The following is a 57671-nucleotide window of genomic DNA, read 5'->3' on the forward strand; positions in this document are numbered from 1 at the left end:
CAGTCATACTCTGCGTATTTTTCTGCGCCAGCGTTTTGGTATTGATGTTCTTACTTTTGAACAGCATCCTGTGGCTTAATTCACATAAGGCGTATCATATACCATAGTCATGTGGTCTTGATTACCAAGTCATTTGAAGTAGTGTCTCCAGCCTCTATCTTCAGTATTTTTACTTCAAGTAGCCGAATATTTTAAAGCAGCAATTCCCAGAGCTTACTACTTCCGTATATAGGTTAAAAAATATTAACTATGTAAAAGTAGTCAAGATTTTTCACTAAGATATTTTTTTGATCTGAAGTCAGAAATTCTTAAATTTGTTGTTTTCTTGTGAAAGGCTAATTCTACAAATATTAATAAAGGGAGCAATCATGAGTCGTTTTAATGTTAAAAACATTGTTTCTAACATGTTTGTTGTAGCAGCTTACGTCGCGTTTTGCTTGCCAACAGCCTCACTTGCCAATAAACCCAAACCAATTCAGGTCATTCTCGACACCGATGGTGCGTTTGAGTCTTCCTATGCAACCTTGGTTCTTGCCCTTGCCTCCAGTCAATCTTCGCCGCCTGTTAAGTTAGTTGGAGTAACAACATCACCCACTGGAGAAGCTTACTGCAACAATTCTAACGCCTATCCAAATTTGAAGCGAGATTTGTTAGGGAATTTTAGTCCTGAAGAGGGAGACGTTAATGGTTTAACACAAAAGATTTTGTCAATCGCTCACTATAATGAAGCAAAAATTTATTCTGGCTGTGACGAGAGCGTTGCCGTAATTTCTGTTCCAAGTCAAGCTGATGACTATGGAAGACCGCTGCCAAACGCGAAGTTTACAAGTTTTCGCTTTCAGCTTCCTTACGGTGGAAAAAAGGCGTTTGAGCCTTGTTTATTTCACCAAGAGTTTAAGTTTTCTCAAAATGATGTTGTCTGTTGGAACGAGTTTAATCGGCCATTTCGGGATGAAACGTTCAAATATGTCCTTCCCACAGCTCAAAATATTTTAAACAAGTATAATCTGCCAGAGTTAAGCCTGATCGACCGTAAGAAAAAGGCTTCTGATTTCCTTGCCAACTCGATGTGTGCAGCTTACGTAAAACACGAGCAGCTCACAGTTCTCAGCGTTGGCCCAGGAACGAACCTGGCAAGAGCTTACGAAAAAATTGAGAATAAACCTAATAAGTACGGTTGTCCGCAATATCTGCAACTTTCTCAGTTAAAGAATGTCATTTCAACCCGATTTATCGGTGGTGTGTGGGATACCAACAAAGCCGATAATTTCGATGCAAAAGGAAATTATCGTCTGAACGAACCTTACCCAACCTGGACGTTGGGGAACATCTATTTTCAGGATGGCTCGCATATCTTTGGGGAGCATCACCTGCCGTTTCCCGGTACAAATTTTGAAAACATTCAAACCGGACAGCACAAGAAAGCTTTTAACTCGCTCAATAATGCAGAGGCCAACTTCTGGATTGATGCCGTTGCTATCAATAAAATCTTAAATTCCGGCATCCCGGCATACATTGTTCCATTAAATGCAACTGATGAGGCCAGGCTGACTGGGTTTGCTGACCGCCTGCAAAGCAATCCCCGATGTGCCACACCTCCGGCTCAGTTCATGAAGAATCTTCAGCTTTCTAATCAACCCACTCCAGGATTTTATGTGTACGACACATTATTCTTCTGGGATACTCTGGCGGCGACCAGCATTTGGAAAGATTACGTTAATTTTAAGGATTTTTCTGACCTTGAAATTACAACTTTGACAAATGGAGATCCGAAGACTGTGACGGGACAAGTACCGGTTGCGGAACTGTTTCGTCGAGATATCGGTAACCTGTTTCGGCGGGGACGCTACAACCATCCGGTCAAACTGGCGCTGTCTGCGAAACCAGCAGAAGGCGATCCTAACTTTAAAACAACGATTCAAAACTACGTAATCGGTCTTGCTTGCACGGCAGGGCGGCCGCATCATGTCAATAAGTAGAGTATATAGTCTAAACTCCAGTTGTATCTAAGTTGTTGAGAACTGTAGTTTTTGCCCTCACCCTAAATCCCTCTCCCAAGTAGGGCTACGGTGTACACACAAGTCGGAAAAACTTCATCCACCAAAGATTTGCGGTGAAACAGCGCTGCTGTTAGCGTAGCATTAGCGACGTTAGGAGCGTCACCCGAACGCAAGAGCGTCTCCGATAGGAGAAGGGTGCGTTACGTTGGCGTGACAAAGCTAAATTGTTGCAATCATGGCGATGCCTGCGGTGGGCTACGCCAACCCATTTGTTATTTCGGCGAACCCATTTGTTATTTCGGCGAACCCATTTGTTATTTCGGCGAACCCATTTGTTATTTTGGCGAACTCATTTGTTATTTCGGCGAACCCATTTGTTATTTCGGCGAACCCATTTGTTATTTCGGCGAACCCATTTGTTATTTCGGCGAACCCATTTGTTATTTCGGCGAACCCATTTGTTATTTTGGCGTCTCCATAACGCACCCTACGAAACAACTAGAAGAGTTGAAATCTATGCTGGTCATACTTCAATACGGTTCAGTTAAGGTTAAAACTTTTTGTCAAAGTCAATTTTTTAACGAACCGCGGAGGCGCAGAGGACACAGAGAGAAGGAAAAAATGCTTAACTGAACCGTATTGGGTCATACTTGTGTGTACACCGTAGCCCAAGTAGGGAGAGGGACTTATTTTTGGCTCCCCTTCTCCCAATATTGGCAGAAGGGTGGGGGATGAGGGTTTTTTCTGTTCAAACGGAAAGAACTACAGTTTTCAAGGTGGACGCGGTTTAATTGGGGTTTCGGTGGTGCTTGGTGCTGTGGAGTTTTAGTTTCCAGAATAATCACTTCCACAGCATCGCCGGCATGAAAGGGTAAACCCCGCAGCATCAGAGTTTCTCTTCAGTTAAAACGACTTCTATATTGTGAGCGTTCATATTTAAACTCTAAAAGCAGGGTTTTCAGTCTTTACTATGACTACTGTAAAATCTAACTTAGAAAAAGTTTGTAAAGAAAATCTAAAGGTAGCAAATAGCGATCGCCTGAAAACAGGATAATGCAGCTGAACAGGTTAATCCTTCCCATTCAACCTATAACTATGGTATCTACACCCAAAATCCTCGCCTTTGCTGGCAGCACCCGGATTGATTCTTACAACAAAAAATTGGCAAAAATCGCGGCGGCTGGCGCGAAGGCAGCAGGCGCAGAAGTGACTTATATAGACCTCCGCGATTTGCCACTACCTCTTTATGATGAAAATTTGGAAGCTCAAGAAGGACTACCTGCCAACGCCCGCACTTTTAAGGACTTGATGATTTCTCATCAAGGATTGCTGATTGCTTCGCCTGAATATAACAGTTCCCTAACAGCAGTTTTGAAGAATGCTATTGACTGGGCATCCCGTCCATATCCAAATGAAGCACCTTTGGCTTTGACTGCTTTTGCAGGTAAAGTCGCTAGCATTATGAGCGCTTCCCCAGGCGCTCTTGGTGGTTTGCGGGGGTTGGTTCACCTGGGCTCTATCTTGGGAAACATGAAAGTTTTGGTACTTCCTGATCAGGTAGCCGTACCCAAAGCTTATGAAGCCTTTAATGCTGATGACACGTTAAAAGATCCTAAACAGCAGCAATCTATTGAAAAGCTAGGCGATGGCTTAACAAAGATATTGCTGAAGCTTAATTAAAGTCTTTAATTTGACAGTAAATAACGAATACCTATCATTAACACAAAGATGCCATACAGCTTTTTCATTAACTCGGTGCTAATAAACGGCTGATTTGCAAACAATGCCCCGAAGAAGTTACCCACGATTAAACCAAGTGCAATAATCAAGGCATATTTGATATTAAGATGACCGTTGCGGTGGTAAACTAAGGCTGCTAAAATCCCGATTGGCAAAATTTGAGCGGCCACAGAAGTCCCTGTAGCTAACTTCTGATCCAAACCAATTACTAACACCATTGCCGGAATCATAATTGCGCCGCCACCAATACCAAACATCCCGCCAGCAACGCCAGAAACTAAACCGATTAACAACAGTTGAATAAAAATATTAGACATAAACAATGGTCGCTAAATTGCAAATTATAAATTAATATTTTTAGAAAAGATTGATTTTGGTAGCATTCCATGCACACCTTTTTGGGGACTGTTCACAACTTGAGTTATATGAAAATTTATAGCTAAACTACACAATACATAAGCATCTTCTGGCGACAAATTTATGAAGCGTTCCAGAAAATCAATCATGTTTTTTAAAGCTAGTTCTAAGGCTTCATCTAAGGTTTGAGCAAAGCCCATTGTGATGATATGAGTTGGAGTTTCGGCAATTGGTGTTATCAGTTGCAAATCCTTGCGAAGTTTGAGGGTAATTCTACCGTTCATCGAAGTTTCAATGGCGGTGACATTTACTTCGCCGTCTCCCTGTGCAGAATGTCCATCACCAATAGAAAATAATGCACCTGGTATAAAAATTGGCAAAAATAAACGAGAACCAGCTTGCAGTTCCCGATTGTCAATATTACCACCGTAAGAACCTGGTGGGACAGAAGTTCGAGAGATTTCTGGGGTAGCGACACCAAGAATTCCAAAAAACGGTTTGAGGGGAATTTTTATCCCAGCACCCGCCGGAAATTCAGCGATATTGTTTGCTAAATCTAGAGGAATGAATCTCAAAGCAGGTTGAGGAAACTGATGTGGTAAAGCTCCCCAACCTGTACGAATAGCATTAAAGCCGACAGGTAAACGAGGTGCGATCGCATTTAATTGTACTTCCAAAACATCCCCTGGTTTGGCATCGCGCACGTAAATAGGCCCTGTGAGTAAATGCGGCCCCCCAGCAATTTTGCGTTCTGGTAGAAGATTTTGGCAGATGTCGAGAAATTCTGGTGTGAGAAACTCAGGTGGTGCTTTGTCATAAACGTAGTAACCAGTATAAGTTTCTACGTCAACTGTATCGCCAGAATCAATAATGAGTGCTGGTTCTAACAGATGGGAGAAACCACCTAGATGCACGGTTTCTTTGGTAGCTTTTAAAATATAGTAAGTCATATTATATCCGCCTAATCATTACTACAAAAAACTCTCTGCATCAGAGTATCTTCCTAAATAAGTCTTCAAGCTGTTTTTCAACTGCCGTCATTCCGTCAAACCTCAGATGAAAGGATGCCTACTAGTACTCGTACCAAATCTTCTAAACCTTCAGGAACACGATAAAGTTTAATATCTTCTGTAATTAGTTTCTGTTGTCTATTGAGTGTACCAAATTTCCAGTCATCTCCATTAGTAACTGCGCCAAATAAAATTGATGATTGCTCATCTAGAGACTGATCCAGAGCAATTAATTCTACTGCTAGCTGTGTAAACCCCCTTCTGATATCTGATTGTTTTGCTTCAATCACCAATAGTGAGTTAGATTTATGTAAGTAATAATCCAAAGTACCTTCGAGCTTTTCATTAACATTAAGTGGATACTCACTATATAGTTGAGCTTTTGTTTGATCGCAGATTTCAGCAAGGATAGGAGCAATCAAAAACTCTCTGATTGATATCTCAGCCATTGGGTTAAAAAGCTTTATATTGCGCTGCAAATAATTTTGTAAAAATTCTAAATAGCTAATATCAGCAAAGTATCTTGGTAATTGTAACTCTGTGCGATCGTAGCCGTACTCAAACTCAGCCAGTACATCTATCGTTGGGTTAGGTAACAAAAAATATTGACTAAAAGTGTAACTTTGCTCAGGTTTTAAAATTCTATATTTGCTCATGATTTTTTATCGTCTATGAACCACGCCGGGAATATTACGAATTACAAATACCTAGCTTCCTTCTCACCATTCGCGTAACGTATCGGAGAAAATATGAGTATTATAAATTACTTTATAAAAAGCCATTACGTAGAGTTGCTACTGCAATACTTACGTGCGTCATTACGAATTAGGAATTGGTATGATTATCTCAACAATTTGCTAAACTCCAACTTTGTGGAGAGCAAATAAAAACAATTTGAGCAGGGAATTTGGAGGGGGTCGCAGAGTGGCTGATGATCAACGCATAGTCAATGCACAACAGATACATCCAAAAGACTTTTCATGGAGATTATGGCCTGTTGTGCCACTCTACCCATTTGGTAGGCGGCAGACAATCCGCAAAGAAGTGGTTAAGGGCACAATCTGGAATTTTGACCAGATTCAGGGCATTTTCTACGTTGTTGTGCCGATTCGCATGACTGTGGTTAAGCTCGAAGCCGGGGGTCTTCTCGTCTATGCGCCTGTTGCACCAACCCCAGAGTGTATTCGGCTTGTGAATGAGTTGGTGGCGGAACACGGGAACGTTAAATACATTATTCTGCCAACTATCTCCGCTATAGAACACAAAGTCTTCGTAGGTCCCTTCGCTAGGTACTTTGGGACTGCACAGGTGTTTGTGGCTCCCCATCAGTGGAGTTTCCCGCTAAATCTCCCCCTTAGCTGGCTTGGCTTACCCCAAAAACGCACTCAAATACTCCCAGAAGATAGTAGCAAAACACCCTTTGCTGACGAGTTTGATTATGCGATGCTGGGCCCCATCGAGCTTGGGCCTGGTCGGTTTGCGGAAGTTGCTTTTTTCCACAAGCGATCGCATACTCTTTTAATAACAGATTCTGTGCTTTCTATCCCAGAAGATCCACCTGCGATCGTTTTATTAGATCCATATCCTTTACTATTCCATGCCAAGGATCATGCTTCTGATATTGTTGCAGACATTCAAGTAAATCGCCGTAAGGGTTGGCGGCGGATCTCGTTGTTTGCTTTGTACTTTCAACCAAGCACACTAGATATACGCCAATGGAGCCAGGTATTGCAAGATGCTTTGAAAGCACCAGAACGCTCAAAGAAAGCTTATTTTGGATTGTATCCCTTTAAATGGCAGTCAGATTGGCAGCGATCGTTTGATGCGCTGCGAGGTAATGGGCGTTTGTTTGTCGCACCAATTTTACAGACGCTGATTCTCAACCGCGCACCCAAAGAAACCATTGACTGGGCTGATAAAGTTGCTAGTTGGGACTTTGAGTGGATTATTCCCTGTCACTTTGATTCACCGATTAAAGCCGAGCCGCATGAGTTTCGCCAAGCTTTCTCTTTTTTGGAAAAGCAGCCTGCTGTCAGTGGGGGTTTGTTCAGCAGTAGCAGCTATCCCTTACCAGAGGAGGATTTTAAAGCACTTAAGAACATTGATGCAGGTTTAAATAAGTTTGGCATTGTGCCAGCAGCAAAGGAGAAAGTGTAGGAGAATTTTTTGTAACTTTAAGAAAGTGATTATTGATGATTGAAATTTCTAGACCTGTGACAAATGGAATAAGACTCAAGTTAGATGATAAAATATCTGAATCAATAAAAATCACTTGTTCAAGAGGAAACATATTATGTTGAGTATACTTTAGGGTATTATTGTTGCACTGATTGCTTTTTGGGCATCAAGATTGATATTTCATATTGCTAGAAATTCAATTCATGCAGTATTACTTTTAGCTATTGGGCTTGCAATTTACAATGTTTTCAAGGTGCGTAATCTGTAAATGAATAACTCCTGACAGTCAAAATCTAGTATTCAGAAGTAAAATAGGCTTTCTGGCTGGCTTTTAGACCCAATTTGTGTACTTCAGTAACAGTAATTACGCAAAAATCGGTAAAAAACTTAATTTATCGAACCATAATTTAAATAATGATCAACAGAAGAATAAGTGACAGTAATGGCGAATCCTAGAAATACAGACAGTGGATGGTCGCAGTTAACTCGTGGTGCACCATTGGCAGTAATGGTAGCTGTGGTACTCTACATCCTATACCAACTTTTACCAGTATTAGAACTTTTAACTATTGCAGCATTGATTGCTTTAATTTTGCGAACGCTATTACGGTTTTTGCAAAAGTTAGTCAAATCACAGGATCTTGCTGTTCTGTTATTAATTGGATTAATTGTCGGATTTATTGTAGTATTAGCTACTGTAGTCCTACCTAGTGTGACGTTTGAGTCTCAAAAATTAATAAAAACATTACCAACTTATCTCAATAGATTGACAGGAGATGTTGAGCAACTACGTCAGAGATTCAGTTTTATTCCGGACATTTCCCAAGCACTAATACAACTACGGAACTTGACCGACCAGTTACTGGCCGGAGTACCAGTTTTCTTAGGTGAAGCTTTGAGTTTAACTGTGGAGTTGGTAGCGACGTTAATTCTAGCGCTTTATATGGCTTACGATCCTAATTCCTTAGTGAAAGGGATTTTAAGATTAGTACCAAGGCGACATCATCCGCGGTTTAAACGAATTCTTAAGGCTTGCGAGACAAGATTGCGGGGCTGGATTTTTGGGACAGGGATAGCGATGATATTTCTGGGTGTTGGAGCAGCCTTTGGACTTTTGATTTTGGGGATTCCGTCAGCCCTACCATTTGGGATTATTGCAGGTTTATTTGAAATAATTCCTTACTTTGGTTCGATTATTGGTGCTTTTTTACCAGCATTAATAGCACTGAGTATTTCACCACTAAAGCTAGTATTTGTGGTGATACTTTTCTTTATAATGAATCAAGTAGATGCCCATGTTGTTCAGCCAGTGGTGATGGGTCAGCAAGTTAATATTCACCCGGTAATGGTGATTGTGACATTTCTGGTAATGGGTAAGTTATTTGGATTTATTGGTATACTGCTTGCAGTGCCTGCGGCAGCGGTGATAATTACGCTGATTGATGAGTTTACGCTTGAAGAACCGACTTTAGAGCAAGTAGCAATTGAAAGTAAGACAGATGTGAAATTGAGCGACTAAATGAGCAATTATTCAGCTAACTATTAAAAGCCATAGTTGATCAAGGTAAACGCACATGATTTCCGAAAAGCCTGCTGATAAGGATTATTGAGTCTTAACGTTTGATTCCCTTAAACCGTTCTTGTGCCGCCTGGAACGCTTCTTGCATCACCAACTGAATTTTTTGGGGATCAGGTTTCTTACCTCCCATTAAATCACCAAAGTAAACGCAGGCTGCTTCCCCTAGTGCCCAGGTATAGGCGGCTGCCCAAGAGGCTGCGATCGCACTACCAAAACCTGGTATAAATTTAATTAACTCCCGGGCAATTGCCTGTGCTAAAAAACCACCTGCGATCGCACTCACAACGCCTCCCGCCTGAGATGGCGTAAGTGTCTGCCCATATAATTTGCCCAACAGACCCACCATTGATCCTTGCAAGGCAGTGAGTACGGGCATTGTGGCAAATGGCAGAGGTACAGCGGCGGCGGTGGCAGACATAATCGCAAATGGCAAAATATAACGGCGGGCAGCATCTCGGTAAAGGTTACCAAGTTGCTTACCAGTTTCTTCTTGATCCAATAGCTGATAAATCGCCTGGGCTTCGGCTTCTGGGAGTAATTCTGCCAGGGAATCTCGCAGTGCTTCTAAGCCATAAAATACCGGAGTGTAGCCATCTTCTTCTAGGGTAAAGTCAATTAGTACAGAGCGGTCAGTTATTTTTGCGAAGGCTTGCTGCATTGCGGCAAATGCGCGGTTAACTTCCTGATAATCTGGCGGATAGGCAGGATGATCGACGATATCGCCAGGATAAACCTCATGCAAGCAAGTAACTACCAGCAGACAGGGAATATTTGGATACTGCTGGCGCAACTGTTGAGCAATTTGTCGTAGCGTGTCAGTTGCAAAATCATTGATTTTAACTGTCAGAAGCAGAATTCTAGCGGAACGAGTCTCTTTTTTTAAATCGCCAACTAACTCTTGAATAATTGCCTGAGTATCTTGTTTAACATCACCCAGTCCGACCGTATCAGTAAAAATCAGTAACGGCAGGTCATTGGAAGGATAGGCATAGCGTTGGGTATGTTGCGTGTGGGGACGAAATCCCTGACCAACAATATCGGCAGATACTCCTGTCAATCCCCGGACAATTGAACTTTTTCCAGCTTGGGGTTTACCAATCACGAGGGCTTCTGTGGTTGGCAGTTCGGCTCGGACTTTCTCTAAAATCTCTGCAACCTGAGCCTCGCTTACACTAAACCATTCAACAACCGTTTGTGCCACTTGTTCTACGGGTAAGAGTTGCGTCAAGCGTGTTGTTGCATTGTTCCAGACACCAGCAATGCGGTTTGTCCAGGAATTATCGACCGACTTGGTTGTTGCTGCATCAGTCGGTTTACTCAATTGCTGAGAATCAGTTGACGGTGAGTCAGCATCACGTTGCTCAGTCATTTCTATGCAAACGGTAGATAGCTGTCTTTAATTTAGGACACTTCATGGTGTTTAAGATTGAAATTGTTAATAGAGAAGACCTTTTTACTCATTTTATAGCGATTCTCATGCATGATAACCAGTATCGTTAGTAGTGTTATAAATCTGGGCGATCGCGTTCTGGAGGTAATACGCTTAGGTTAAGGTTAAAACTCTTTATCAAAGTCAATTTTTTTAACGTAGACGCAAAGCGGCTTCCCGCAGGGTACCGCAGAGGCGCCGAGAACACAGAGAGAAGGAAAAAATGCTTAACTCAACTGTATTGGTTCTAGAGGTAGCAGTGGCTCACACTCCTAGAACACCAATTCAGTAATTCTGGAAGAACCTCTCCCTCAACCCCTCTTTGAAACGGAGCTACGGTGTACACACAAGTCGAATTACCCCCTTAATCCCACGCCACTTACTACAACGCAGGGAACCTCCGCAACGCAGTGGCTCCCCTTTTAAAGGTGGGAAACAGGAAATCCAGTTCCCTCACGCCACATGCTACCCTGCGGGAACGCTAAGAGCGAACAAGTCGGGCATTCATTGCCCGCCCAACGCAGTGGCTCCCCAATGCATCGGGGAGGGTTAGGGTGGGGTAAAACCTTGATTAATCATCAGCTATTTCAGAGTTGTGTATATACTGTAGCTCCGTTTAAAAAAGGAGAGTTTGGCTTCCCCAACCCTACAAAGGTTGGGGGGTTGGTTTTTGATTACTGAATCGATGTTCTACACGAACCGTCGCCGTAGAAGAACGGTAGCACCAGCAAATTATTGTATCGGCTGACAATGTGATTGCATCGGCTGACAATGCGATTGCATCGACTGACAATGTGATTGCATCGACTGACAATGTGATTGCATCGACTGACAATGCGATTGCATCGACTGACAATGCGATTGCATCGACTGACAATGTTAATACAACACTAAAGTTATGAAAAGCCTCTGGGACGCTTACCTGTATCAGCTTGGCTCAATTAAATCAGCGATCGCTTTCAGCAATACATCTGGATCTACTGGTTTAGAAATATGCATTTGAAATCCTGCTGTTAACGCTTGCTGTTGATTCATTTCCCCTGCATAAGCCGTCAAAGCGATCGCTGGTACGTTTCCTCCTTGTTGAGGCGATCGCGCCCTCACTTCCCGCATCAGCATATAACCGTCTGTCTTTGGCATTCCAATATCGCTAATTAAAACATCTGGTATCGACTTAGATAGCGCTTGTAATGCTTCCTGTGCTGAGGATACGGCGGTTACTTCTGCACCGTAGTCTTGTAAAATAAAGGTAATTAAGTCACGGATATCGGGTTCATCGTCTACGACCAAAATTTGAGTGTTTGAAAGGAGCGAGGATTCCGGCTCACAATCTAAAGACTCATTCTCTTCACACCTGACATCTTCACTTCTGACTAAAAGGGGTAGTTCAACAGTGAAGGTTGCACCCGATCCTTCTCCAGGACTTTCGGCTTGAACTTTTCCCCCATGCATTTCTACAATCTTACGCACGATCGCTAATCCTAAACCTAATCCACCAAATGTCCGAGTAGTTGTGCTATCAGCTTGGCGAAAGTAATCGAACACATAAGACAAGAAGTCTGGCGAAATTCCCTTACCTGTATCGCTGACCTGAATTTGAGCTTGGTTAGCAGCTTCCATGAGTCGAATTTCTACCCGTCCTCCTGTTGGTGTAAATTTTACTGCATTGGAGAGCAAGTTCCATACAACTTGTTGCAGCCGATTTGGGTCGCCCATCACTTGTCTTAAAGTGGGATCAACTATAGTCTGAATTTGAATTGATCTAACTTGTGCCGCTAGTTGTACTGTCTTTAGTGCTGCTTCAACCACCATTACCAAGCTTACCGGACAGATATTCAAGTTTAATTTTCCTTGGAGGATGCGAGACACATCCAACAAATCTTCAATTAGCTGGGTTTGTAATTTAGCGTTGCGTTCAATGGTTTCCAAAGCGTGATTAGTGGTTTTTTCATCAAACTTGCGAGTCCGCAGCATTTTCGACCATCCCAGAAGGGAGTTAAGTGGGGTTCGCAGTTCATGGGAGAGAACCCCCAAAAATTCATTTTTGATTTTGTTGGCGATTTCTGCTTGTTGGCGTGCTGTTTTTTCGCGTTCGAGGAGGCGATCGCATTCTTTCTCGGCTGATTTGCGATCGCTAATATCCAGTACAAAAGCAACACAATTATCCTGGGAGTCATTCAGCAAGGCTATCCCCAAAACAATTGGGACTCGCTTCCCGTTGCGGTGGAGGTACTCTTTCTCATAAATACTGGAAACTCCAGTGGCTTGCACTTCCAAGAGGGCGCGATCGTCTAAATCTTTATACTCGACAGGAGTAAGTTCTCTCCAATTAATTCTATCTAAGGTGGCAAACTGATCACGAGTGTAGCCAGCTAGTTGAAGAAAGGCATCATTGGCATCAATAATAAAGCCATCCACATTCCAAAAAGCGACCCCGATCAGATTAGATTCAAATAAACGCCGGAATCGCGCTTCACTTTCACGTAATGATTTTTCTGCCCGTTTGCGTTCGGTAATATCGTGATAAACACTAATTACGCCTTCAAGAGTTTGATTAGAACTCCGTAATGCCGTGAGGATGTATTCATAATAATGTACTCCATCAGCGGTAAGATATTCACACTCATCCTTAATCGGCTGCCCAGTTTTCATCACTGCTTGTCGTTGATTATCTACCTGCTCTACAAGGTCTGTAGGTAAATCCAGTTCTTGCAAAGTTTTTCCGATGATATCCTGGGGCTTTAAGCCTAGTAGAGTAGCTCCATCACGACTGACATACTGATAGCAACCTCGGCGATTAAAGATATAAATGTGATCGACTGATGCAGTGAGGATAGCATTTAAAATATTTGCCTGTTCTTGGACTTGGGTTGTTAGTTCACGAGTACTTTCTTCTGCCTGCTTGCACACAGTAGTTTCCATACAAACTCCGATCATTCGCACCGCTTGTCCCTGAGCGTCATAAATAAATTTTCCCTTAGCAGAAATCCAATGTACAGTTTGATCTAATCGAACTATACGATATTCATTGCTGTAGTCAGTCTTTTGTCTTAAAGCCTGGGCAATAACTTGCATTACAGATTGCCTGTCTTCACGATAAACGCACTTCAGAAACGCCTCATAAGTGCCCTCAAAACTTCCTGGAAGCAGACCAAAAAGCACTTCATGATTTTCAGACCAGATAACTTGATTGCTAACAATATTCCAATCCCACAAGCCCATCTGGGAAGCATCTAAAGCTAGCCTCAGCCGTTCTTCACTCTCCCTCAAAGAAACTTCTACCTGCTGTTGCTGTGCAATTTCTTGTTGGAGTTGCTGTAAACTCACTGCCACATCTGTTGGGAGATTAAAGGCTGTGGATATTCCCTGTTGAATATCCGATTTAATGCCATACTCGACAACTTTAATCTGGGGATTCTGTGTTGCTATTGCCAGTTCTGTTTCTAGTTTCGTTAGTTGTTCTTCAAGCGCTGCTTGCCTTTCTTGATAAGATATTTCTGATTGCTCTAACTCAGCCACACGCTGCCGCATAACTGCTAATTCATCAGTGACTTGAAAGTTAGTTTTATCAACATTTGACATCTTATACACTGCTCATAACTCAACAATACCGATTTGAAGAGTAGGCATCCTCTAGCTTTAGCAGTATGGGTTTTTTCGCTTAAAAATACATCCATCAAAAGGTACATAGAAATTTTAGCCAAAAGACATTCTCTGATATTCAGAGCGATGTCTAAGAGCAAGACGCTTTGCATCCAACAGTGATTTATTAGTCAGTCATCTTTTTAATCGCATGAAAGCTGCACCAATCAATAATCCTACAACCTGCCCCCAGAAGACAACACCCGATTGATTTACACCAACAGGGGGAATGTTTAAACTGCCTATCCCGTAAAATAATTGTTGCACAAACCACCAAAATATATAGAAAAAGGCTGGGAGTTCGATGGGGATATACAAGATTATTAGCGGCAAAATTGTGTCAATTTGAGCTTTAGGAAATTTCAGAACATATGCTCCTAAAACAGCTGCGATCGCGCCATTTGCCCCAATCAATGGTACTGTCAAATTCGGTTCAGCCAGAATTTGGACTATCCCTGTAATCACTCCAGCAGCCAGATAAAATCCTAGATAGCGTTTATGTCCCAGAATATTTTCTACAGTCTTCCCAAAAACCCACAAAAATAACAGATTTCCCAATATTTGACTAAAACTGCCATGTAGAAATATTCCTAAAAGTAGTGAGAATGTTCGCCAAATTACAATTATCCAAGCAGCAGAGTTGTTGAAAAAGAGTGCATTTGTAATTGCGCTACTAGTTTGGGCTGGAATCACCCCCCAACTATTGACAAAATACCCCAATTCATCACTTAATTCTAGTTTAATTTCCCATAAAAATATGGCAATATTAATGCCAATCAGCCAGTAATTAATAATCGGTTTACTCCGACAACGAATATTATCACTAATAGGAATCATACTAATTTGTAATGACGCTCAAAAACTCGCTAACGTAATTCGTAATTAAGAAACACCAAACAAGTCATGATCCAAGCGGTTCCCTATCTGCTCCCTACTCCCCACTCCCTCACTTCTGCTTAACTTGTGGCAAGATTGAAATCAGATCGCATCGCACTTAATTAGGCAAACGAGATGCTAGGAAACACACTTGTTGGAAGATACCAAATTATTAGTAACTTGGGAGGAGGGGGTTTTGGTGAAACATTTGTGGCTTATGATACTCAATTACCCGGATCACCTGAATGTGTTGTCAAGAAACTTAAGCTTCAGGCAACTGATCCAGTAACTTTGGAGACAGCTAGGCGTTTATTTGATACAGAAGCACAAGTTCTATATAAATTAGGAACTCACGATCGCATTCCCCAACTTTTAGCTTACTTTGAAGAAAATGCCGAATTCTATCTCGTACAGGAATTGATCGAAGGCCATGACTTGAGTCAAGAATTAATACCAGGTAAAACCCTAACTCAAGACCAAGTAATTTCACTTTTGCAAGAAATTTTGACAATCCTAGAATTTGTCCATCAACAGAATGTAATTCACCGTGATGTTAATCCCGGAAATATCCTCAGACGCCACCAGGATGGCAAATTAATCTTAATTGATTTTGGTGCAGTTAAACAGATTACTACCCAGGTGATTACTCCTGAAGGCTCAATTAGAGGTACCGTTGCTATAGGTACGCCTGGATATATTCCTAGTGAACAAGCTCATGGTACACCAAAATTAAGCAGTGATATTTATGCTGCGGGAATAATTGCTATTCAAGCTTTGACTGGATTATTACCAGAGGAAATAGTAAAAGATGCTGATAATAATGAAATCATTTGGCACAATCAAGCCACAGTAACACCAGAATTTGCTCAATTCTTAGATAAAATGGTGTGCTACGACTTTCGGCAACGCTATCCTTCGGCAACAGTGGCATTACAAGCGTTGAAAGAGTTAACCCAACCACCTGCTCAGACAATAGCGTTAACTCCTATTTCTGCACCAAATAATATAACCAAAACCCAGCCGAAAAAAGGAATATTAGTTAAAATTTTACTAGCAATATTTTTTATTGGGGTCAGTGGAGTAGCATCAATATTTATTTTTAATTACATTAATTCAAATAACGCCATAGAATTATCTAAGCAAGGAAATACATTTTTTGATTTGCAACGCTATCAAGACGCATTAGAAGTATATGAAAAAGCCATTAATATTAGACCAGATTATGCTCAAGGATGGAATGGTCAAGGCAAAACGCTGTATAAATTAAAAAAATATAAAGAAGCATTAGCTGTATATGATAAAGCAATTCAAATTCAGCCAGATTATTTTGAAGCTTGGAGCGGACGAGGCTTTGTATTGGTAAGTTTACAGCGAGATAAAGAAGCGATCGCCTCTTTTGACAAAGCTTTACAATTAAATGATAAAAACTCAGAAGTCTGGAATGCTAAGGGTGAAGCTTTAAGTAATTTAAACCAATATGATCAAGCAATTAAATCTTATGAAAAAGCGATTGAATTCAAGCCAGATAATTATGAAGCTTGGTATAAAAAAGGATTAGCCTTACAGAATTCTCAACAATATGAGCAAGCGATCGCAGCCTATGAAAAAGTCGTTGATTTCAAACCAGACTACGAGCAAGCTTGGTATAATTGGGGAAACGCGCTAGTCAAGTTGCAACGCTACAGAGATGCGTTCACAGCTTATGATAAAGCAGTGCAATACCAGCCAAATTATTATCAAGCTTGGTTGGCGAGAAGTAATATCCTCATGAATTTACAACGTTATCCAGAAGCAATTGAATCTTTTAATCAAGTAATTAAATACAATCCTAGTAACTATCAAGCATGGTATAATCTGGGCTGGTCGCTGCATCAAACCCAACGCTATGAAGAAGCAATAAAATCTTATAATAAAGCAGCAACACTTAAGAGAAACGATTATCAACTATGGTATAACCTGGGGAATTCGCAATACAATTTGCAAAAATACGCAGATGCGATCGCATCTTATAATAAGGCAGTTCGTTATAAACCAGACAATTTTGAAAGCTGGTATAGCAGAGGTAATGCGCTATTAAATTTGAAACGGTATCAAGATGCGATCGCATCTTACAATCAAGCAATAAAATACAAGCCTAATTACCAACAAGCAATAGACGCCCGCAATCAAGCCCAGATTCAACTGCAAGGCGAGAAACCAAAGCCTATAATTGTGCCAATTATCCCAGTCCCTAATCCTACTAATCCACCGCAGAGGACACCTTAGTAGACTGTGGCGTCAGTTTGCCTATTTTTAACAAGGGGATTTTACCCCATGTTTCGAGAAGTGCTATATAAAAGCGGCAGCGTGCAAATGTTGTAAAGTATGAGCTTGCTGAGACTGCAAAATTACAAAAACAGACCTTTGATACTTATGATATTTACTTTTCCTGCTGATTTTGTTTCTAATTTAGCCTGACTGTTTAAATATTAGGCGATCGCGATTTTATATCTAAGGCTTGCCTGATTGCACATATTCCATTGATTGGTTTGTTAGTGTGCGATCGCTTAGTATGCAAAACTTATGTATTAAGAATACTTCTTAGAAGCAAGAATTAGAATTCTAGTTGATTTTCAAGAATATTTTTAAATAAAAAATTCTAATCCACAGCATTACTATAAATTTCTTGACTATTTTACCAAAAGCTGTGAGCGTCGGTAATTTCTTGGGCAATCTAAAGATAACCTAGAATTTTCTCTTACCGAACTATGTGATTAAGGAGCTAACCCTTGATACAACAAAACTCCAGCCTATCATTATCTGACAAAGGAAATCATCCCTCCCGAAATTTCCTGATTCGATTTATTCTTGGCGGCACTACCCTTGTAGTCAGTATTTCTGCTTATTTCAGCTATCAAGCTGCTAGAAATTTGATGCTCAAAGATTTGAGACAGAGCGCTTTTGTAGAGGTACAGAGAGGGGTTACTAAAATTGATCAGTGGTTATACGTTCGCCAAGTGGAGGTAGAAACCCTAGCTAATACTTCAACTGTCCGCTCCTTAAATTGGTCTGTGGCAAACACCTATTTAAAGGCAGAAGTTAAACGGATCAATGAATTTTTCCTTTTCCAAATAGCTAATCCAGATGGTTCATATTCCAATACACAAGTTGGTCGATCAAATAAAAATATTCAGGATCGAGACTACTTTAAAAAAGCAATTGCGGGAAAGAGGAACATTTCTGACCCCTTCATTAGCCGTTCTACAGGAATTCCTTTAATTGCGATCTCCACCCCGATCTGGTCAAATTCTGCTAGCAGTAATTCACCGATCGGGGCGTTCCAGGGCAATGTGAGAGTCGATCACATTGCCGAGGTTGTCAACTCCCTGCACTATGATACGAACAGCTATGCTTTTGCCCTCAATTCCCAAGGACAAGCAATCGTCCATCCTAACTCGGCGTTAATGTCAACCGTAGAAAAACCTGCACCCAGCCTGCTGAAAATGCGCGATCGCAATTTAAATGCGATCGCCCAACGGATGGTAAACAAACAACACGGAATTGAGTTGATGGAAATTGACGGCACTAAAAAGTATGTAGCTTATCTGCCGTTGCAAGCCGCTAATTGGTCTGTGGCTTTAGTGATTCCCCGCCAAAATATCGAATCTCGATTGCAATTCCTCGATTTGATTGCCTTAATTGTCGGTGGACTGACAGTCACCATGATTACTGTCTTGTGGCAGGTACAAGCATTTGAACAAGCTGAACTGAAAAAGTCTAAAGCTGCATCTGATACAGCCAACCATGCTAAAAGCGAATTTTTAGCTAACATGAGTCATGAACTGCGAACGCCCTTGAATGGCATTCTTGGTTGTGCCCAAATTTTACTGCGTTCTCCAGCTTTACCTAATCAAGAGCAATATCACGTCAATATTATTGAACAATGCGGCTCTCATCTGCTGACTTTAATTAATGACATTTTGGATCTCTCCAAAATTGAAGCGAAAAAGCTAGAACTGTATCCCCATGATGTGCATTTTCCATCTTTTCTCCAAGGAATTGTCGAAATATGCCACATTCGGACAAAAGAAAAGGGCATTTTGTTTGTCTATGAACCCGCGATCAATTTGCCTACAGGGGTTCATGTTGATGTCAAAAGATTACGTCAGGTGCTATTGAATCTGTTGGGAAATGCCATCAAATTTACAGATGAAGGTCAGGTTACTTTCAATATTGAAGTAATCGATCAACCTCCTAATGATGGGCAGACAGTGAAACATCGCCTTCGCTGTACTGTAGAAGATACGGGAATTGGTATAACTCCCACTGAATTGAGCAAAATTTTCTTGCCATTTGAACAAGTAGGTGAGAAAAAGCGCCAAGCTGAAGGCACAGGGCTGGGTTTAGCTATCACTCAGCAGTTAGTACAGATGATGGGTAGCGATATCCATGTTAAGAGTCAGATCGGTCAGGGGAGTAGCTTCTGGTTTGAATTGGAGATTCCCGAAGCGACTGACTGGGTACAATCTGCGATCGCTTCATCAGAGAAACAAATCATTGGCTTTGAGGGTAGCCCCTACACGATTCTGATGGTTGACGATCGCTGGGAGAATCGCACAGTGATTACAAACTTACTGCAACCACTGGGTTTTAATGTAGTTGAAGCCAGCAACGGTAAAGATGGTTTAGAAAAAGCGATCGCCCTCAAGCCAGACTTAATCATCACAGATTTGCTGATGCCAGAAATGGATGGGTTTGAATTAATTAAACACCTGCGTCACACTCCAGAAATTCAGGATGTCTTAATTATCGTCTCTTCCGCTAGTGTTTTTGAAGCCGACCAACATCGAAGCCTGCAAGCTGGAGGTAACGACTTCCTCAGCAAACCTATACAGGTAAATGAATTATTGCATCAATTAGAACGCCACTTAAATTTGGTATGGATTTACAAGCAATCTCAGCCTGATGAAGAAAAAGCCAAAGAAGCGACGACAGCAAATAGCCAATCTGCTCAATTAACCCCTCCTTCCCCCAAAGTGTTGCAGGAACTAGTCACCTTAGCCAGTAAAGGTAACTTCAATGCCATTCTCAAGTTGACTGATCAACTTGAGGAAACAGACACAATCTTCGCGCCATTTGCTAACGAACTACGACAACTAGCAAGGCAATTTGATGAAGATTTAATCCTCAGTTTCTTGAGTCAATATGCGGTGGAAACAGTATGAAAACGACTATTGGAGACCAAAATAATTCTATCAATTACGCTCCTTCCAGGGGAGTTATTTTAGTCGTTGACGATAACCCTACCAATTTACAAGTTTTATCCAGCTTTCTGGATCAGTCTAGCTTTGAAGTTTGGGCAGCACGCAGCGGTGAAAAAGCCCTTCAGCGATTAGAAAATGATGATTTACCTGATTTAATCTTGCTGGATGTGATGATGCCGGGTATAGATGGTTTTGAAACCTGTAAACAGCTAAAAAGCAATCCTCGTGTCCAAGATATTCCGATCATTTTTATGACAGCCCTGTCAGAAACTGCTGATAAAGTTAAAGGTTTGCAATTGGGAGCTGTAGACTACATTACCAAACCTTTTCAGCATGAAGAAGTCTTGGTGCGGATCGAAAATCACCTAAAGTTGAGAAATTTGGCGAAAACCTTAATTGCTAAAAACGTCGAATTACAACAGACTCAAACTCAACTGATTCAAGCAGAAAAGGTAGCAGCTTTAGGCCAACTGACAGCAGGAATTGCTCATGAAGTTAATAATCCTATCAATTTTATAGCTGGCAACTTAAAATTTGTTGAACAGTATGTACATGAGATAGTTAATTTACTGTATCTCTATCAAAAATATCTGCCCGAACCCCCAAATGAAATTCAAAATGCAATTCAAAAAAGCGATCTCAACTTTTTGTTAAATGATTTATCTAAAATTATTCAATCCATGCAAGTTGGTACAAATCGCGTTACAGAAATTGTGTCATATTTGAACAACTTCTCGCGACACAGAGAAGATGGCAAGAAACTAGCTAACTTGCATGAAGGGTTAGAAAGTACATTACTCATTCTCGGACATCGGTTTAAACAAAATGCTAACCACCCAGCTATCCAACTAATCAAAGAATATGGAGATTTGCCACTTATTGAGTGTTTTGCTGGCGAAATTAATCAGGTTTTTATGAATTTAATTTGTAATGCAATCGATGCCATTGAAGAAATATATAAAAATAAATACCTGGGTACAAATTATCAATATTATGGTATAATTAAAATTAAAACTGAGGCAATTGGAGAGCAAGTTATTTTAAGAGTTGCTGACAATGGCTCAGGTATAAATAAAGCAGACCAAACAAAAATATTCGATGCCTTTTACACAACCAAACCCGTCGGAAAAGGAACAGGGCTTGGTCTCTCTATTGCTTACCAAATTGTGGTTAATAATCATCACGGCAAGCTCACATACCATTCCCAAGCAGATGAAGGTATAGAGTTTATCCTTGAACTACCCATCCGATAAATTAGAATTTGCAAACTAAATAAAAGAAAACATCACTTTTTTATGTACTAGAACACCAATTCAGTAATCCTAAAAGAACCTCTCCCCCAACCCTGGTAGAGAATGGGGCTGGGGTTTTCTCTCGAAAAGAAGTCTCTGACTGGGAATGCCTAATGGGAGGCTTTGCCTCAAGACTATATGTAACAAGTCCATTCATCTAAAAATTGCTCTAACTACCGAATATTCACCTCTTGCAGGTAATTTACTCCCTGAAGATATTCAATCTTAGTAGCTGAGTTTTTAGAGACAAATGAATTTGTTCTTTTTGCAAAAGCTACCTTTTGATAGTCAGCCAGCAGGCGTTGCTTTTGAGTATACTCATTCAGTTTTACTTGAGCTTGAGCATAAACTAGAGTATCGTTGGGAATATTTTGGAGAAATTTCAGAGCCAGATCAAAATCACCAATAGATGCTTTTTTGTAAGCGTTCTGCAAAAAGTAAGCTGCTCTGATCTGCCGCTTTTTATTGTACTCAGCCAGCTTTTCTTGAACTAAAGCACCTGCACGACTTTCTTGAGGAATTTGACGCAGATATTGTAATGCAGTAGAAAAATCTTTTATCTGGGCACTTTCGTAAGCTTTAACTAATAAATCTTGCGTTTGTACTTCAATGTTGATGGATGCTTGCTGAACTAGTTTATCTGTTTTAGATTGCCAATATAAAATATTTGGAATTTTAGCACCAGCATGAAGAACATCTGACCATCTGCTCTCATGAAAAGCTGTTTGAGCTATTTGGTATTGCTGTGCAGCTATTTGCCATTGTTGTTGCCATTCTTCAACTGTGGCTTGGGCTTCTGGATAAACATTGCTGTGGGAAGGAATTGATTTAACAAGTGCGATCGCCTCTTGCAAATCTCCTGCTTGGTATTCTTTTGTAGCTTGAGATAGAGTTTCTGTTTCTGAGTATGCAGGTGCATTATTAATTAAGGAATATACACCAAATCCCATCACCAAAGAATTAGCCGCCAGTCCGACTTTCATTCCTGTTAATAACGGGGATAATTTCTCAGATGTAAGATTTCGAGATTTATCATCTTCAATCGCCGCCTCTAGAGGAAATTGATTATCTACTTCTAATATTTCTGGTGGCTTATCCCATGTTATTTGTTTGAGTACCCGCAGTACATCACTCACAGACTGGAAGCGATTTTGAGAATCGTAGCGGATCATTTGACTGAGAACAGCGGCTAGATAATCGTTAACTGGCGTGTTTTCAGAACGCCAAACAATTTCATTAGTATAAGGATCAGCCTTTAATTGTAGTGGTTCTAGCCCTGTTAAAGCCTGGATGGCAATCATACCCAAAGCATAAATATCACTGTTGGGCTGTGTTTGACCAATAAATTGCTCTGGTGGTATGTATCCCAATGAGGTGACGGGAATCCGATAAATGGGCAACTCTGCACCTATACCAAAATCAACAGACTGGATTGAGCCAAAGTCAATCAGAACTAACTTGCAATCGCTATTACGTCTAATCAAGTTTTCCGGTTTGATGTCACAATGGATCACGCCTTGAGAGTGAACAAATTGCAGAACACCTAAGACATCTATCAGGAATTCTACAACTTCCCTTTCACTCCAGAGACAACCCCACTGTTGCTCGATGGGCAATTCCGCAGTCAGTGCATGTCCTTCAATCCACTCTTGCACTAAATAAAATCGCTCGTTTTCTTCAAAGCAGGTGATGAATTCAGGAATTTGGTGATGCCTTCCCAGAAGCTTGAGGGTTTGGGTTTCAGTTAGAAACAGTAACCTCAGCATCTCCAAGTAGCCAGATTCGGAACTGCTAACTTTAATCTGTTTAACAACGCATTTGGGATTCTGTGGATAATCTATGTCTACAGCTATGTATGTTTGTCCAAACACCCCTGCACTTAGGCTTTGGACAATTTGGTAACGCCCTTGTAGTAATTTACCGATTATGTGGCTGGTCATGACCTGGTTACTCAGTAAGTCCTTTTATTTAGTTCTTCTGACATTCCCACCTGTTTCCGGAATACTTTAGAAATAAATAACCAAAGTTTTAATACTTTAAATGCGAGTTGATTTTTTAAGTATTTTTGCTTATAAAGAGTGTATTTTACTTTACCATTATTTACTAATTTTATTAATTTGTAATATGACGATATATGTTTATATGATTAATAAAAAATTTCGGCGTTGCATAAATGCGGGATGAATTAGTGAAATACAGGTATTTCTCTATACTTCAAATAATGAAGTAATAATCTATATGCAACGTCAGATTTTTCTTTGACCAGAGTGATGAAAAAGCGTTATATAAAGTTCGGGTGATTACTTATAATAAAATCTATCAATGTAGGTTGGGTTGTAGCAAGATCCCCGTAGGGGTACGCTAGTGAAACCCAACAAATACTTCTTGTTAATGTTAGGTTTCGTTCCTCAACCCAACCTACAGATATTATAAGTGTTTAACCGAACCTGATATTATTTACACTATTAATTGCTTGGTAAAGTTGCTTGGACTTGCTCAAGAAACTTAAGTGCTTGTTCTTTGGATTGCATGATGATTTCAGACAGCATATCTTCCCGACCAAGAGCTTCATAAAACTTGACTAAATCTTGAAATGTCGCATAGAACGCACAATATGCTTGCGTCCGAAATTCCATTGGTAACTTATTAGCCCCCATTATATCTGATGCACTGCTTTGGGCTTTGAGCAAGTAAGTTTCCGCTTCGATTAACTGTCCCACCGCCAAATGACAATTAGCAAGATTCTGACATGAAAGGACATAGATATGAATTGCCTCGGAATTACTTAAGTGGGAAGTTGCTTCCTGCAATACCTCTTCTGCAACAGTCAATGCTTTTTGATAGCAGGCGATCGCATCGTAGTATAACTTCACTTGCATCTTACTGTTTCCTTCCTGGATGTGGTTTTTCCAAACCGGATGGACTGCGTTCAGGTTTATTGGAGTGCTGTACATGATAAGTAAGGATAAGAATGAGTAGGGGAAAGCCTAAAAATCTTGATTCTCTCAAGAACCGCGATCCTCAATATTTCTTTAAGGGCATTAATACTTACGATTTACAGCAATTGCAAATTTATATCAATAAAAAACTGCAAGATCCACAACTGCGCCGCCTTACTGACTCTTAAGAGCCTCTCACGGGCGCGTTTTTTGCTTTCGCAACATATCAAACAAACACCTTCTTCCCCCTTATGCCCTTGTGTATCTTAGGAGTCAATAGCTTGATCATAGACAGAAACACGATAAGCGCAGCGGCGATCGCCACTTAAAATATGTTCGACTCGTTCAATGCTAACTGTAGAACCGAGTAACCTTGTGAAGACTTGTAATTCTGAATTATCGGCGATCGCTCCAGAGTTAGTTTCCCACATAACCAAGAGCGATCGCACTTTAAGGAAAGAAAGCATTGATAGGAGTACAGAATATTTGGGCCAAGTCCGGCACAAAAAAATTAATTTTACGTGTTTTTACGGTTAAATTCTTATCAGTACATATATACCATTGTAAACACCGATTTTTAGGAAATAAAAAATACGTAGCTGTAAATGGAAATCAAAGATTTAGCTGGCATTAGTGAACCACTGAAGAGACTTATTGAAGTAATGGCTGAAGGGTTTGGTGCAGTTTCACGCCCATACCTGATCAAGAAAAATGCTGAGGCAATAATCCGCAACTGAGTTTTACAGGCTACAGAAAATGTGGCTAGGTAACACTCTTAATTAATTAGAGGTAAAAACTATGAACATCCAACTTCAAGCGGAATACGAGCAATTTATACAAACCCGAATTGCTACAGGTAGATATGAAAATGCTGAAGATGTCATTGTGAAAGCATTGAAACTGCTGGAATAATGGGAAAAGGGTTATCAGGAATGGGAAGAAGAAACTAAGAAAAAACTAGCGGCTGGGCTGGCTTCTATCGAACGTGGAGACGTAGTAGGTGGTGAAGTGGTGATGGCACGACTGGAGGATAAATTACGCAAGGCCCGTGAGACTCAAGGATAATGGAATATTTTATTGCCAAGGAAGCAAGCCAAGATCTAGATGAGATTTTGGATTATTTTTTAGTTCGCAATGTCAACGCAGGGTCAAACATGCGGGAACGCCATTGGCTCATATTACCGAGGAAGAATTTGATCGCCAGATGAATATCAACCTGAAAGGTGTTTTTCTTGGCATGAAGTATCAAATTCCCCTGATCCTCAAAAGCGGCGGTGGTACCATTGTCAACACATCTTCTGGTGCAGGGGACTTGAGCCGCGTAACAAAGGTTATGTTCCTGACTTGGTTGCATCTTGGTGTTAATCTTCAGTCTGCCTTGGGCTTTTCTTAGTGCCATTGGCCTGTAACCCTTATTCACTCGTTAAGCCTGTAAACGGTTACAAATCAACTGTAATTTACCAAAAATAAATATTGCCCTCCTCTTCTCAGAATATCCTAACCCTCAGCTTCCGTATCTTCCTCAACCACCTCAGATTTTTCTGTTAACGGCTTCACTACCCGCGCGATCGCTTCTTGAATAAAAGCTTTAATAAATTCATCTCTGCGATTAATCTGAAACTGTCGCTGGACAACTTCCGTCATTCCACCATCACCCCAATCTTGATCATGACGAAAATATTCAATAAAACTTTTACCAGCAATTCGCGTTAAATAAGCTGCTGTCACGCCTTGAATCGCTCTACCAATAATAAAGGTGGCAACATTGAGCTGTAAAGCTGTAGATAATAATTGAATTGCTCCCTTGACAATGCCCAAACTGGCGATGGTTTTCGCTAAAGAAAGGGCTAACTCTCGTCCCCGTTCCATATTCAATTCACAGCCGTAGACTCTGCCAATTTCCACAACCATTTGAGCATTAACAGCAGCTGTCGCCAGCAAATCTACCACTGGTATCGGCGTGACTGATACTACACCAGCACCAATCCACTGAAAACGTTCCACGATTTTGTCAGCTTGACGGCGACGCTGGCCATCGATGAGTTTTCGCGCCTCGTCTCCCAATCGCAGAGATTGCAAAAGAATGTTATCTGCTACCAAATCTTCACCCTCGGCGCGTAAAACAGCAGCCGTGCGCCGCAATAAGGGGACAATATCCGGTTCCGGCTGGAAGGTTTCGCCAGTTTCTAGTTGTGCAGGTTGGGGATTAGCAGCGATCGCCACTACATCATTAGTTGCAATAAATCCCAGTACCCGTTGACGCAACCTAGCGAGGATAGCTTCTTTATCTTCATCTGTATAGAGATCAGTTTTGTTAAGTACCAGAAGCGATCGCTTACCAATCTCTGCCAACCCCCGCAGCGGCTCATATTCTGAGCGCCGTAAGTCATTATCTACCACAAATAACAATAAATCTGCTTCTGTTGCCAGTTCTCGCGCCATTTGTTCCCGTTCCGTTCCCGCCACCCCTGCTTCTAAAATCCCTGGTGTATCTGTAATTAAAATCTTGCGTTCTAATCCCTTCAACCGTAGACAATAGGTTTCTCCAACCTGGGTTGTACCCATCGGTGCATCCACTTGACCAACCATGCGTCCCATAATCGCATTAACTAGAGAAGTTTTGCCAGCACTCCCCGTACCAAATACCACTACTTGAATTTCACCCCGTGCTAAGTTCGCTTCAATTTCTCGCGATCGACTTAATAAAGCCTGGCGTGCTACTTCATCTTGAATTTGCCCTACCTGTTGTCGCACAGCTTGGAGAGTTGTAGAAGCAGCGTCAGATTTAGCAGCAGGAATTTGTGCCGCAGTCACTCGCTTCGGGTTGCGGCGCGATCGCTTTTCCCCAGACTGAATCACCAATACATAATAAACAAAAGCAGCAACCAACGCTCCTATAAGGACAATCAGCAGCAACAGCAGCAAATTGCCTAGCAACGGCGAATAGGACAATTGCCAATAGAGGCGCGATAGGGAATCAATTAGCCATAGGGCTAGCCCCAAAATGACGATCAGACCAACAATCAGCGTTATTATGCGTGACAGAGGCATGGTTGGGAAAGATTAGTGGGTATTCAGTAGGCAGATGCTTCTAATCTTAATAGTTTCAGTATTTTTTACCAGAGTAGTAAGAAGCAGCTTTTGATTAACCAGCAACGCTGACTCCATTTTTTGCGTTTATGAGAGCCAAGTATACAAGTGAGAGTGAAACTTGAAGTTCTGAGGGTGAAGCTTGAGGTTCTGAGGGTGAAGCTTGAGGTTCTGAGGGTGAAGCTTGAAGTTCTGAGGGTGAAACTTGAGCCTTTGAGGGTGAAGCTTGAGCCTTTGAGGGTGAAGCTTGAGCCTTTGAGGGTGAAGCTTGAAGTTCTGAGGGTGGAACTTGAGCCTTTGAGGGTGAAGCTTGAGGTTCTGAGGGTGAAGCTTGAGGTTCTGAGGGTGAAGCTTGAGGTTCTGAGGGTGGAACTTGAGCCTTTGAGGGTGAAGCTTGAGGTTCTGAGGGTGAAGCTTGGGGTTCTGAGGGTGGAACTTGAGCCTTTAGTCGATCATAATTAGACCTCTTGCATAAGTCGAATAGACCCCCCTTAATCCCCCCTTATAAAGGGGGGAAACTTGAAATCTTGCTCCCTCCCCTTGTAAAGGGGAGGGTTGGGGAGGGGTGATTCAAGGATTTTTGCAAGAGGTCTAAGTAAGGGTTTTCAAGGCTGCCTACATATCTTCAATCAACGTAGCAATAATGATTTAGCATAGTTGATGATAGTTTAGAGACAATAAATAAAATTTTAAAATTTTGAACTTCAACAAGATTTATTATGGTGTAAAATACCCAGAAGCTATATCAAGCAAATGTTAGGATTTATAAAGATAAAATTTTATATCTTAATCTTTAGGCAATTTAATTTTTGACAGGTATATTATGTTTTGGCGTGTTCTAATCTTTTAGTAGACTTACGATGCGCCTACACAAAAGACTTCAAGCCAGTTTTGACAAACTTTTTGAGAACAAAAGGAAAAACAAACTTATGGGACTTTTCGATCAAATTCTTGGTGCCGTCGCTAATCCTAATCAACAAGGCAGCTTAGGTCAACTGGGAGGTATTATTAACACTGTACAACAGTTGAGCGATCGCACTGGTACAGACCCGTCTACCATCCAATCAGTTTTGTCTATTGTGGGTGGTCAAGTACGTTCTGCTTTACAAGATAAGCAAGCCACAGATGGTAATGAAGCCACACAAACTCTAGTGAATCAATATGCTGGTACTTCACCTAACCCGGAAGCCGTCGATTCACTGTTTTCTTCTCAAATACAGCAGCAGGTAGCTGAAGTTGCTGCCCAGCGCACTGGATTGGATGCTGGTATAGTTCAACAATTGCTACCTTTAGCAGTACCTTTGGTGCTAAAGTTTTTGCAATCAGGTGCCAATGCCACCAATCCCCAAGCTGGCGGCAATCCTGTACTAAATTCTTTCTTGGATGCTGACGGTGATGGTGATGTGGATATCGCTGATGCCATCCAAATGGCTAGTCGGTATATGAGACAATAACACTTTGTAACTCCCCACTTGCTTAGACATCGGCAATTAGGGCTTGCTAGATGTTTAGCTAAGACATAGCCTGAGAATATAGGAAATTTGCAAATATAAATCAGACAGTCTATGTCCAAGTTTTTTGACTGTATTACTGACGAACTGCAAGACTTTATAGCTGCTCAACACCTTTTCTTTGTTGGGTCTGCACCTTTGAGTCCTACGGGTCATGTTAACCTCTCTCCTAAAGGTTTAGGCTGCTTTTGCATCCTCTCTCCCAACCGAGTAGGTTACGTAGACCTTACAGGCAGTGGTAACGAAACATCAGCCCATTTGCAAGAAAATGGGCGGATAACCTTCATGTTTTGCGCCTTTGAGGAACCTGCATGTATCCTGCGTCTTTACGGTCAAGGAAAGACGATTTTACCAAGTTCTCCAGACTGGAACTCCCTCTATTCTCTGTTTTTGCCGATGCCTGGAGCTCGTCAAATTATCGTCGCTGATATTGAACAAGTACAGACTTCCTGTGGTTTTGGCGTACCACTCTATGAATATCGAGGTGAGCGCCAGACTTTAGTAAACTGGGCCAGTAAAAAAGGCGAAGAGGGAGTTCGAGAATTTCAACAGAAGAGAAATCTTGTCAGCATTGATGGTTTACCGACACCACTGAGTGAAATTACCCCAAATTTGGCAAAGGCGGACTTTGGGGCATAAGTTATGGATTATTCAATTCGTCCACTCACATAGGAAGATGAGCCTTTTCTCTGGCAAATTGTTAAGACCCTTTTGGATTGGTGTCACCACCAATTATTGCTTGGAACAAGTTTCCTAATAAAGAGAAAAGCGCCGAAACAAACACTACTAGCATTAAACTAGCAAGGGCAGCAAAGGGAGAGATGATGAATAAGAGTAAGAGCGCAAGCATCAAAATTGTTAGTAATGTCTTATTCATCTTTTTTCACCTTTAATAGTTGCTATTCTTAAGCTAACCAACTAAGTCATGAACTTGACCACAGTCAATAGAAGGAATTAGTCTTAGTTCTCTGGTTAGATTTTGCGACCAAATGGAGTGGCAAAATTTAATTTATAAATCAAGAATCTGTCACCTGCCCTCTGTTAGATTTAACCTGTCCGCGCTTAGTTTTATAGTCAAGGCGCTTTCTTTGAGAACTGCGAGTTGGTTTCGTGGGTTTGCGTTTTATCGTCACTACAACTGCGTTTTGAATAAGTTCTTGAAGTCGTCTCAACGCTGACTCCCGATTGTTCTCTTGGCTTCGGTGTTCCTGCGCTTTGATTACGACAACTCCTTCCTGGGTGATGCGTCGATCATTCAGCTTTAAAAGCTGTTGTTTATAATAATCCGGTAATGATGAAGCTGCAATATCGAAGCGCAAGTGAATCGCAGTGGAAACCTTATTCACATTTTGGCCTCCCGCTCCTTGCGAACGAATCGCACTAATTTCAATCTCACTCTGTGGGATAATAACTTTGTTGGAAATTTGCAGCATTACTCACAAGACAAATGAGGAACTTGTAAATTTGAAATAAAAATCCTTTACTCGGTTTGTTCGGCAAAATCTATTACTACGTCTTGGTCTTCATTGTTGTTCAAATTCACCTCTAAAGTCTGTCCTTGTATTGTAACTTTATCACCCGGTACTAGTCGCCGTCCTCGTCGGGTTTCCAGCATACCGTTTACTTGGACATCGCCACCTTGAATCATCAGCTTGGCTTGCCCTCCAGTTGGCACTATACCCATCAACTTTAAAAATTGATTTAACTTAATTGTGTTGTCTCTGATTTTCTTCATAGTAAATAAAACTACATCACCTTAATTGTATCGTGGCGTTATCAAGCCAAAGTGTGAATCTGTTGCAGCACATAATCAGCTAAGTACAGCATTTCATTAATTCTAGAACTTACGCACTAAGAATATAAAAACAAAGTTTGAGATTGCTTCTCTACGAGACGCTACGCGAACGCAATGACGTATTTTAGTCACGCTGCGTAAGTTCTAAATTCGTAGTTAATTAAATTCGACAATACCCTGCAATGCCAATGCGTCCTTTGACAATGCCAATGTATCCCCTGACAATGCCAATGCATCCTCTGACAATGCCAATGCATCCTCTGACAATGCCAATGTATCCCCTGACAATGCCAATGCGTCCTCTGACAATGCCAATGTATCCCCTGACAATGCCAATGCGTCCTCTGACAATAGACATAGGAGTGAAAACGAATGTAGAGACGTTACATGTAACGTCTCTACGCCGCAAGTTAAAGAGGCGGAGCCTCAATCAGGGGCATTTCCAGTCGTAGACTGAGAACGAGATGAACAAGGTAATGTCTCAAAGCATTTTTGCTTAGTAACTTTCACGTTAAGTTGACACCAATGAATATTGCTGTGCCCATAGCGCGTCTTCTATTTACCTAAAAATTGCTGATTTTACTAATTGGCTGTGGTGGGGCGTAGGGATAGCCCGTCGTAGACATCGCTATGACGACAAAAACAGTAATACCAGTTTATTATCTATAATGTTGATCGACAAAACTGTCAGATATAGGTTAAAAAACTAGTCTGGAAGGTTCTTTTAGTGTGTTCAGGGGACTGGATCTATGATTAAGCTCGGTTTATTAGTACAGTCCCAGAATAACTCTTTGGGTATAGGAAAAGTTACGGAAATATCTGATGCTAATGCGAACGTTGAGTATTTCTGCTCCATAGGGCAACGTCTCCAAAAAACTTTACCTTTAAATTCGCTCTCTGAAGTCAGGCTTGAACCCCAGGCTCGATGCTATATCAAGTCCCAAACCCAGGATAAATGGATAGTTGGCAGAATTTTCATCTGGGATGAAGACACAGAAATGTATCAAATTGATTTACCAGATAAGAAAACTGCGATCGCATCTGTTGAAGACATTTACGTTCGTTGCAATTTACCCAACACAGACCCCATCGAAACTCTGGCGATGAAGGGTCACGAAACGCCTTACTTCCACGACAAAAGATTGGCTTTCGTGAAATCCTTGATTCAGCAACGCGCTGTCAGTCGCGGGATGACGGGACTGATTTCGGCAAATATTAATCTTTATCCTCACCAAGTTGAAGTAGTCAGGCGGGTACTGGAAGACCCAATTCAACGCTACTTGCTAGCAGACGAGGTGGGACTCGGAAAAACCATCGAAGCGGGTGCAATTCTGCGTCAATTCCTCCTCGATGAGCCGAAAAAAGGTGCGGTGGTATTAGTTCCGCAATATTTACTCAAACAATGGCGGACTGAGTTAGAAAACAAGTTTTACATCTCCCATTTTGGCAAACGGGTAGCGTTGCTAGCGGTTGAAGATATCCATAAAATCAACCTGAAAGCGAGGATAGGCTGCTTAATTTTAGATGAAGCCCATCATATCGCAGCAATGGCAACCTCTAAGGATGCAACAGTGCGCCAGCGTTTTGAGACTTGCAAAGAACTTGCTCATAAAAGCGATCGCTTACTTTTATTATCTGCCACTCCTGTTCTTAACCATGAGCAGGATTTTCTGGCTATGTTACACTTGCTCGACCCAACAACCTATAAACTTGGCGATTTAGCAGGTTTTCGTGCCAAAGTTGAAAGTCGTCAGCAAATTGGTAAACTTCTGCTTTCTTTTAATGAAGGTGCAGAGCCTGTTGTTCTCAAAAGCAACTTGCAGCAACTGCGAAATCTCTTTGCTGAGGACAAGTATTTATTGAAGCTGGCGGATGATTTAGAAAATTTACAAGCAAATTCTCCTGAGCAAGACCAAATAGTTCAAGCGATTCGCACTCACGTCAGCGATACCTATCGACTACATCGGCGAATGCTTCGCAACCGTCGCGCTGCGGTGGAAGATGTGATATTTGACCGCAATTTTACGCCGAAAGAAGAGTATGATTTAGACGAGCGATCGCTTGATATCCACGAACTGCTCAATCAATGGCGTAGTGTTGCTCCTGGTGAAAAGCAATATCAGCGAATTTTCCTGTTGTTATTTCTAGCTTCTGGTACTTGGTTAGGCATTTTAGAGCAGGTAATTACCGCGCGTTTAACTGGTAAACCTGATTCTAAACTCATCCAGGAGTTTAAAGAAGATGATATTCGCCTATTAACTACAACCCCCAAATTCTCAGGGGAAGAAGAGATTCTGCAATCCTTCCTAAAAATTATTCGTCAACCTCAAGAGGACGGAGAACGGACGGAAAATTTGAAAACAGTGCTGCTGAATCAACTAGGTACGTACTTCAAAATTCCCGCAAATGTTCGGAAAAATCAAAAAGAATTCATCACGAGGATACAACAGAGAATCAAGAGACCAATTACTGGCGATATTCTGCCCAAATTTATTGTATTTACCAGTTTTGTGCAAACTTGCGGTGAAATTGTCCGGTATTTGTCTGATACCTTTGGTGCAGAGACAATAGCTAAACATCAATTTGGAGAATCACCAGACAAAGTTGAGGAAGACTTAAATAAGTTCAAGAATAACCTAAACTGCTTTATTTTAGTATGCGATCGCTCTGGAGAAGAAGGACGTAACCTCCAGTTTGCCGATTGGTTAATTCATTTTGACCTTCCTTGGTCGCCTAATCAATTAGAGCAAAGAATTGGCAGACTTGACCGGATTGGCAGCAAAATTGGAGTCCAATCTTGTGCCTTGATTGGCCCCTATTTGCCAGATAGCCCTCACAATGCTTGGTATCAAGTATTGAAAGATGGGTTTGGTATTTTCCAACAGTCAATTGCCAGCTTACAGTTTTATGTGGATGAGAAAATTGCAGAATTAGAAACAGTTTTGTTTGAATCAAGTGCTGCTGGATTGTTAGAAATGATTTCGCCAATTAAAAAACAAATTGAAGCTGAAATAGCAAAAATTAGCGAACAGAATGCTATAAATGAAATTGACGCTAACGATGAAATTGCTACCCAGTATTTTCAAGATTTAGATAATTACGATGCTTGCCATCTAGAAATTAAACGAGCAATTGAAGGCTGGATTTGTGATGCGTTGGGATTCAGGGCACTCAATAACCCAGATTCATCAGAGATCCGACGCTATCAACCGACAACGCGGACATTGGTTCCCATAAATGAGTTAAAAAACCGTTTTGCTGATAGTTATATAGACCAATTTGGTACTTATAATCGCAGGGTAGCAAATCAGAATTCTGGTATTAAACTCTTTCGGATTGGGGAAGGATTTGTCGAAGCACTCTTAAACTATATAAACTGGGATGACCGAGGTGAAGCCTTTGCAATGTGGCGCACTGATGCATCTTGGGATGCAAAAGAAGGGAAGGAGTGGTTTGGTTTCCAATGCAATTATGTAGTTGAGGCAAATTTAAGAATTGCCAAACAAGTTTTACTAGATAACAAACTAGATAATTCTCAATTCAAAAACTTGCAGCGACGTGTCGATGCTTTATTTCCACCGATTATAGAAACTATCTATGTTGATGGTCGTAGGGAGCCAATACGTGTTGTTGAGGATAAAGCAATCTTAGGTATCCTGCAACGTCCATATAAAGATAAAAACAATAATCAAGGACGAGATTACAATCTAGCAAAAGAGCGCTTAGGAATTATTGACGATTTTGTTGACCCTAGTAAATGGCAAAATTTTTGCTATCAAGTGCGGAACACTTCTTCGGAATTACTCTCCAATCGTCCCGATTTTATTGACTTGTGCCAAAGTTGTGCTAATGTTGCTGAAAAGAAATTAGGCAATAGAGTAGAACAACTACGCCTACGCCTGAACCAGCAAAGTTGGGATAATGCATTAGCTGAAGAATTGAAGATAGAAACTGCTTTAAATGCAGCCATCCTAGAGGGAATTCGTCAGCCCCAGATTAGACTTGATTCTGTCGGTTTCATTATTGTATCGGGGCGATCGCTTGTGCAATTTGAGTGATATTATATTATCTACGGTTAAATAGCCTTAGTAACTGTACTAACCCCACCCCATTTAAGGGGTGGGGTTTTTTAGAACTTCCAAATAAGAGTTGATAAGTAACTCAACCAAATAAAATATCAGACTTTTCTCCTAAGTATTAACACTAATGATACTAAAACGAAGTGATTATAGTGATCAAAAATGAAACGTTCAAATCGCCTTGCTTGGATAGGAGCGATCGCAGTAGCTGCGATCGTTTTACTTAGTCTGATTGCGGCTCCCAATAATACTGAACTTAACACTGGCTCTACCTATAACCGTGCCTCTAATGGCTATGGTGCTTGGTATGCTTTTATGCAACAGCAGGGAATTTCTATCAAGCGCTGGCAAAAGCCTTTTAGTGACATTCAGCCAGAGAACAGCCCAGTTACTGTTCTACAGGTAGGCGGCTATCCAAGAGAGACAATACTGGATAGTCAAAAGCGGGAATGGGTAGAAAAAGGAAATACTTTGGTAATTTTGGGTGCGGGGGCGCGGGTTACAGAAGCGGAGTTTAGCACTATGCAAAAATCTCCCCAAGGTGATATCAAAATAGATACGCGTAGACGATATCAGAAAGCTAATTCCAAGCAAGTTGATTTAGGCGATCGCTTTGGTGCTGTTGTCTGGGAAGACAATTACAAAAAGGGAAAGGTGATTTTTTCTACCACTCCTTATTTAGCCGCCAACGCCTACCAAGATTATTTAAGTAATTTTAAGTATCTAGCCAGTTTGGTTACTGAAAAAGGTAACACAATATTTGTCGATGAATATATCCACGGCTATAAAGATGCCGATGTCAAGAAGAAAGAAAGCGAAGGAGATTTATCTAGCTTTTTTGCTAAAACTCCTTTATTTCCAATATTGGTGCAAGTAGGTATCCTGCTATTAGTGCTAATTTGGGCACATAATCGCCGCTTTGGCAAGCCAGTAGCTTTAGATACACCAGTTGTAGATAACAGCGAGGCATACATCCAAGCTTTAGCCGGAGTCTTGCAGAAAGCTGATACCACCGACTTTGTTGTAGAGACGGTGGGTAAACAAGAACAATTACAACTCCAAAAAGCCTTGGGATTAGGACAAGTACTTTTAGAACGTCAAGCCTTGATCAATTTCTGGATAGAAAAAACAGGCGCAAGTGCAGCAGAACTAGATGCAGTTTTAAAGCTACAATCTCGCAAACAACCCATCACTGAACGAGAACTGTTAAGCTGGTTGGGGAAATGGCGAAGCCTGCGAGGAATTCATAATTCGTAATGACGCTCTCTACGAGACGCGCAAGGGACGCGGATTCTAACGTAATTTATAATTAATTTTTTGGAATTATGCATAATAATTCTGCATTGGTTATTTATCAATAAAAAATATGAGCGAAACTCATCCTATCTTAATTCGCCTTGGTCAAGGTCTTAATCAAGTAATTGTCGGACAATCTAGCCTAATACAACAACTTTTAGTAGCATTGTTAGCGGGTGGACACGTAATTTTGGAAGGAGTACCGGGAACTGGTAAAACCCTCCTAGTAAAAGTGTTGGCGCAGTTAATCCAAGGAGAGTTTCGCCGCATTCAACTAACACCAGATGTTTTACCTTCAGATATTACTGGTACAAATATTTTTGACTTGAATAGCCGCAATTTCACTTTGAAAAAAGGGCCAATATTTACTGAAGTGCTGCTAGCAGACGAAATCAACCGTACTCCTCCCAAGACACAAGCGGCGCTACTGGAAGCGATGGAAGAGATGCAGGTAACGCTGGATGGTGAAAGTTTGCCCTTACCGGATTTATTTTGGGTGATTGCAACTCAAAATCCCCTGGAATTTGAGGGGACTTATCCCTTACCAGAGGCGCAGTTGGACAGATTTTTATTTAAGCTGGTGGTAGATTACCCCGATCAAGCTGCCGAAAAGCAAATGTTACTCAATCGTCAGGCGGGTTTTGCAGCACGGCGTTTGGATATTAACCGTTTAAAACCAATAGCAACAGTAGCCGAGATTTTGCAAGCACGACTTGCAGTCAAAGAAGTTAAAGTATCAGAAGCGATCGTTGATTATTTGTTGGCGTTAGTCAGAACATCGCGTCAATATCCCGATTTAACTTTGGGCGCATCGCCTCGCGCCGCTGGTGCTTGGTTGCAGACATCTCAAGCCCTAGCGTGGTTAGCTGGAAGGGATTTTGTAACGCCAGATGATGTCAAAGCAGTTGCATCACCCCTGCTACGTCATCGCCTCATTTTGAAAGCAGAAGCGATGCTGGATGGTTTACAAATGGATGCGGTAATTGCGTCGGTAATTAATCAAGTACCAGTTCCAAGGTGAAAAAATTCTGGCGTTGCTGAATGCAGGGATGAATGGATTTATTTGCGATGTGGCAGTTGTTGTAATTTGGGGAAAGTTTTCGTACCAAAGACCAACGCTGTAGAAAAGCCTGGGTGTCGAGACACAAACAATTTCGTACACCTAAGTAGGTAGGCACAATTAAACTAAATCACGTAAATTTATGTAAAGCATCAGAAAAGCATTGAGTATAAGCTTTTGAGCAATTTACATTTCTTAATTTAGTTATATTTTTTAACTCCCACCTACTTACTTTCTACTCTAAACCCGCCCTGAAATGGTTTGGTAAGGAAAAATTATTTGTAAGCGGCTTACCGTAGACTACAGTAAACCAGTAGCCAGTTAAGTTGTCTCCCACTTCGCAATGTTTGTTATTAAAGCTATATTGAGTATCTTTTTTTACTAAAAATTAAAAAATACTTAACAAATGGTAGATGCCAAAATCGATGAAAATACAATGATAATTAAATTGCTAATTCTCCATTTCCTTCCTTTTGCTTGCATTATCTTTTACTTAATATAATTTTGATACAACCTTTACATTAGCCCTTAGTTGTAGGTGTGGGATAATACATGTTATACTCCTTCGTGATACAATGCGTAGTCTTATGCTTGGTATTAAACAAAAACCTCATCCAAATTACGGACTTAGCACTTTTGAGTAGAAATTAATAGGGTAGAATAACTGAATATAGCTCAGATATTTTTAAAATTAAAAGCAGGATTTTTTAATGATCAGCTTAAGTAATTCGGAAAACAGCACAGTTAGCTGCACAGCAGCCACTAATAGGCTGGCAAGGGCGATCATGGTTTCTGGTGGAGAATTCTCACTGATATTAGCTTGTTGTAACAGTGTCGAAAGGCAACAGCAAGTGCTGAATGTGTTAATAGAATTTTCATCAGCAGACATCCAGGAAATCCTGCTCTCACCTGCGGCTGACACATTGTTTGCAGCTATTACAACTACAATTGATGCTACTCAACCCGAAGCTTTGATGGTACGGGGTTTAGAGTCTGTAGTGGAAATTAACCAACTAATCATCAGTACCAACATTATGCGAGATGAGTTTCGGAAACAGTTTCGGTTCCCGTTGGTATTGTGGGTCAATGAGGAAATTCTCTGCAAGTTAGTGTGGCTAGCACCAGATTTAAAAGACTGGGCAGCCAGTACTATTAGATTTGATATACCTCACAATCAGTTAGTTGAATCTGAACAACAAGCCATCAGGGCCTAATATTGCCTGAGATTGCCTTCAAAATCTTACATACGCTAGCTTGAAACGAGCAAAACCTAAGCTATGGTTCTGTCGCATTCTTTTCTAAAATTACTTTTATTGAACCCTCGCTTGTGAAGGTGAAGTGAAAAACGTTGCAAGCTTTCCTCGCAAGTTATTTTCCAAGCCAGCGTTGTGGATTGTCTTCTCCAACGAACTTATAATCTTATGAAACCTGAACTTCTAAGTTCTTACTTGATTGCCGTTGGACTATAGGGCGTTTTAATTAAGTGCATTTTTATCTGTAATTTGTATAAGGAAGAAACAATCACTACAGCGGCGTCTGTCTTTATAACTGTTTCAGAAAAAAGATACTAAATTAATTTCAATTGGTGAAGTTATAGAAATTATATACTATAGAGTATATTTTTGCTTGGATACTATTTATGAGTTCTATAACTCTTGACTAACATCCCTATATTACTATGAAATTCATGCTGAAAGACTACTTTAACCCCAATAAAATGCGAATTTTCACTGCTTTGATTTTGACTGGAATTTTGTCTGTTGCTAGTAGTTTAACACTTATCAAAGATGCTACGGGCGCTACTGCAAAGTTTTCGTTAGAAACAAGCAATGAAGTTCTCAAGGACAATACTAAACCAAACCTCTTGCCACGTCCAGTAGCTAACGCGGTACTGCAAGATTTAGGTCGCAGACAGGGAATTTCAACCAGACAAGTGCAAATTATTGATTATAATCAACAGACTTGGCGTAATGGTTGCTTGGAACTGCCTCAACCTGATGAACTCTGTACCCAAGGGTTAGTTCCTGGTTGGCGGCTTGTGGTGTCCAATGACGAACAAAACTGGATTTATCATACCAATAGTAACGGGCGATCGCTACGTTTAGCTTCGACAAACACTTCTTCAGATAAATTACCTGCATCTATAAAAAATGCTGTTTTGCAAGCCGCCTCCGAACGTTTGCAACAGCCAATTTCTCAGCTAACCATCATTCAGGCTCAACAGCAAACTTGGAGAGATGGCTGTTTAGAATTACCTAATGCTGATGAATTCTGTACTCAAGCTTTGGTATCAGGTTGGCGGGTGGTTGTTAATGGAGGTGAACAAACCTTGGTTTATCATACCAATCAAACAGGTTCTGCAATCAGGCTGAATCAAAAGGCTAGCTCAAATACACTGGCCCCTGTGCAAATTCCAGTCAGCGAGTTACCACCACCATTAGCTCGATATGTAGTATTTCGGGAAATTTCCGGTGGTGGTTTTACTGGTATAACTTACGAGACTGTTTTACTCAAAGATGGGCAATTGATTCGGATGCGAATTGGTAATGCCAATGATTCTGAGCGTAGTGTTCGCCGCGTTTCTCTGCAACAGGTGCAACAATTTGTGCGAACGCTAGAACGTTCTAAATTTAGTAAATTCAAAAATCTGAGTTACCCAGCCCCCAGCGGTGCTGCTGATTATTTCGGCTACACTCTTACCAGCCAAGAGGGTACGGTTGAGTACAACGATATTTCTCTAAATAACCTGCCAAAGAATTTACAGACAGTAGTCGAAGCTTGGAATAAACTTGTAGGCAGCGCCAAATAGTAAACCTCAGTGATCAGATTAAATAGCGATTGTTTTAGCGCTTACAATCGAAACGATCGCTATTCATGCTGATTGTTGATAATTTGATCATGTCTGTAGCAAATGATGAAAAGGTTTGTAAAGTGGTGTGTTAAGTTTCATTTTTGGTGGAATATTCGCCAAAGCAAAAAGCTAGGGTTATTTGCCGTCATTGTTACCTTGAGTGTGGTAGCTACGGTGATGCTATCGTTCCCATTGAACGCTCAAACTAATCTGCCCCGAACGCCCGTATCTGAGTTAAGGGGAGTGTGGTTAACAAATATTGATAGTGATGTGTTATTCGAGCGCGATCACCTCAAGGGATCTTTGCAACGCCTTGACGAACTCAATTTTAACACCATATATCCGGCGGTTTGGAATTGGGGATATACATTGTATCCTAGCAAAGTTGCAGCCAAAGTTATCGGGCGATCGCTCGATCCCACACCCGGACTCCAAGGGCGAGATATCCTCAAAGAAATTGTTGATGTGGGACATCAAAAAGGGTTAACAGTGATTCCCTGGTTTGAATTTGGCTTCATGGCACCAGCGGATTCTCTATTAGCCAAAAATCGTCCCCAATGGCTCACCAGTCGCAGCAACGGGACTCGGATTGTCAAAGAAGGCCCACATAATCGCGTTTGGCTAAATCCCTTTCGCCCAGAAGTACAACAATTTATTCAAGATTTAATCGTTGAAATTGTTAGAAATTACAATATTGATGGTATTCAATTTGATGACCATTTTGGCTTACCATCAGAATTAGGGTACGATGCCTATACAGTGGCACTTTACAAAAAAGAACACCGTGGTCAAGCTCCCTCCAAAAACTTTAAAGATCCAGAATGGGTGCGTTGGAGAGCTAACAAAATTACCGAGTTTATGAAACGGGTATTCAAAACCATCAAAGCTACTAAAAAAGATTGCCTGGTTTCTGTTGCTCCTAATCCCCAGCGTTTCTCTTATGACTTCTTTTTAGCAGACTGGCAGAAGTGGGAACGGCTGGGAATCATTGAAGACTTAGTTTTGCAGGTATATCGGGATGACTTGAATGTTTTTATTAAAGAATTAGAGTATCCAGAAGTGAAAGCGGCAAAGAGCCATATTCCAGTGAGTGTGGGCATTATGGCTGGGTTTAAAAACAAATCTGTACCGATGCAACAGATTCAAACACAAGTGCAAAAAGTACGCGATCGCAATTTTGCTGGAGTCTCTTTCTTCTTCTATGAAACCCTTTGGAACATCAGCAAAGAAAAGCCGCAAGAACGCCAGATTGGTTTACAGAAACTTTTCCCTACACCCGTAACTTACCCGAATTTGCTAGCAGGTTGGAAACCGTCCAGTTAATTTTCCTAACAAGCTGTCAGTGAACACATCACTTAATTACAGTGAAGGTTCACTGACAATAACTTAAGAATTTGTCTTAAAAGGTACTAAGCTTTTTTAACGTGAGTTTGACGGTTTTAAAAAGCCAAAAAGCTTGCTAGATATGAAGTATAAGAAACTGAGCAGGTATTGCGATGGCGCGAGGCGATCGCTAAGATTGATTGAGAATCGGTAAAAAAGTCACAAAAAAACATCGAGACTAAAAATATCTTAGAAAAATCAACGTCTCGGCTATGTCTACCATACTCCTGTACGGACGCGATTAATCGCGTCTGTACTCCTAACTCAGCACTATCCTATTCCCAAACGCCCAGCCAAGCCAGGAGTTAGGGGTAAAAGCGTGGTAATCATCAAGAATAGAGCCAAAAGCCCCAAAGCGGCTCTAGCATCATCAGGTTCAGTAATTTCATTTAAGCTGGGGCGTTCTTGATCCCGTTGCAAAAAGAAAATCACGATCGCCCAGTACATGGCAAGAGTATTACCCAGAGACACTAACGCCAGTAAAATTAAAGTTGCGATCGTTGCGCGTCCTGCGGTTTTGCGTCCATAAATCGCCTGGACAATGCGCCCACCATCTAGTTGTCCTGCGGGCATTAAGTTTAAAGCTGTGATAACTAAACCCAACCAACCAATCACCACTAGGGGATGAACACTTACCAGAGATGATTGCAACGCCGAACCAAGGACAACTCGCGCCAAACTTCCCACCAAAATCGACCCTTGGAAAAACTGATTTGGCAATTGAAATAAACTACCTGGGTGGGAAAGCAGCAAGCCAGTGATCAGCATTAATAAAGAGACAATACCACCTGCGGCTGGCCCTGCCAAGGCGATATCAAATAACACCTTGCGGTTGGGTAACAGAGATTCAAAGCGGGTAATTCCACCAAAAGAACCAATTTGCACTGCGGGTAGAAAGAAGGGCCAGCTAAGGCGAATTTGGTGACGCCGAGCAAGTAACCAATGACCGATTTCGTGAACTACTAAAACCGTAAATATCCCAGCCCCTATGGGCAAAGCTTCTTTAAATCGCCCTGGATTGCCAAAAAAATCAAAATTCAGCAATAAGCCCGCAGCTTCTAAATTTGTAGCAATAGTCGCTATCAACAGAATACCTGCAAAAGCTTTTTGCGATAACAACATCGGCCGGGGATCATTGCGGCTCGGCAGGACAATTACTACTGGTCTGCCCTCTGTATTTTCGACTAAAAACAGACGATATTGCTCACCAAGACGTTTCTGTAAACTTGCTGTTAGACGGTTGTGAACCTCTTCTGGTTCTCCCCGCAAATTGCCTTTGAAAATGGCTCCATCTTGGTAGGCGATCGTTTCTGTGGCGAAAAACGTATCGATACCAAAGATACCTTTAATTGCATTTAAGTCATCTTCCGGTATTGGCGGAATCTCCGGTTTCAGTTCTGCGACTGCTAATTGTGGGGAATTTGCTTCAACTGAGGAATTAGCAGCGAGTCTTTCTGTTGCGCGTTGCTTAAGGATGGCATCTTGTCCAGCTGTACGTAACTGTCTGCCCAGGAAGATGTACAATCCGGCGGAAGTCACCACTAAGAACAATATACCCGCTATGTTGATATAAATCCCTGCGGCAAACAATCCAAAAAACAGGAGCCAGGGAGTCATCAACACCACCGACTGTAACCAGGCTAAGATTCCCAGCTTGCCAAAAGGTCTGGCGCGATAAAAGCCCCAGCCCAAAATGCCTAAAGCTACCAGTAGGATTGCCGCCAGGATAGAAGTTTCTGATAAAGTAAACATCTCCAAACCTTTGCTATTGAGACTAAGCCAGAACAAGTCCGGTATTGCAGATACACTTATTAATGTATAACGCCGTCTGTAATCTGCCCAAATTATCCCGCTTTGCGATGCCGAATAGCCCAACCCAGGCATCAACTAAGCGATTCAAAATTCACTCATTCAAAATTCACTCATTCAAAATTCAAAAACAGAATTACAGTAAGTTTTCTGGCTGCTAATGGTGTGCAGACTCAAAGCGTAACAGCTTAGTACACTGTGGCGTCAGTTTGCTTATCTTTAAAAAGGGGCTATTGCCTGTCTAGTTAATTGAGATGGTAGCTTTACGCTGTAGGTGGAGTCAGCCAGGATTAGAGAAACCTTAAGACTACCGCAAGCGCTTAAAAATCATTGATATATTATGCGATCGCTCTCTTGTCCAATAATTACAGCCTGTTTCATTTTTTTAAACTACATCTGTTGTAGGGGCGCAAGGCCTTGCGCCCCTACTGCGTGGTCTATTTAGCTAAAAATAGCTGTAATTTGCTCAAACTGTATTTGAGCGAAGTCGTCTTCTAAGTACGGTTTTGCATAAAAACGTAGCGTTTTTAATGCCGGAGAACGCATTCACAATGTAAGCCGATGCATTGGCATTGCAAGCCGACGCATTCACAATGTAAGCCGATGCATTGGCATTGCAAGCCGATGCATTGGCATTGCAAGCCGACGCATTGGCATTGTAAGCCGACACATTCACAAAGCAAGCCGATGCATTAACAAAGTAAGTCGATGCATTGGCATTGCAGAATATTGCCAAATTTAATTCGCTACGAATTAATGAAATACTGTACTAAGTCCAATAAAGAATTTCAGCATTTGTAAAGCGTCTAGCAATCTCACTCTCAAAAAAGCAACGCAACGTTTTCATTGTGTCGCGATCGTAAACGTACTTCGTCCCACCAAACTTATTACGCTTGACACTGCGTTTTGCCTCATCCATCTCTAATTTTGATTGCGGATACCAAGTTTGTAACACTTCTTTTGACCCAGGTGTGAACCGATGGGAGATTAATTCAAAAGTAAGGTCACAGTCAAAATCCAGTGCCTCGTTTATCTGATCAAACAAAGAACTATAGTGCATCTGCCAATCGTCTATCGGCATAATTGGCGCAATCACCAAGCCGACTGGATAACCGCCACCGCCACGCTCTAATGGTAGCGCCAACCGTCGCAATGCATTAAGTCTAGATGCTACGGAGGCTGTGCCACCTTCAAACTTACCAGAAATCGGTGCTGCATTAACACTCATCCGACAGCGAGTATGCCCATTGTGTGGTAAGTCGAGTAATCCATCCACAGCATCAAATTTCGATACCCAACGTAGATGTGCATTGGTACGAGTGCCAAAGTAACGGATACATTCAGCCAGACTTCCAGTTAAATGCTCAATACCCAATGGGTCTGTGTAACAGCTAACTTCAAAACTCGTAGTTTCTCCATCTTGCTCGTAATTAGCTAAATTCTCTAATATCTGCGGTAAGTTGGCAAAAACGCGGATGACAGGTGGCCCCGACAAGCTACCAGCTAGGTAGCAGTATTGACAATGAGCCGGACAACCCTCAGCAAGGTGAAACTGCCAATCCGCAGAAGGTGGGATGGGACTCAGTTTAAAAGAACTGGGTGGTGCAGTAACCACCGCTAAGGTACGCTTGGCGATGTTGTAAGTATCCCGCTCAGACTCACCGCGCAGTCCCTTCAGGCGGTTTTGTGATAATTTTTCTATCGGTAAGTTGAGTGACTGCACACGTGCAAGAATCTGCTGCCCCCAAACCTCATCTAGGGCAGCAGGTGTAAACAGTACCCGTTCAGGTATCCACAACCGTGGTGATTTTGTTTGTGTATTTGATACTGAAACTTGGTCTGTAATTGTATTCAGCAATATCCTTCTCCGTTATTTAGTTTGCTGATTTGTGCAATTAATTTTCAAGGACTTGCTTAATTCGGCGCTCTAACAAATCAAGATCCAAACTGCCTTCATCACGGTTAATTCGTCGCACGGTCGAATTAACATTACCTAAATTTACCAATAAATCTTGAAGAATTTCCTGCTGCTGACGGGCTTGGGTAACCTCGCGTGGCTCCTGTACTAAATCACGCACGATAGTATCTTCAGCGCGAGAGGCAATAATTGGATCACCTTGCCCTTGAATGTGAACAAAAGTTCGTCGCCCTGGCCCACGCTCCTCTTCTATTGGTATAACTGCTGTTACTTGGTCAGAACGCACATATTTGCCAAATCCTAAATGTACTAGCTCTGATGAGAGGATTTTCATATAATTGAAGCGTGATTTTTAATTCTTACTTATATTGTAAAATCTAGAGAAGTAACCTTAAAGCTATAGACCATACGGGTTATACCCAATTTAAAGTAGTAGTATCCTGTCCCAATTACTGCTTGATATCTTTGGTGTCAGTCACACTATTTCTACCAGCTTTTGGGTTTGTTCTGGGGTTTCACCAAGCTCAATAAACTCAAGTTTTAGGTTGGAGTCCTAACTTTGGCTTGTTGAGTACAGCACTTCATTAATTCGTAGCAAATTAAATTCAGTAATACCTTGCAATGCCAATGCGTCCCCTGACAATGCCAATGCATTCCGATACAACGTTAATGTGTCCCCTAACAATGCCAATGCATTCCGATACAATGTTAATGTGTCCCCTGACAATGCCAATGCATTCCGATACAATGTTAATGCCTCCTTTTACAATGCCAATGCATGGGGATGCATAAAAAACTGATAGGACTTACGCAAAAAACCTCTCAAACTCTCATTCCTCCGTGTACTCTGTGTCTCTGTGGTTCGTTTTTTCGGCGTTGCTGAATCATGGGATGATTTCGCCCAATTTGGAACGAATTTTCAATGGTTTCAACCGCTGATTCATCCCGCATTTATGCAACGCCGTTTTTTCATAATCCTTGCATAAGTCATGACTGAGTAAAGAATTTTACCCAACAGGATTTTAGATTTGTTCTTGCATTAAAATTCGGGGAAAACTCTTCTAGATGCTACGCGAACAGACCTTTTAAATTTTAGATTTTCAATCATTCAATTCCATTATCCAAAATTGAAAATCTAAAATTCGGAGATGATAAAATAAAATAAATGATGCGCCATTTCCAATTTAGAACAAGATGCGATCACTAGCTGATTTCCTTTGCTATCTAAAAATACCGCTTGATTGCTATCGCTACTAAAACCACTATCAGGTTGATCAATCGGATTGGCCACAATAGCATCTAATTTTTTACTCTCTAACTTTTCTAATGCAGGGTTGACAATATCTCCAGTTTGTGCGGCAAAACCTATTAATATCTGATGCGGCTGTTTAAGTTTTGCTAATTGGGCGATTATATCCGGTACAGGTTCCAAGGGTAAGGCTTTGGGGAGCGATCGCTTGGGTAATTTCTCTGTACTATAATCTCGTGGCTTCACATCTGCCACGGCTGCTGACATCACAATTACATCAGCATTGGGTAAACATTCCACCATGACGTACTGCATTTGCTCGGCACTAGTGACGGGAATTGCTTGCACTCCCAATGGTACATCCCAATTAGCTGGCCCATGCACCAGAGTTACATTTGCACCTCGGTGAAGTGCGGCTTGCGCTAAAGCTAATCCCATTTTACCTGTTGAAGGATTACCAATAAACCTCACTGGGTCAAGATACTCTCGCGTTCCCCCAGCACTAATTAACACTCGTTTACCGACTAAATCTCGTTTGCCTTGAGTGTGTAACAACGATTGGATATGAGCCAAAATTTCTGGAGGTTCTGCTAATCTACCAGCACCGATGCGATCGCACGCTAATAAACCCGATGCTGTACTCATTCCATGATATCGGCTATCTATCAATAGCTGTTGCCAATTCCGCTGGACTGATAGCTGTTCCCACATATCTGTATTCATTGCAGGTGCTAACAGCACAGGACAAGTAGAAGCCAGCACGGTATTTGTGAGTAAATTATCAGCGATACCGTAGGCTAACTTTGCTAATGTATTAGCTGCCAAGGGGGCAATTACCATGACATCTGCCCATTCACCCAACTCAATATGCAACGGACGAGAGTGAGTTGGTTGCCAGAAATCATCATCTGTGTAGGCTGCATGACGAGATAGGGTGGCTATTGTCAGAGGGGTGATAAATTCTTGCGCCGAACGGGTAAGGATGACTCGGATTTCCACCCCAGTTTTAAACAGCGTCGAAACTAGCTCACAAATTTTGTATGCGGCGATACCGCCGCATACTCCAATTAGAACCCTGTTCAATTTTGGATTAGTCATGGTAAAAAGTTAGGAGTAAGTAGTAACTTAGGAGCAAGTAGTTACGAATATTAATTTCCAAGTCATAACTCCTGTACAGACGCGATTAATCGGATCTTTACTCCTAACTCCTAACTCTCAACTACGCTTCATCGTAGGGTTCCAAGTCTAAGAGGTAGATATAGGGTTCAACTAACTCTGGACGCTGAAATGCGATCGCTCGCAATAAATGCCAATCATTCAAACCCTCAAAAGCATTACTATAATTGTCTAGCTCCAGACGTGTAGCCAGTTCTTCTACTTCTGCCGCAGTCATGGCAGCAATTTCTTTCTTGGAAATGCTTAGAGTTGTCATAATGCCTCGCCCCTCCCTTATGCAGCACTCGCCTTCAGCATGGGTTAAGTTGCGCTCTTTCGCAGCCACCCTATATATCTTACTCATTAGAGGTCATTGATTTCATGAAAATTTTCAGCATTTATACCATAATTTATAAAAAATTCGTAATTCTGACTAGCTAATTGTATTCACAATAAAATTCCGTAGTACCTTTAACGTTTGTGGATCTATCTCATGCCCCATGTCAAATTCGTGGTATTCTACTGCCACTCCTAGAGACTTTAAAGTTTCTCGTGCCTTCAAAGCTGCTTGCAGTGGTACAACTTCATCATATCTACCATGAGTAATTAAAGTCGGCGGAATCCCACTTTTAGCTGCTGTTAGTGCATCAGGATGTAAATACCCGCTCATGACAACTAAACCTGCTAGGGGTAATTTTGAGCCGACATCTAAAGTCATTGCTCCGCCTTGAGAAAATCCACTTAAAATGGTGCGTGACAAAGGTACACCAGTGCTGCTTTCTAAAGATTGCAAGAAATCAGTTAGCAGTTGCCGACTTTCTGCTAACCCTTGATACATATTCTCCACCCGTAGGTCATACCATGCTCTCCCTACAGGGGAATAGGGATAAGGAAAAGGTGCATCAGGTAATACAAACTGGTAATCAGGTAAGTTGATCAAAGGTAACAAAGATGCTACATCCTTAGCATTAGCTCCCCAACCATGCAAAGTGACAATTAAGCCTGCGGGGGGTTGAGAACTTGCTGTAGAAACGTTAATAAATTGTAAAGACAGAGGTCTACTCCTAAAATCCTACTCTTTTAGTAGATCCTATCCCTTGAAGTAGACTTAGTATTAGGAAGCGGATGCCACTTTGACAGAGACACCCACCTTATTGGCTAAACTTTTTACCAAGGTTCTGGTTCATCAAGATGAAAAAAGCCACTATTCGGCCCATCGTCAGGAAGCATCGCTAACTCAACGCCCGTTTTCGCCCCTTTTGTGATATCCATCATTGTGTAAATGAGCCTTCAATACTAAACATATTGACAATTCGACCACTAGGACTCTTTAAAATTAACGGTAGCAGTACTTGAGTCAGTTCTACCAAGCCAAAAAAGTTGGTGTTGAATGTCTGTCGAATAATGTTTATTGAAACAGAAGTGGCATTACTGATTAACCAGTCGCCATTTAGAAACACACCTGCATTATTAATCAAGATATCCAGTTTACCAAAAGAGTTACTAATCTCTTGAAAAGCAGACTGAATTTGAGTACTCTCAGTTATGTCAAGAGCGATTGATTGCACTTTTCAAAGAGGGTATAAATAACCGTGTAGACTTGCTGCATTCGGATGGGGATATTTTCAGCTAATATGGCTTCCAAGGTTTTGGTCTTGAAGTTAACCAAGGCTTATGCAAAACTTGAGATCCTTTGCTTCTAGCCTACTTTTAAGGAATTTATCAATGGCGCGTCTAGCCCTGCTGAGTGTATCTAACAAAACTGGTTTAATTGACCTAGCCCGTAACTTGGTTGAAGAATTTGACTTTGATTTAATCAGCAGTGGAGGAACAGCGCAAGCCCTCAAAGATGCAGGACTCCCAGTTACCAAAGTTGCAGATTACACAGGTTCTCCAGAAATTTTAGGTGGCCGAGTCAAAACGCTGCATCCCCGGATTCATGGCGGGATTTTGGCCCGGCGAGATGTTCCCCAAGATATTACAGATTTAGAAAATAACCAAATTCGCCCGATTGATTTAGTGGTGGTGAATTTATATCCTTTCGAGGAAACTATTGCTAAACCAGGGGTGACATTATCCCAAGCTGTTGAGCAAATTGATATCGGTGGCCCTGCTATGCTACGGGCATCATCGAAAAACTTTGCCCATCTCGCTGTATTATGCGATCCAGCACAATATGACGAGTATTTGCAGGAATTGCGGCAAAATAACGGCGAAGCCTCCTTAGAATTTCGCCAAAAATCTGCTTTAAAAGGATTTTTGCATACTGCTAGTTACGACCAAGCGATCGCATCTTATCTTGCAGGAACACAGCAGCATACCCTTAGCGGCACACAATTGCAATCTCTGCGTTACGGCGAGAACCCCCATCAACCCGCCGCCTGGTATCAAACTGGTACTACCCCAACGGGATGGACAGCCGCTACAAAACTGCAAGGCAAAGAACTTAGTTACAATAACTTAGTTGATTTAGAAGCTGCACGCCGAATTATTGCTGAATTCACCTATACCCCAGCAGCAACAATTATCAAACATACAAATCCTTGTGGTACAGCACTGGGAAGCAGTATTTCTGAAGCTTACCAAAAAGCTTTCAATGCTGATTCTACTTCTGCTTTTGGTGGGATTGTCGCGCTCAACCGTCCAATTGATGCGGCAACAGCTAGCGAGTTAACTAAAACATTTTTAGAATGTGTAGTAGCACCAAGTTGTGATCCAAAAGCTCAAGAAATCCTTGGCAAAAAATCTAACGTGCGGGTTTTAACTCTACCTGATTTGAGCAGTGGCCCTAAGGATACAGTGAAAGCGATCGCAGGTGGTTTCCTTGTCCAATCTAGCGATGATGTGATTGCTGACACCAATCAATGGCAAATTGTCACTGAACGTCAACCCACCGCTAGCGAATTAGCCGAATTGCTTTTTGCATGGAAAGTTTGCAAACACGTTAAATCTAATGCCATTGTTGTCAGTGGCGATCGCACTACACTAGGAGTAGGTGCTGGTCAAATGAACCGCGTCGGCTCAGTTAAAATTGCCCTAGAACAAGCTGGAGAAAAAGCCAAAGATGCAATTCTCGCCAGCGATGGATTCTTCCCCTTTGATGATTCAGTCAGAACAGCCGCAGCAGCAGGAATTACAGCCATCGTCCAACCAGGGGGAAGTTTGCGCGATCAAGATTCAATCAAAGCTGCTAACGAACTGGGTTTGGTGATGGTATTCACGGGTGTACGTCACTTTTTACACTAATTCTTGCCCATCAGGTGTGCAGTTTAGAAAGTGTCACATAATATCCTTGCTTTTTCATTTCATTAGTGATATAGTCTAATCGTGTGTGAGGAGTAAGTTATAAATAAAGAGCGCCTGGGGTGGAAACACGGCAACACTCCCAAGCGCTTTTTAATTGGCATTTAGAAATTGGATTAGTGGTACAGTTTAGAAAGTGTCACTCAATATACTTACCTTTTGATAGATGTAGTGATATCTTATATTTGTGTGTGAGGAGCAAGTTAAGAATAAAAGATGCCTGGGGTGGAAACACGGCAACACTCCCAGGCATTTTTTAATTGGTATTTAGAAATTGGATTAATGGTGCAGTTCAGAAAGTGTCACTCAATATACTTGCCCTTTAATAGAAGTAGTGATATTTTATATTTGTGTGAGGAGCAAGTTAAGAATAAAAGATGCCTGGGGTGGAAACACGGCAACACTCCCAGGCATTTTTTACTTGGTATGCAGAAAAAATTTCTTGCACATGCGCTAAAGTTTTTGAGATAATCAGCTACAAAACTAGAAATTCAGGTGCAAATCAATCGACTGACTCAACAAATTCAGTTCATCATTGAGATTGATCGACTGAAACAGGTGATCTGACAAACTCTGCTTATTGATGGATCACGCTGGGAAAATAGTGCGGAACACTCTTGGCATTTAGCAGTGATGGCAATTGTATTAGCAGAATATGCCCCAGAGGGTGTTGATATATTTCATGCGATCAAAATGCTGCTAATTCACGATTTGGTAGAAATTGATGCAGGTGACACCTTTTGTTACGATGTGCAGGGTAATGAAAGCAAGGCAGCAAGAGAAGCACAAGCAGCGTTGCGCTTATTTGGACTTTTACCAGCAGATCAAGGTAGCGAGTTGCGTTTACTTTGGGATGAATTTGAAACAGGGGAAACACCCACTGCCAAATTTGCCGCAGCCCTAGACCCCTAGACCATATACAACCCTTGCTGCATAATCAGCATCAGGGTGGGACTTGGCGTATTCATGGCATTAAGCGCGATCAAGTGATGAAACGATTAGCATCAGTAGAAACGGGTGCGCCGGAACTTTGGCCGTGAATTTGTGCTCATTTTTAAATTCTGTTCTATTTCTATCCTATCTAATTATCTGAGAACCAGCCTCCGAAATCGGTTTCGCCAAAATTGCTTCCCACTCAGATGACGAGAGGGGTTTCACCTCTATCTGCATATCAAAACAATTACTAGCTGCGGCAATTAAAGCTGCAATAATCTTTTCCACACTCAGACTTTGAAGCAGTTGTACAGTTGTAAAAGATTCTGCACCAAATACTTGATCGAACAGTTCAGCATCCGGTTGTAAACGGATTGAACCATGTTGCAAAATTGCCCCATTACGTCGCAGTTGAGCGCTACCAATGAGTTTGCCACCATCTGGCAAAACTAAATCTGCATTGGTAGCAGTGCCAAAACAGTTAGGGTTGTGGATGTAACCTCGTCCAGCCGTACCGTAACGTAATTCTACGCCAAGCGATCGCCAGCCTTGAATCAAAAACTCACAAATTTTTTCGTATACCTGGAGGCGATTACCCATGAGTCCAGATGTGACTACAGCGTAAGTTAAATCACCTTGGTGTAGCACTGCCCGTCCACCGCTAGGACGCCGTACTAAATCCAGTTTTTGCCCTTGCCAAGTTAAATGTTGCCAATATTCAGGGTATTGGCGTTGATGATAGCCGAGAGAAATGGCAGGTGGCGACCAAGTATAAAAGCGCAGGGTTGGCGGATGCTTTCCAAACTGGTGCTGTTCTAATAACCAGCAGTCAATTGCCATTTGTACATTGCCACCCGCCTCTAGCAAAGGAATTAGTCGCCACACTTGATTGCTATGCATCCGATGCAGCAAAAGCGCAATCTAAAATCCAAAATCCAAAATCCAAAATCCAAAATCCAAAATTCCTTAAGTCGCACCAAATTCAGATTGTAAAGTTTCATCATTATTATCAGCGATGGTTGCCACAATGGTAATTAGCCGAGACACTTCGCCAGGAGATAACTCTGCTAAGGTGCGTGTTGAAATCACAACCACTCGGTTTTCAATAATACCAAAACGCGCTTCAAAAGTACTAGAGCAATTCAACTCCAGCAGATACCGCATCAACTTAGGTTCATCTTTAGCAGGTAAATTTAGCACCGCAGACCAAACCGTTATAGTGTCTTCATCGCTTGTGCCGTTGAGTTGGACAAATACTTCCACACTTCCATATTTAAACTTCCAGAGATAACCACCCTCTGGAGTGTGGTTAACCATTGCACTGTCATCTTGTTCCAAAGAGTCGATGACATTTTCAATTACCTCCAGATGGTTAATACTTGTCGTCTCGGCGATTAGCTCATTGACGGATTCGTTACTAGTTAGGGTTTCTTGATGGCTTGTCATACAGATTTTTTTCTCAACATACTCGCTGTTTGATCTACACATACTTTATAGCTTGTGGACGCAGTTAGTTTAAGCTTCCTTTTGCGGCTACTTTCCAAATGCCCAAAGTGTGGGGCTGCGATCGCAACTACAGTCTAAAAGGTTTACAGTCAGTTTTTGCCCTTGCTGGCTGCTGCTAAAAACTATGCACATCAAAGATCCCAAATATGTTGATGTGATTTAACTATTCATCAAAGAACAACAACGTCATGGAGGCGACTTAGTACAGTTTTACGTAAAAGCGTAGCGTTTTTAATGCATCTCGATGCATTGGCATTGCAGGGGGAGACATTAACATTGCAGAGGGACACATTGGCATTGCAGAGGGACACATTGGCATTGCAGAGGGACACATTGGCATTGCAGAGGGACGCATTAACATTGCAGCCGACGCATTAACATTGTAGAGGGACGCATTAACATTGCAGAGGGACGCATTGACATTGCAGCCGACGCATTAATATTGCAGAGGGACGCATTAACATTGCAAGGTATTGCCAAATTTAATTCGCTACGAATGAATGAAATGCTGTATTTAGGAAGGTTTCTTAACCTTCCTAAGTACCTTGTTTACAGCGTAACTGGGGCGACACACTGTTTCGGAAAATACGCTATGCAATTCCAACGATGGAGATTTGGACAACTTCCGTGATCATGGTTGAGACTCTAGCACTGGTTTATTACAAAGCAATTGAAAAAGCAACAAATTCCCCAGTTTTAAACCAGTTGTGTCAACTAATGCAATCTACTCTGCTACGCTGGCATGAATTCCTGGAGGCGCTGTGGCTCCTCTCCCAGCCAATCGGGATTTTGGGCAGTGCCATCGAAAATTGATGAGGTTTTGAAAGGCTCAAACTCGCCGTGTGATGCTGCTTCTGCCGTTTTTGCTAAGAGCGATTGCACCTGCTGATCGTTCATTGGCTGGAACGTCCGCACTGCTTCAAACGCTTGCTCTAAAATCTCCATGCTATCAATTCCGGTAATCACAACCGATGTGGGCAGATTCAAAGAATATTGTAAACACTCAATTGGCGTTACAGTATTTGACCGTAAAAGAATACCGTTTGCCAAGCTTTTCATCCCCAGAACGCCGATGTTTTGTTTAACCAGTTCTGGCACAACCAACTTTGCAAAGCTTCGGTAGTGGGCATCCATCACATTGAGCGGCATCTGAGCCGTATCAAATTTAAACCCATAAGTGGCTGCAACTTCCAGCATGTGCAAATGAATATACGGGTCTTTGTGCCCAGTGAAGCCAATGTATCGGAGTTTGCCGGCTTCTTGCGCCTCAATCAAGGCAGCATTCGCCCCTTCTTTGTCGAAAACTCGATGTGGGTCTTCGTACCGAATGATTTCATGGTGCTGCACAAGATCGATGTAATCAACTTGTAGGCGTTGAAGTGATTCGTCTAGTTGTCTTGCTGCTTCTTTCTTAGAGCGGCCATCGATTTTCGTCATCAAGAATACTTTATCTCGATAGCGATCGCGCAATGCTTTTCCCATGCGAATCTCGCTGACTCCATCGTTGTAATCCCAACTGTTATCCATAAAGGTGATGCCGCGATCAATGGCTGTTCTAACAATTCGGATAGCCAGTTGCTCATCAACGTATTTCAAGCCAATGTGCCAACCACCTAGTCCAATCGCAGAAACTTTCTCTCCTGTACTGCCGAGAACTCGGTATAGCATTTCTGAATTTGACGTAGTTTCTGACATGTATTCTCCAAGTCTTTCAGCTATTAATTAAGTACATATAGCCACCTGCCAATTCAAACACAAGGCAAAGTTGACAATATCTTGCTGAAGATACACTTTTCGACGCGATGGGAAAAAACTCAAGAAGCCAAAATACAGATGGCAATTTGGGATGTGTGAGGTAGAAAGTTGAATTGATGTGTTAAGCCCAGACGTGTGGCGGTAGGGAATTAGCAGCATTACGCTGTGCGAAGGAGTGTCAGAGTTTGTCGCCAGACATCGCTAGAGTATCTTATCTCAACGAACTCCTAACTCCTAACTTCTAACTTTATTTACCACTATAGAAAAAGGCAATTTCTTTCTCTTTTAGGGGTGCGAAACTAGCATCTACGAGTAATTGGTCGAGTTCTGCTTGGGGAATGTGTTTTGCACCAATTCGCACAATGCGCGATCGCATAGTATTAGATACGCCACTGCGCTGTCTATTGCCTTCTAGCGCCATGACTTTACCATAAAGTTCTAGCTTGGCAGGCGGAATCAGAGAACCATCAAAATCAATTCCCTGTGCGATCGCTTCATCAATAGCATCAGCACCTGTGGTAGTTTTATTTTCTGGGTTAGTTTCGGTAGGCATGGTGATTTGTTCTTCTTCGCTATGGGTAGATTTTACCAGCCTTGCTGACACCAAAGCTGCCTACTGGCTTTTTTATTGCCCAGGATTAATTGCAATTGTTTGCGTCTTTGCGTAAGAAATTTATTTTGATCAGCTAGTACAGCAGGGGGTAAATCCAGCTACCATCTCAATTAACAAGACTTGGGGTTTAAGCCCCTTGTTAAAGGTAAGCAAATTACCAACACAGTTTACTAAGCTGTTCCACATTAAAATTGCATAACTAGGGCGGGCTTTTCGGCCCACCCCACAAGAGTTATGTTTAATTCGGTTATGCAAATTAGATGTTTTTCAGCTTAGTCAACAGACTGATCACGAGCTTGTCGCGTCACCAAACCTCCAACAAATGCCCCTAAGACTGTGCCTGTCCATAGTCCTGTTGTGCTACCTTGCCATATTGCTCCAGGTGTCATCCAAGCGTTGCACATCTCCTTTAAACCCCAAGGTTGGTTTTGGCACTTTTGGCTATGCAGCATGATGGTGATTTGGCCACTGATGTAAGCACCAAAAAAACCTGATGACAGCGCCAAAAAAGTGCAAATTAAAATTCTGTTTTTAGTCATTAGTCATTTGTCATTAGGCATTGTAGATTATTCTCCTCAGTCCCAATTCCCAATTCTCAATCAACCTGTATTTCTCATCCCGGCTGCAATCCCATTAATAGTTAACAATGCTCCTCGCAGTAACTCGCCTTTGCTATAACGAGAGTGGATGATTCCAGAAGTAGCCGTAGTATTTAGGGACTGCCGTAGGCGCTTGAGTAGTGAAACTTGGATAAATCCCAAGGGGACAATTGTGCCATTGCGTAACTGCACAGATCGTTGCAAGACAGGATCACCATCTAACAATCGATTGTGGTCGGTGATTTTTAACACCAAATCCCTTGTAAGATAGAACTCGCTAGCAATTTGCTCAAAAACCTTGGCAAAACGAACTTGATCTTCTGGTTTTGACAATTCTTGGACGTAGTGGTGTGCCATTTGGATGTCTACTTTTGCCAAGGTCATCTCGGCCTTAGAAATCACCATCTTGAAGAAGGGCCACTTAACATAAAAGTAACGTAGCAATTTCAAGTGTTCTTCTGGTTCTTCGTTCAAGAATTCTTGCACCGCTGTGCCAACGCCGTACCAGGAAGGAAGTAAAAAGCGGGTTTGTGTCCAGCTAAATACCCAAGGAATAGCTCGCAGACTACTTAAATCTTTTTTACCAGATGGACGGCGGGCTGGACGGGAACTAATTTGCAGCTGGCTAATTTCTTCAATGGGGGTTATTTCGTGGAAGAAGTCAACAAAATCAGGCTGTTCGTAAATTAAAGAACGATAATGTTGACGCGATCGCGCTGCTAATTCTTCCATAATTTCATTCCAGGGTTCAATATCATCAAACCCTGTCCGCAGCAGGCTAGCTTGAATCACAGCAGTGGTGATGGTTTCCATGTGGTACAAAGCCAAGTCCAACAAGGAGTATTTGGAAGCCAAAACTTCTCCTTGTTCGGTAATTTTGATTCGCCCATTGATACTATGACCCGGTTGAGCCAAAATCGCCTCGTAAGCAGGGCCCCCACCCCGTCCCACAGAACCGCCGCGCCCGTGGAAAATCCGCAAATTTAGATCATAGTTTTCTGCTATTTCTTGCAGTGATTTTTGAGCTTTATGAATTTCCCAGTTGCTGCTTAAAAAACCAGAGTCTTTGTTGCTATCAGAATACCCCAGCATCACTTCTTGCAAGTTAAAGAAGAGGGGGGAGGAAGAGGCAGGGGAGGCAGGGGAGGATGAATTTCCATCGGCATCCTCTGCTTTTGTCTGTTCGTAGCCGCCGGCTAACAAAGCCCGATATAACGGGAGTTCAAACAGTTTCTGCATGACGCTTCTGGAGCGTTGTAAATCTTCTACTGTCTCAAATAGGGGGACAACTTGAATAGTTCCCACAGCAATGGCGGGGTCAAAAAGTCTGGCTTCTTTGGCTAACAGTAGTACTTCCAGCACGTCGCTCACGTCGCGGCACATGCTGATAATGTAAGTTTGGCAGATGTTGAGACCAAATTCTTGTTGCAGCGATCGCACAACGCGAAAGGTTTCAATTACATCGTTGGTTTTTTCGGAAA

Annotated in this window: 51 protein-coding genes and 2 pseudogenes (1 of these 53 running past the window's edge); 23 read left to right on the top strand and 30 right to left on the bottom strand. The window is 41.7% G+C overall.

Going from position 1 to position 57671, the window contains the following annotated elements; translation table 11 throughout:
• The first annotated feature begins 368 nt into the window (after positions 1 to 368).
• Positions 369 to 1979, top strand: a complete 1611-nt coding sequence (locus V7K21_RS28775) for a hypothetical protein (protein WP_335179251.1) — start codon at positions 369 to 371, stop codon at positions 1977 to 1979.
• Between the two features lie 256 nt (positions 1980 to 2235).
• The gene (locus V7K21_RS28780; protein ID WP_335179253.1) at positions 2236 to 2481 is read left to right on the top strand and encodes a hypothetical protein; all 246 of its coding nucleotides are present in this window, start codon (positions 2236 to 2238) and stop codon (positions 2479 to 2481) included.
• 205 nt (positions 2482 to 2686) lie between these two features.
• Here V7K21_RS28780 and V7K21_RS28785 read toward each other — a convergent pair.
• Positions 2687 to 2934 (bottom strand): annotated as a pseudogene (locus V7K21_RS28785) (hypothetical protein).
• Positions 2935 to 3095: 161 nt separating this feature from the next.
• Between V7K21_RS28785 and V7K21_RS28790 the strand changes: the two are divergent.
• Positions 3096 to 3680, top strand: coding sequence for an NADPH-dependent FMN reductase (locus tag V7K21_RS28790; RefSeq protein WP_335179254.1), 585 nt, complete (start codon positions 3096 to 3098; stop codon positions 3678 to 3680).
• A 5-nt stretch (positions 3681 to 3685) separates the two neighbouring features.
• Here V7K21_RS28790 and V7K21_RS28795 read toward each other — a convergent pair whose 3' ends face one another.
• From V7K21_RS28795 to V7K21_RS28805, 3 genes are all read right to left on the bottom strand, one after another.
• Positions 3686 to 4057, bottom strand: a complete 372-nt coding sequence (locus tag V7K21_RS28795; protein ID WP_335179255.1) for a TSUP family transporter — start codon at positions 4055 to 4057, stop codon at positions 3686 to 3688.
• A 24-nt stretch (positions 4058 to 4081) separates the two neighbouring features.
• Complete coding sequence (locus V7K21_RS28800) at positions 4082 to 5047, bottom strand: acetamidase/formamidase family protein (protein WP_335179256.1); 966 nt, start codon at positions 5045 to 5047, stop codon at positions 4082 to 4084.
• Between the two features lie 95 nt (positions 5048 to 5142).
• Positions 5143 to 5763, bottom strand: coding sequence for a hypothetical protein (locus V7K21_RS28805; RefSeq protein WP_335179257.1), 621 nt, complete (start codon positions 5761 to 5763; stop codon positions 5143 to 5145).
• A gap of 268 nt (positions 5764 to 6031) precedes the next feature.
• Between V7K21_RS28805 and V7K21_RS28810 the strand changes: the two genes are divergently transcribed.
• Complete coding sequence (locus V7K21_RS28810; protein ID WP_335179259.1) at positions 6032 to 7264, top strand: DUF4336 domain-containing protein; 1233 nt, start codon at positions 6032 to 6034, stop codon at positions 7262 to 7264.
• Between the two features lie 463 nt (positions 7265 to 7727).
• The gene (locus tag V7K21_RS28815; RefSeq protein ID WP_335179261.1) at positions 7728 to 8804 is read left to right on the top strand and encodes an AI-2E family transporter; all 1077 of its coding nucleotides are present in this window, start codon (positions 7728 to 7730) and stop codon (positions 8802 to 8804) included.
• A 94-nt stretch (positions 8805 to 8898) separates the two neighbouring features.
• Here the strand turns inward: V7K21_RS28815 and V7K21_RS28820 are convergent, their stop codons facing one another.
• From V7K21_RS28820 to V7K21_RS28835, 4 genes are all read right to left on the bottom strand, one after another.
• A complete protein-coding gene (locus V7K21_RS28820; RefSeq protein WP_335179262.1) occupies positions 8899 to 10233 on the bottom strand; it encodes a GTPase family protein in 1335 nt (444 codons plus the stop codon).
• 706 nt (positions 10234 to 10939) lie between these two features.
• Complete coding sequence (locus V7K21_RS28825; RefSeq protein ID WP_335179264.1) at positions 10940 to 11170, bottom strand: hypothetical protein; 231 nt, start codon at positions 11168 to 11170, stop codon at positions 10940 to 10942.
• A 50-nt stretch (positions 11171 to 11220) separates the two neighbouring features.
• On the bottom strand, positions 11221 to 13875 hold the full coding sequence (locus V7K21_RS28830) for a PAS domain-containing hybrid sensor histidine kinase/response regulator (protein WP_335179266.1): 2655 nt from the start codon (positions 13873 to 13875) through the stop codon (positions 11221 to 11223).
• Positions 13876 to 14070: 195 nt separating this feature from the next.
• The gene (locus tag V7K21_RS28835) at positions 14071 to 14772 is read right to left on the bottom strand and encodes a rhomboid family intramembrane serine protease (protein WP_335179268.1); all 702 of its coding nucleotides are present in this window, start codon (positions 14770 to 14772) and stop codon (positions 14071 to 14073) included.
• Positions 14773 to 14946: 174 nt separating this feature from the next.
• Here V7K21_RS28835 and V7K21_RS28840 point away from each other — a divergent pair, with 174 nt between their 5' ends.
• From V7K21_RS28840 to V7K21_RS28850, 3 genes are all read left to right on the top strand, one after another.
• Positions 14947 to 17076, top strand: a complete 2130-nt coding sequence (locus tag V7K21_RS28840) for a tetratricopeptide repeat protein (RefSeq protein ID WP_335179271.1) — start codon at positions 14947 to 14949, stop codon at positions 17074 to 17076.
• Positions 17077 to 17579: 503 nt separating this feature from the next.
• Complete coding sequence (locus V7K21_RS28845) at positions 17580 to 20015, top strand: hybrid sensor histidine kinase/response regulator (protein ID WP_335179273.1); 2436 nt, start codon at positions 17580 to 17582, stop codon at positions 20013 to 20015.
• Complete coding sequence (locus V7K21_RS28850) at positions 20012 to 21307, top strand: hybrid sensor histidine kinase/response regulator (protein WP_335179275.1); 1296 nt, start codon at positions 20012 to 20014, stop codon at positions 21305 to 21307. The genes V7K21_RS28845 and V7K21_RS28850 overlap by 4 nt, the downstream gene beginning before the upstream one ends.
• A gap of 212 nt (positions 21308 to 21519) precedes the next feature.
• Here V7K21_RS28850 and V7K21_RS28855 read toward each other — a convergent pair whose 3' ends face one another.
• Complete coding sequence (locus V7K21_RS28855) at positions 21520 to 23286, bottom strand: serine/threonine-protein kinase (RefSeq protein ID WP_335179277.1); 1767 nt, start codon at positions 23284 to 23286, stop codon at positions 21520 to 21522.
• A gap of 525 nt (positions 23287 to 23811) precedes the next feature.
• On the bottom strand, positions 23812 to 24225 hold the full coding sequence (locus V7K21_RS28860; protein ID WP_335179279.1) for a hypothetical protein: 414 nt from the start codon (positions 24223 to 24225) through the stop codon (positions 23812 to 23814).
• A gap of 92 nt (positions 24226 to 24317) precedes the next feature.
• On the opposite strand from V7K21_RS28860, the gene V7K21_RS28865 reads away from it, so the two are divergent.
• The gene (locus V7K21_RS28865) at positions 24318 to 24473 is read left to right on the top strand and encodes a hypothetical protein (protein ID WP_335179281.1); all 156 of its coding nucleotides are present in this window, start codon (positions 24318 to 24320) and stop codon (positions 24471 to 24473) included.
• 78 nt (positions 24474 to 24551) lie between these two features.
• Here the strand turns inward: V7K21_RS28865 and V7K21_RS28870 are convergent, their stop codons facing one another.
• A complete protein-coding gene (locus tag V7K21_RS28870) occupies positions 24552 to 24752 on the bottom strand; it encodes a hypothetical protein (RefSeq protein WP_335179284.1) in 201 nt (66 codons plus the stop codon).
• 138 nt (positions 24753 to 24890) lie between these two features.
• Between V7K21_RS28870 and V7K21_RS28875 the strand changes: the two genes are divergently transcribed.
• The 3 genes and pseudogenes from V7K21_RS28875 (at position 24891) to V7K21_RS30915 (ending at position 25678) form a co-directional block, all read left to right on the top strand.
• The gene (locus V7K21_RS28875; RefSeq protein WP_335179286.1) at positions 24891 to 25022 is read left to right on the top strand and encodes a hypothetical protein; all 132 of its coding nucleotides are present in this window, start codon (positions 24891 to 24893) and stop codon (positions 25020 to 25022) included.
• A 61-nt stretch (positions 25023 to 25083) separates the two neighbouring features.
• A pseudogene (locus V7K21_RS28880) lies at positions 25084 to 25350 on the top strand (ribbon-helix-helix domain-containing protein).
• A gap of 103 nt (positions 25351 to 25453) precedes the next feature.
• On the top strand, positions 25454 to 25678 hold the full coding sequence (locus tag V7K21_RS30915) for an SDR family NAD(P)-dependent oxidoreductase (protein ID WP_442948934.1): 225 nt from the start codon (positions 25454 to 25456) through the stop codon (positions 25676 to 25678).
• A 104-nt stretch (positions 25679 to 25782) separates the two neighbouring features.
• Here the strand turns inward: V7K21_RS30915 and V7K21_RS28890 are convergent, their stop codons facing one another.
• Positions 25783 to 27336 (bottom strand): YcjF family protein, encoded by a 1554-nt coding sequence (locus tag V7K21_RS28890; RefSeq protein ID WP_335179288.1) that lies wholly within the window; start codon positions 27334 to 27336, stop codon positions 25783 to 25785.
• Positions 27337 to 27489: 153 nt separating this feature from the next.
• On the opposite strand from V7K21_RS28890, the gene V7K21_RS28895 reads away from it, so the two are divergent.
• The 3 genes from V7K21_RS28895 (at position 27490) to V7K21_RS28905 (ending at position 29525) form a co-directional block, all read left to right on the top strand.
• Positions 27490 to 27837, top strand: coding sequence for a hypothetical protein (locus V7K21_RS28895; protein ID WP_335179291.1), 348 nt, complete (start codon positions 27490 to 27492; stop codon positions 27835 to 27837).
• A 467-nt stretch (positions 27838 to 28304) separates the two neighbouring features.
• Entirely contained in the window at positions 28305 to 28829 is a 525-nt protein-coding gene (locus V7K21_RS28900; protein ID WP_298907110.1) for a DUF937 domain-containing protein, read from the top strand.
• Positions 28830 to 28940: 111 nt separating this feature from the next.
• On the top strand, positions 28941 to 29525 hold the full coding sequence (locus V7K21_RS28905; RefSeq protein ID WP_335179296.1) for a pyridoxamine 5'-phosphate oxidase family protein: 585 nt from the start codon (positions 28941 to 28943) through the stop codon (positions 29523 to 29525).
• A gap of 61 nt (positions 29526 to 29586) precedes the next feature.
• On the opposite strand, the gene V7K21_RS28910 is transcribed toward V7K21_RS28905, so the two are convergent.
• The 4 genes from V7K21_RS28910 to V7K21_RS28925 form a co-directional block, all read right to left on the bottom strand.
• On the bottom strand, positions 29587 to 29763 hold the full coding sequence (locus tag V7K21_RS28910; RefSeq protein WP_335179299.1) for a hypothetical protein: 177 nt from the start codon (positions 29761 to 29763) through the stop codon (positions 29587 to 29589).
• A gap of 139 nt (positions 29764 to 29902) precedes the next feature.
• Complete coding sequence (arfB, locus tag V7K21_RS28915) at positions 29903 to 30319, bottom strand: alternative ribosome rescue aminoacyl-tRNA hydrolase ArfB (protein ID WP_335179302.1); 417 nt, start codon at positions 30317 to 30319, stop codon at positions 29903 to 29905.
• A gap of 47 nt (positions 30320 to 30366) precedes the next feature.
• Positions 30367 to 30621, bottom strand: coding sequence for an RNA-binding S4 domain-containing protein (locus V7K21_RS28920; RefSeq protein ID WP_273767590.1), 255 nt, complete (start codon positions 30619 to 30621; stop codon positions 30367 to 30369).
• 220 nt (positions 30622 to 30841) lie between these two features.
• The gene (locus tag V7K21_RS28925) at positions 30842 to 31039 is read right to left on the bottom strand and encodes a hypothetical protein (protein WP_335179304.1); all 198 of its coding nucleotides are present in this window, start codon (positions 31037 to 31039) and stop codon (positions 30842 to 30844) included.
• A gap of 391 nt (positions 31040 to 31430) precedes the next feature.
• Between V7K21_RS28925 and dpdE the strand changes: the two genes are divergently transcribed.
• The 6 genes from dpdE (at position 31431) to V7K21_RS28955 (ending at position 41290) form a co-directional block, all read left to right on the top strand.
• Positions 31431 to 34739: a protein DpdE gene (dpdE, locus tag V7K21_RS28930; RefSeq protein WP_335179306.1), complete on the top strand. Its 3309-nt coding sequence runs from the start codon at positions 31431 to 31433 to the stop codon at positions 34737 to 34739.
• Between the two features lie 183 nt (positions 34740 to 34922).
• Positions 34923 to 36017, top strand: coding sequence for a DUF4350 domain-containing protein (locus V7K21_RS28935; RefSeq protein ID WP_335179308.1), 1095 nt, complete (start codon positions 34923 to 34925; stop codon positions 36015 to 36017).
• Positions 36018 to 36126: 109 nt separating this feature from the next.
• Positions 36127 to 37077 (top strand): AAA family ATPase, encoded by a 951-nt coding sequence (locus tag V7K21_RS28940; protein ID WP_335179310.1) that lies wholly within the window; start codon positions 36127 to 36129, stop codon positions 37075 to 37077.
• A gap of 749 nt (positions 37078 to 37826) precedes the next feature.
• A complete protein-coding gene (locus V7K21_RS28945; protein WP_335179313.1) occupies positions 37827 to 38330 on the top strand; it encodes a hypothetical protein in 504 nt (167 codons plus the stop codon).
• Between the two features lie 464 nt (positions 38331 to 38794).
• On the top strand, positions 38795 to 39925 hold the full coding sequence (locus V7K21_RS28950) for a hypothetical protein (RefSeq protein ID WP_335179315.1): 1131 nt from the start codon (positions 38795 to 38797) through the stop codon (positions 39923 to 39925).
• 105 nt (positions 39926 to 40030) lie between these two features.
• Positions 40031 to 41290 carry a glycoside hydrolase family 10 protein gene (locus tag V7K21_RS28955; protein ID WP_335179353.1) on the top strand — a complete coding sequence of 420 codons (1260 nt, stop codon included), beginning with the start codon at positions 40031 to 40033 and terminating at the stop codon, positions 41288 to 41290.
• A 330-nt stretch (positions 41291 to 41620) separates the two neighbouring features.
• On the opposite strand, the gene V7K21_RS28960 is transcribed toward V7K21_RS28955, so the two are convergent.
• From V7K21_RS28960 to V7K21_RS28995, 8 genes are all read right to left on the bottom strand, one after another.
• Entirely contained in the window at positions 41621 to 43102 is a 1482-nt protein-coding gene (locus tag V7K21_RS28960; RefSeq protein WP_335179317.1) for a site-2 protease family protein, read from the bottom strand.
• 826 nt (positions 43103 to 43928) lie between these two features.
• Positions 43929 to 44951: a spore photoproduct lyase family protein gene (locus V7K21_RS28965; RefSeq protein ID WP_335179355.1), complete on the bottom strand. Its 1023-nt coding sequence runs from the start codon at positions 44949 to 44951 to the stop codon at positions 43929 to 43931.
• A 103-nt stretch (positions 44952 to 45054) separates the two neighbouring features.
• Entirely contained in the window at positions 45055 to 45411 is a 357-nt protein-coding gene (locus V7K21_RS28970) for a hypothetical protein (protein WP_335179319.1), read from the bottom strand.
• Positions 45412 to 45630: 219 nt separating this feature from the next.
• Positions 45631 to 45825: a hypothetical protein gene (locus V7K21_RS28975; protein ID WP_335179321.1), complete on the bottom strand. Its 195-nt coding sequence runs from the start codon at positions 45823 to 45825 to the stop codon at positions 45631 to 45633.
• Positions 45826 to 46212: 387 nt separating this feature from the next.
• Positions 46213 to 47424: a bifunctional phosphopantothenoylcysteine decarboxylase/phosphopantothenate--cysteine ligase CoaBC gene (coaBC, locus tag V7K21_RS28980; RefSeq protein WP_335179323.1), complete on the bottom strand. Its 1212-nt coding sequence runs from the start codon at positions 47422 to 47424 to the stop codon at positions 46213 to 46215.
• Between the two features lie 121 nt (positions 47425 to 47545).
• On the bottom strand, positions 47546 to 47758 hold the full coding sequence (gene isiD, locus V7K21_RS28985; protein WP_190877921.1) for a protein IsiD: 213 nt from the start codon (positions 47756 to 47758) through the stop codon (positions 47546 to 47548).
• 156 nt (positions 47759 to 47914) lie between these two features.
• Positions 47915 to 48535, bottom strand: coding sequence for an alpha/beta hydrolase (locus tag V7K21_RS28990; RefSeq protein ID WP_335179357.1), 621 nt, complete (start codon positions 48533 to 48535; stop codon positions 47915 to 47917).
• Between the two features lie 217 nt (positions 48536 to 48752).
• A complete protein-coding gene (locus V7K21_RS28995) occupies positions 48753 to 49049 on the bottom strand; it encodes an SDR family NAD(P)-dependent oxidoreductase (RefSeq protein ID WP_335179325.1) in 297 nt (98 codons plus the stop codon).
• 157 nt (positions 49050 to 49206) lie between these two features.
• On the opposite strand from V7K21_RS28995, the gene purH reads away from it, so the two are divergent.
• Together purH and V7K21_RS29005 are read left to right on the top strand one after the other, a co-directional pair.
• Entirely contained in the window at positions 49207 to 50727 is a 1521-nt protein-coding gene (gene purH, locus V7K21_RS29000; protein WP_335179327.1) for a bifunctional phosphoribosylaminoimidazolecarboxamide formyltransferase/IMP cyclohydrolase, read from the top strand.
• 687 nt (positions 50728 to 51414) lie between these two features.
• Positions 51415 to 51696, top strand: a complete 282-nt coding sequence (locus V7K21_RS29005; RefSeq protein WP_335179329.1) for an HD domain-containing protein — start codon at positions 51415 to 51417, stop codon at positions 51694 to 51696.
• Positions 51697 to 51861: 165 nt separating this feature from the next.
• On the opposite strand, the gene V7K21_RS29010 is transcribed toward V7K21_RS29005, so the two are convergent.
• The 6 genes from V7K21_RS29010 to ppc all read right to left on the bottom strand — a co-directional run.
• Positions 51862 to 52617 (bottom strand): lipoate--protein ligase family protein, encoded by a 756-nt coding sequence (locus V7K21_RS29010; RefSeq protein WP_335179331.1) that lies wholly within the window; start codon positions 52615 to 52617, stop codon positions 51862 to 51864.
• A gap of 66 nt (positions 52618 to 52683) precedes the next feature.
• Entirely contained in the window at positions 52684 to 53163 is a 480-nt protein-coding gene (locus V7K21_RS29015; protein ID WP_334793147.1) for a YbjN domain-containing protein, read from the bottom strand.
• Between the two features lie 792 nt (positions 53164 to 53955).
• Positions 53956 to 54918 (bottom strand): aldo/keto reductase, encoded by a 963-nt coding sequence (locus tag V7K21_RS29020; RefSeq protein WP_335179333.1) that lies wholly within the window; start codon positions 54916 to 54918, stop codon positions 53956 to 53958.
• A 307-nt stretch (positions 54919 to 55225) separates the two neighbouring features.
• Positions 55226 to 55531 carry a small RNA NsiR4-regulated ssr1528 family protein gene (locus V7K21_RS29025; protein WP_335179359.1) on the bottom strand — a complete coding sequence of 102 codons (306 nt, stop codon included), beginning with the start codon at positions 55529 to 55531 and terminating at the stop codon, positions 55226 to 55228.
• 332 nt (positions 55532 to 55863) lie between these two features.
• Complete coding sequence (locus V7K21_RS29030) at positions 55864 to 56130, bottom strand: hypothetical protein (RefSeq protein ID WP_335179336.1); 267 nt, start codon at positions 56128 to 56130, stop codon at positions 55864 to 55866.
• A 60-nt stretch (positions 56131 to 56190) separates the two neighbouring features.
• Positions 56191 to 57671 carry the 3' end of a phosphoenolpyruvate carboxylase gene (ppc, locus tag V7K21_RS29035; protein WP_335179338.1) on the bottom strand. The gene runs 1597 nt beyond the window's last position, so only the last 1481 of its 3078 coding nucleotides appear in the window; its start codon lies off the right edge, out of view; its stop codon occupies positions 56191 to 56193.

Origin of the sequence: Nostoc sp. (assembly GCF_036919595.1) — a bacterium.
Lineage (GTDB): Bacteria > Cyanobacteriota > Cyanobacteriia > Cyanobacteriales > Nostocaceae > Nostoc.

Coding starts and splice junctions, on each gene's coding strand:
- V7K21_RS28775 (WP_335179251.1), top strand. CDS start 369: ATGAGTCGTTTTAATGTTAAAAACATTGTTTCTAACATGTTTGTTGTA.
- V7K21_RS28780 (WP_335179253.1), top strand. CDS start 2,236: ATGGCGATGCCTGCGGTGGGCTACGCCAACCCATTTGTTATTTCGGCG.
- V7K21_RS28790 (WP_335179254.1), top strand. CDS start 3,096: ATGGTATCTACACCCAAAATCCTCGCCTTTGCTGGCAGCACCCGGATT.
- V7K21_RS28795 (WP_335179255.1), bottom strand. CDS start 4,057: ATGTCTAATATTTTTATTCAACTGTTGTTAATCGGTTTAGTTTCTGGC.
- V7K21_RS28800 (WP_335179256.1), bottom strand. CDS start 5,047: ATGACTTACTATATTTTAAAAGCTACCAAAGAAACCGTGCATCTAGGT.
- V7K21_RS28805 (WP_335179257.1), bottom strand. CDS start 5,763: ATGAGCAAATATAGAATTTTAAAACCTGAGCAAAGTTACACTTTTAGT.
- V7K21_RS28815 (WP_335179261.1), top strand. CDS start 7,728: ATGGCGAATCCTAGAAATACAGACAGTGGATGGTCGCAGTTAACTCGT.
- V7K21_RS28820 (WP_335179262.1), bottom strand. CDS start 10,233: ATGACTGAGCAACGTGATGCTGACTCACCGTCAACTGATTCTCAGCAA.
- V7K21_RS28830 (WP_335179266.1), bottom strand. CDS start 13,875: ATGTCAAATGTTGATAAAACTAACTTTCAAGTCACTGATGAATTAGCA.
- V7K21_RS28835 (WP_335179268.1), bottom strand. CDS start 14,772: ATGATTCCTATTAGTGATAATATTCGTTGTCGGAGTAAACCGATTATT.
- V7K21_RS28840 (WP_335179271.1), top strand. CDS start 14,947: ATGCTAGGAAACACACTTGTTGGAAGATACCAAATTATTAGTAACTTG.
- V7K21_RS28850 (WP_335179275.1), top strand. CDS start 20,012: ATGAAAACGACTATTGGAGACCAAAATAATTCTATCAATTACGCTCCT.
- V7K21_RS28855 (WP_335179277.1), bottom strand. CDS start 23,286: ATGACCAGCCACATAATCGGTAAATTACTACAAGGGCGTTACCAAATT.
- V7K21_RS28860 (WP_335179279.1), bottom strand. CDS start 24,225: ATGCAAGTGAAGTTATACTACGATGCGATCGCCTGCTATCAAAAAGCA.
- V7K21_RS28865 (WP_335179281.1), top strand. CDS start 24,318: ATGAGTAGGGGAAAGCCTAAAAATCTTGATTCTCTCAAGAACCGCGAT.
- V7K21_RS28870 (WP_335179284.1), bottom strand. CDS start 24,752: ATGCTTTCTTTCCTTAAAGTGCGATCGCTCTTGGTTATGTGGGAAACT.
- V7K21_RS28875 (WP_335179286.1), top strand. CDS start 24,891: ATGGAAATCAAAGATTTAGCTGGCATTAGTGAACCACTGAAGAGACTT.
- V7K21_RS28890 (WP_335179288.1), bottom strand. CDS start 27,336: ATGCCTCTGTCACGCATAATAACGCTGATTGTTGGTCTGATCGTCATT.
- V7K21_RS28900 (WP_298907110.1), top strand. CDS start 28,305: ATGGGACTTTTCGATCAAATTCTTGGTGCCGTCGCTAATCCTAATCAA.
- V7K21_RS28905 (WP_335179296.1), top strand. CDS start 28,941: ATGTCCAAGTTTTTTGACTGTATTACTGACGAACTGCAAGACTTTATA.
- V7K21_RS28910 (WP_335179299.1), bottom strand. CDS start 29,763: ATGAATAAGACATTACTAACAATTTTGATGCTTGCGCTCTTACTCTTA.
- arfB (WP_335179302.1), bottom strand. CDS start 30,319: ATGCTGCAAATTTCCAACAAAGTTATTATCCCACAGAGTGAGATTGAA.
- V7K21_RS28920 (WP_273767590.1), bottom strand. CDS start 30,621: ATGAAGAAAATCAGAGACAACACAATTAAGTTAAATCAATTTTTAAAG.
- V7K21_RS28925 (WP_335179304.1), bottom strand. CDS start 31,039: ATGTCTATTGTCAGAGGACGCATTGGCATTGTCAGGGGATACATTGGC.
- dpdE (WP_335179306.1), top strand. CDS start 31,431: ATGATTAAGCTCGGTTTATTAGTACAGTCCCAGAATAACTCTTTGGGT.
- V7K21_RS28935 (WP_335179308.1), top strand. CDS start 34,923: ATGAAACGTTCAAATCGCCTTGCTTGGATAGGAGCGATCGCAGTAGCT.
- V7K21_RS28940 (WP_335179310.1), top strand. CDS start 36,127: ATGAGCGAAACTCATCCTATCTTAATTCGCCTTGGTCAAGGTCTTAAT.
- V7K21_RS28945 (WP_335179313.1), top strand. CDS start 37,827: ATGATCAGCTTAAGTAATTCGGAAAACAGCACAGTTAGCTGCACAGCA.
- V7K21_RS28950 (WP_335179315.1), top strand. CDS start 38,795: ATGAAATTCATGCTGAAAGACTACTTTAACCCCAATAAAATGCGAATT.
- V7K21_RS28955 (WP_335179353.1), top strand. CDS start 40,031: ATGAAAAGGTTTGTAAAGTGGTGTGTTAAGTTTCATTTTTGGTGGAAT.
- V7K21_RS28960 (WP_335179317.1), bottom strand. CDS start 43,102: ATGTTTACTTTATCAGAAACTTCTATCCTGGCGGCAATCCTACTGGTA.
- V7K21_RS28970 (WP_335179319.1), bottom strand. CDS start 45,411: ATGAAAATCCTCTCATCAGAGCTAGTACATTTAGGATTTGGCAAATAT.
- coaBC (WP_335179323.1), bottom strand. CDS start 47,424: ATGACTAATCCAAAATTGAACAGGGTTCTAATTGGAGTATGCGGCGGT.
- isiD (WP_190877921.1), bottom strand. CDS start 47,758: ATGACAACTCTAAGCATTTCCAAGAAAGAAATTGCTGCCATGACTGCG.
- purH (WP_335179327.1), top strand. CDS start 49,207: ATGGCGCGTCTAGCCCTGCTGAGTGTATCTAACAAAACTGGTTTAATT.
- V7K21_RS29010 (WP_335179331.1), bottom strand. CDS start 52,617: ATGCATAGCAATCAAGTGTGGCGACTAATTCCTTTGCTAGAGGCGGGT.
- V7K21_RS29015 (WP_334793147.1), bottom strand. CDS start 53,163: ATGACAAGCCATCAAGAAACCCTAACTAGTAACGAATCCGTCAATGAG.
- V7K21_RS29020 (WP_335179333.1), bottom strand. CDS start 54,918: ATGTCAGAAACTACGTCAAATTCAGAAATGCTATACCGAGTTCTCGGC.
- V7K21_RS29025 (WP_335179359.1), bottom strand. CDS start 55,531: ATGCCTACCGAAACTAACCCAGAAAATAAAACTACCACAGGTGCTGAT.
- V7K21_RS29030 (WP_335179336.1), bottom strand. CDS start 56,130: ATGACTAAAAACAGAATTTTAATTTGCACTTTTTTGGCGCTGTCATCA.